General features: G+C 31.7%; 34 protein-coding genes, 1 tRNA gene and 1 pseudogene (2 of these 36 running past the window's edge). 32 read left to right on the plus strand and 4 right to left on the minus strand.

The window, feature by feature from the left end; genetic code table 11:
* Both rpoC and BLT88_RS05135 read left to right on the plus strand, forming a co-directional pair.
* Positions 1–1,500, plus strand: partial view of a DNA-directed RNA polymerase subunit beta' gene (gene rpoC, locus BLT88_RS05130; protein ID WP_091953436.1) — the end only. 2,775 nt of this gene lie to the left of the window's left edge; only the last 1,500 of its 4,275 coding nucleotides appear in the window; the start codon falls outside the window, past its left edge; the stop codon is at positions 1,498–1,500.
* Positions 1,501–1,630: 130 nt separating this feature from the next.
* A complete protein-coding gene (locus BLT88_RS05135) occupies positions 1,631–1,942 on the plus strand; it encodes a DUF3467 domain-containing protein (RefSeq protein WP_036785199.1) in 312 nt (103 codons plus the stop codon).
* 74 nt (positions 1,943–2,016) lie between these two features.
* Here BLT88_RS05135 and BLT88_RS05140 read toward each other — a convergent pair whose 3' ends face one another.
* The 3 genes from BLT88_RS05140 to aroC all read right to left on the minus strand — a co-directional run bounded on the left by BLT88_RS05140 (position 2,017) and on the right by aroC (position 5,302).
* The gene (locus tag BLT88_RS05140) at positions 2,017–2,904 is read right to left on the minus strand and encodes an alpha/beta hydrolase (RefSeq protein ID WP_091953438.1); all 888 of its coding nucleotides are present in this window, start codon (positions 2,902–2,904) and stop codon (positions 2,017–2,019) included.
* 27 nt (positions 2,905–2,931) lie between these two features.
* Complete coding sequence (locus BLT88_RS05145; protein ID WP_091953439.1) at positions 2,932–4,020, minus strand: heparan-alpha-glucosaminide N-acetyltransferase domain-containing protein; 1,089 nt, start codon at positions 4,018–4,020, stop codon at positions 2,932–2,934.
* Positions 4,021–4,237: 217 nt separating this feature from the next.
* Positions 4,238–5,302, minus strand: a complete 1,065-nt coding sequence (gene aroC, locus BLT88_RS05150; protein WP_091953440.1) for a chorismate synthase — start codon at positions 5,300–5,302, stop codon at positions 4,238–4,240.
* 242 nt (positions 5,303–5,544) lie between these two features.
* On the opposite strand from aroC, the gene BLT88_RS05155 reads away from it, so the two are divergent.
* From BLT88_RS05155 to BLT88_RS05290, 29 genes and pseudogenes are all read left to right on the plus strand, one after another.
* A tRNA-Ser gene (locus BLT88_RS05155) sits at positions 5,545–5,629 on the plus strand.
* Positions 5,630–6,076: 447 nt separating this feature from the next.
* A pseudogene (locus BLT88_RS14330) lies at positions 6,077–6,210 on the plus strand (ATPase); the annotation flags it as partial.
* 209 nt (positions 6,211–6,419) lie between these two features.
* Positions 6,420–9,014, plus strand: a complete 2,595-nt coding sequence (locus BLT88_RS05165) for a hypothetical protein (RefSeq protein ID WP_091953443.1) — start codon at positions 6,420–6,422, stop codon at positions 9,012–9,014.
* A 115-nt stretch (positions 9,015–9,129) separates the two neighbouring features.
* Complete coding sequence (locus BLT88_RS05170; RefSeq protein WP_091953445.1) at positions 9,130–10,443, plus strand: glycoside hydrolase family 71/99-like protein; 1,314 nt, start codon at positions 9,130–9,132, stop codon at positions 10,441–10,443.
* 156 nt (positions 10,444–10,599) lie between these two features.
* The gene (locus BLT88_RS05175; protein ID WP_091953446.1) at positions 10,600–13,164 is read left to right on the plus strand and encodes a T9SS type A sorting domain-containing protein; all 2,565 of its coding nucleotides are present in this window, start codon (positions 10,600–10,602) and stop codon (positions 13,162–13,164) included.
* A 28-nt stretch (positions 13,165–13,192) separates the two neighbouring features.
* Positions 13,193–13,369 carry a hypothetical protein gene (locus BLT88_RS14235; RefSeq protein ID WP_172824262.1) on the plus strand — a complete coding sequence of 59 codons (177 nt, stop codon included), beginning with the start codon at positions 13,193–13,195 and terminating at the stop codon, positions 13,367–13,369.
* A 140-nt stretch (positions 13,370–13,509) separates the two neighbouring features.
* Entirely contained in the window at positions 13,510–14,952 is a 1,443-nt protein-coding gene (locus BLT88_RS05180; protein WP_091953448.1) for a T9SS type A sorting domain-containing protein, read from the plus strand.
* A 93-nt stretch (positions 14,953–15,045) separates the two neighbouring features.
* Positions 15,046–18,948, plus strand: coding sequence for a T9SS type A sorting domain-containing protein (locus BLT88_RS05185; RefSeq protein WP_091953449.1), 3,903 nt, complete (start codon positions 15,046–15,048; stop codon positions 18,946–18,948).
* Between the two features lie 13 nt (positions 18,949–18,961).
* Entirely contained in the window at positions 18,962–23,197 is a 4,236-nt protein-coding gene (locus BLT88_RS05190) for a sulfatase-like hydrolase/transferase (protein WP_091953451.1), read from the plus strand.
* Between the two features lie 17 nt (positions 23,198–23,214).
* A complete protein-coding gene (locus BLT88_RS05195) occupies positions 23,215–24,381 on the plus strand; it encodes a carboxypeptidase-like regulatory domain-containing protein (protein ID WP_036785220.1) in 1,167 nt (388 codons plus the stop codon).
* Between the two features lie 178 nt (positions 24,382–24,559).
* On the plus strand, positions 24,560–27,793 hold the full coding sequence (locus BLT88_RS05200) for a SusC/RagA family TonB-linked outer membrane protein (protein ID WP_091953452.1): 3,234 nt from the start codon (positions 24,560–24,562) through the stop codon (positions 27,791–27,793).
* Between the two features lie 17 nt (positions 27,794–27,810).
* Positions 27,811–29,538, plus strand: coding sequence for a SusD/RagB family nutrient-binding outer membrane lipoprotein (locus BLT88_RS05205; RefSeq protein WP_091953454.1), 1,728 nt, complete (start codon positions 27,811–27,813; stop codon positions 29,536–29,538).
* Between the two features lie 7 nt (positions 29,539–29,545).
* Positions 29,546–30,619, plus strand: a complete 1,074-nt coding sequence (locus BLT88_RS05210; RefSeq protein ID WP_091953455.1) for a glycoside hydrolase family 99-like domain-containing protein — start codon at positions 29,546–29,548, stop codon at positions 30,617–30,619.
* A gap of 11 nt (positions 30,620–30,630) precedes the next feature.
* Complete coding sequence (locus BLT88_RS05215; RefSeq protein WP_157691131.1) at positions 30,631–31,929, plus strand: glycoside hydrolase family 71/99-like protein; 1,299 nt, start codon at positions 30,631–30,633, stop codon at positions 31,927–31,929.
* A 14-nt stretch (positions 31,930–31,943) separates the two neighbouring features.
* A complete protein-coding gene (locus BLT88_RS05220; RefSeq protein ID WP_091953458.1) occupies positions 31,944–34,196 on the plus strand; it encodes a GH92 family glycosyl hydrolase in 2,253 nt (750 codons plus the stop codon).
* Positions 34,197–34,209: 13 nt separating this feature from the next.
* Positions 34,210–36,492: a GH92 family glycosyl hydrolase gene (locus tag BLT88_RS05225; protein ID WP_091953460.1), complete on the plus strand. Its 2,283-nt coding sequence runs from the start codon at positions 34,210–34,212 to the stop codon at positions 36,490–36,492.
* A gap of 28 nt (positions 36,493–36,520) precedes the next feature.
* Complete coding sequence (gene fucP / locus BLT88_RS05230; protein WP_091953461.1) at positions 36,521–37,837, plus strand: L-fucose:H+ symporter permease; 1,317 nt, start codon at positions 36,521–36,523, stop codon at positions 37,835–37,837.
* A gap of 17 nt (positions 37,838–37,854) precedes the next feature.
* Positions 37,855–39,309, plus strand: coding sequence for an arylsulfatase (locus BLT88_RS05235; protein ID WP_091953463.1), 1,455 nt, complete (start codon positions 37,855–37,857; stop codon positions 39,307–39,309).
* A gap of 1 nt (position 39,310) precedes the next feature.
* On the plus strand, positions 39,311–40,918 hold the full coding sequence (locus tag BLT88_RS05240) for a sulfatase-like hydrolase/transferase (protein ID WP_091953464.1): 1,608 nt from the start codon (positions 39,311–39,313) through the stop codon (positions 40,916–40,918).
* The gene (locus tag BLT88_RS05245) at positions 40,918–42,558 is read left to right on the plus strand and encodes a sulfatase (RefSeq protein ID WP_091953466.1); all 1,641 of its coding nucleotides are present in this window, start codon (positions 40,918–40,920) and stop codon (positions 42,556–42,558) included. The genes BLT88_RS05240 and BLT88_RS05245 overlap by 1 nt, the downstream gene beginning before the upstream one ends.
* A 1-nt stretch (position 42,559) precedes the next feature.
* On the plus strand, positions 42,560–43,735 hold the full coding sequence (locus BLT88_RS05250; RefSeq protein WP_091953467.1) for an alpha/beta hydrolase: 1,176 nt from the start codon (positions 42,560–42,562) through the stop codon (positions 43,733–43,735).
* A 22-nt stretch (positions 43,736–43,757) separates the two neighbouring features.
* Entirely contained in the window at positions 43,758–45,362 is a 1,605-nt protein-coding gene (locus BLT88_RS05255) for a sulfatase-like hydrolase/transferase (RefSeq protein WP_091953469.1), read from the plus strand.
* A gap of 10 nt (positions 45,363–45,372) precedes the next feature.
* On the plus strand, positions 45,373–46,344 hold the full coding sequence (locus BLT88_RS05260) for a type I phosphomannose isomerase catalytic subunit (RefSeq protein ID WP_091953470.1): 972 nt from the start codon (positions 45,373–45,375) through the stop codon (positions 46,342–46,344).
* Positions 46,345–46,426: 82 nt separating this feature from the next.
* The gene (locus BLT88_RS05265) at positions 46,427–46,756 is read left to right on the plus strand and encodes a hypothetical protein (protein WP_091953472.1); all 330 of its coding nucleotides are present in this window, start codon (positions 46,427–46,429) and stop codon (positions 46,754–46,756) included.
* A 95-nt stretch (positions 46,757–46,851) separates the two neighbouring features.
* Positions 46,852–49,092 (plus strand): GH92 family glycosyl hydrolase, encoded by a 2,241-nt coding sequence (locus BLT88_RS05270; protein WP_091953473.1) that lies wholly within the window; start codon positions 46,852–46,854, stop codon positions 49,090–49,092.
* A 17-nt stretch (positions 49,093–49,109) separates the two neighbouring features.
* The gene (locus BLT88_RS05275; protein ID WP_091953475.1) at positions 49,110–51,722 is read left to right on the plus strand and encodes a glycoside hydrolase family 3 C-terminal domain-containing protein; all 2,613 of its coding nucleotides are present in this window, start codon (positions 49,110–49,112) and stop codon (positions 51,720–51,722) included.
* Positions 51,709–54,312 (plus strand): glycoside hydrolase family 3 protein, encoded by a 2,604-nt coding sequence (locus BLT88_RS05280; protein WP_091953477.1) that lies wholly within the window; start codon positions 51,709–51,711, stop codon positions 54,310–54,312. The genes BLT88_RS05275 and BLT88_RS05280 overlap by 14 nt, the downstream gene beginning before the upstream one ends.
* Before the next feature lie 15 nt (positions 54,313–54,327).
* Positions 54,328–55,914: a sulfatase gene (locus tag BLT88_RS05285; RefSeq protein WP_231960077.1), complete on the plus strand. Its 1,587-nt coding sequence runs from the start codon at positions 54,328–54,330 to the stop codon at positions 55,912–55,914.
* 82 nt (positions 55,915–55,996) lie between these two features.
* Positions 55,997–56,197: a hypothetical protein gene (locus tag BLT88_RS05290; RefSeq protein ID WP_091953480.1), complete on the plus strand. Its 201-nt coding sequence runs from the start codon at positions 55,997–55,999 to the stop codon at positions 56,195–56,197.
* 147 nt (positions 56,198–56,344) lie between these two features.
* On the opposite strand, the gene BLT88_RS05295 is transcribed toward BLT88_RS05290, so the two are convergent.
* Positions 56,345–56,914 (minus strand): NUDIX hydrolase, encoded by a 570-nt coding sequence (locus tag BLT88_RS05295; protein ID WP_157691133.1) that lies wholly within the window; start codon positions 56,912–56,914, stop codon positions 56,345–56,347.
* 83 nt (positions 56,915–56,997) lie between these two features.
* On the opposite strand from BLT88_RS05295, the gene BLT88_RS05300 reads away from it, so the two are divergent.
* On the plus strand, positions 56,998–57,671 hold the beginning of the coding sequence (locus BLT88_RS05300; RefSeq protein WP_091953482.1) for a GH92 family glycosyl hydrolase. It continues 1,666 nt past the right edge of the window; 674 of the gene's 2,340 nt are visible here — the first part of the coding sequence; it begins with the start codon at positions 56,998–57,000; its stop codon lies off the right edge, out of view.

Below are 57,671 nucleotides of genomic sequence, written 5' to 3' on the forward strand. Positions count from 1 at the left end.
GTTGGTGTAATTGCAGCACAATCAATTGGTGAACCAGGTACACAGTTAACATTACGTACTTTCCACGTTGGTGGAGTTGCAGGGAATATTTCTGAAGAAAATAAATTAATTGCTAAGTTTGAAGGTAAAGTTTCTATTGATGATTTACGCACGGTTGTTGGTAAAGACAATGAGGGTAAAGAAGTTGATATAGTAATATCAAGAACTGCTGAGATTAAAATTATTGATAAGAAATCAGGAATTACTCAAAGTACAAATATTCTTCCTTACGGTTCGATCATTTATGATAAAGATCGTAAGTCTATTAAAAAAGGAGATGTTATTGTTCAATGGGATCCATTTAATGGTGTAATTGTTTCTGAATTTGGAGGAAAAGTGAAGTTTGACAATTTAGAGCAAGGAATTAATTTCTCTGTAGAAGTTGATGAGCAAACAGGTTTCCAAGAAAAAGTAATTACAGATTCTAAGAATAAAAAAATCATCGCTTCTTTAATTATAGAAGATGAAGATGGAAACGCGTTAAGATCTTACAGTTTACCTGTGGGAGCTCATTTAATGGTAAATGATGGAGATAAAGTTGAATCTGGTCATACATTAGTGAAAATTCCTAGAAAATCAGGAAAAGCAGGTGATATTACAGGAGGTTTACCACGTGTAACAGAATTATTTGAAGCACGTAACCCTTCTAATCCTTCTGTGGTTTCAGAGATTGATGGTGTTGTTTCTTTCGGGAAAATTAAGCGTGGAAATAGAGAAATTATTGTTGAATCTAAAACGGGAGATATTAGTAAGTATTTAGTAAAACTTTCTAATCAAATTTTAGTTCAAGAGAATGACTTTATTAAAGCAGGTATGCCTTTATCAGATGGGGCAACGACTCCTTCAGATATTTTAAGAATTAAAGGACCATCGGCAGTGCAAGAATACTTAGTAAATGAAATACAAGAAGTATATCGTTTGCAAGGTGTAAAAATTAACGACAAACATTTCGAAGTTGTTGTGCGTCAAATGATGCGTAAAGTTAAAATTATTGATTCTGGAGATACTTTATTCTTAGAGAATCAATTAATTCATAAAATTGACTTTATCAAAGATAATGACGCAATTTACGGAATGAAAGTTGTTGAAGATGCTGGAGATTCTGCAAACTTAACTGCAGGGCAAATTATTTCTGCTCGTCAATTAAGAGATGAAAATTCTTTATTAAGAAGAAATGATCACAACTTAGTATCTGCAAGAGATGCTAAACCGGCAACGGCAGAACAAGTTTTACAAGGTATAACAAGAGCATCACTTCAAACTAAATCGTTTATTTCTGCAGCTTCCTTCCAGGAAACTACAAAAGTATTAAACGAGGCTGCTGTAAGTGGTAAGATCGATACTTTAGAAGGCTTGAAGGAAAATGTAATCGTTGGTAAGAAAATTCCAGCAGGTACAGGTATGAGAGCTTATGACAAAGTTCTTGTGGGTCCTAAAGACGAAATAGAACAAAGTTTCTAGATAAACAACGTGTAGGCGTTTAAGAGTTATAAAGTTGAATTGTTTACTGTAATTAAAATTGCAATATTCAATTCAACTTTTTTTTTTGGACAAGCAAAATACACATTTCAATAATTAAACAATATAAAGTATGGAAGAAAATAAAAACAAAGACGGACAAATTAATATTGAATTAGATCAAGAAATTGCGGAAGGAACCTATTCTAACCTTGCAATCATAAATCATTCGATGTCAGAATTTATTGTTGATTTCATCAATATAATGCCAGGTGTTCCAAAGGCAAAAGTTAAATCGAGAATCATACTAACTCCTCAGCATGCAAAAAGGTTAACGAAGGCGCTTGCAGACAACGTTAGAAAGTTTGAACAAGCTCATGGAGAAATTAAAGATTATGAGAAACCTCCAATTCCAATGAATTTTGGACCATCAGGGCAGGCTTAAATAAAATTAAAATTAATCTATAATTTAGAGAGTAGTTAGAGTAAAAATTTTATCCTAACTACTTTTTTTATGAACTATATTGATCTTTGTATTTGTCTTTTCTTATTTTTTAAAACATCGTAATATAAAAAATCTAAAATTTCAGGAGTACATTCATACATTGGTTTACCAGACCAACTATGATCGCCTTTCTTAATGGTGTATAAGTAAAAAGATTGTCCTAATATTTTTAATTTATGTGCGATGGCTTTGGACCCAAAAAGAATGAGATATCCGGGATTATTTTTTTTACAATAATGATGAGAATCAATGTCATAAGGAACTAATTGATCATCAGTTCCATGAAATAGTTGTGTGGGTATGGCCTTTTCTTTAGTGATAGTATCTAGAGAGATAATTGCACCCGCCATACTTATTAATCCTGCAAACTTAAAGTCTTCTGGAAGTATTTTTGTTCCATGAACATATGCTAGGTTTAACACAGCTTCTGCACCGGCGCTTGTTCCAATCAGAATTATTTTATTTATATCAATCTTAAATCTTCTCTTTTTGCTGAGTATGTATTTTATAGCATAGCTTATGTCTTCAGAGGTAGCATTAAAAGCTTTTATTTTATCTTCAGACTTTGTGTCGCAATTAAAACCAAGGTTTTTGCGGGTTAAGCGATAAGATATAGAGGCAACAGCATAACCACGTGCAGCCATATTATTTGCAAAATTCACAGTATTTTTATCATTTCTTTTTCCTCCAGAAAAACCTCCTCCATGAACATAAAGTAGCAAAGGAAGTGCTCCTTTTACTTTTTTTGGTTTGTAAAAATCTAGTTTCAATTTTTTTTCACCTTTATTTTTCTGGTAGGTATACGTTCTTTTAGAAACAGCAGACACTTTATCTAAATATAGCGTTTGTGAAAAACTTAAGGTTGTAATGGCTAAAAACAAAAAAGAAATAAAAAATTTCATATACTACACATGTCGTAAAAGTTACTATTAACCTTTCATTTTATAAAATAAACGTCTTAGATGGGCGTACAAAAATTTATTTGACCTAACATAATAGAAAGAAATAAAACAAACAGTAATTAGGAATAGAAGTGCACCAAAAATAGCTTGCCAAGGTGTTAGTGTTTTACCAATTAACGTATTTAACCCAATACCCGTAAAACTTCCGTAAATAATAATAAAATGGATAATGTAAATAGATAATGTTTTTTGTCCGATTTTTAAAATTAATGGAAATTTCAAGAATTTTTCAAATCCATAGAAAAAAGAAAAGTAAATCAGTACATTTCCAAATCTTGTAAATAAGTAATTATAGCTTGCTGAGTCAAGGAATAATTGAATGTTTGTTAGTTTATATAGTATACTTAATAAAAAAGATGAATATAAAATTAGTACAGCACCAACAGTAAAAAAAGAAGCAATTATTATTTTTTTAAAATGAGGTTTGTTTAAATTCTTATGAAATAAAGTGGCTAAAAAAGCACCAAATAGCACATAACCAAGCCAAGGTATAATCGTAAATACAGAGCCATTACTTTTTGAAACATAATTATTAAAAAGAATAGGGATATGATCAAAACTTAAGCCACGATATAAGGGTTCCGAAAGAAAAATAAGGAAACCTAAAATGAATGATACTATCGAAAATACAATTATTTTTCTAGCGCATAAAAGGTAGATAAGGATAATTAAAATTAGACTTAAACCAATACATTGTAAAACATCTACAACCAAAAAGTAGGTGTTAAAATGACCGTGCATCCAAGATAGAAAAGGAATTCTTAATAAATAACCAATACCAATTAGAAAAAAACCTCTGATAATACCTTTTTTAATCCTTAACTTTTCTATTCCTTTTTCTTTGGCCTTTAATAATAAGTAGGTAAAAATTAAGCCTGAAATAGTAAAAAAAGTAGGAGCTGTGATCCCTCTAAAATACAACCAGATAGAAAAAGTATTTGAGTTTAAGTTTCTATAAGATTCAGATAAAAGGGTATCTATAAAGTGACCTTGTAACATCATTAAAATTGCAAAAGCACGAATAATATCAATAAAATATAGCCGATTAGTGGTCATAACAACTTTATTTTAAGAGGAAATATTAAAATATACAAATCTTAATTTAAATATTTTTTTAATTTAAATTTATTTGCTTCCTATTTAATTCTTGTTCGATGATTTCGCCTAACAGTGGATATAGAAAATCGTACTTGTTTTTATGATGTTAATCGTCGTTATCCTAAAGATCTGTTGCAGCAATATCAGAAAAAAATAGAAATTTTAAAATTAAAATTTAAATCTTCCTTGTTTTATTTAGCAACCAAAAATCAGCTAAAACCAAAGCTGTCATAGCTTCTATAATGGGAACAGCTCTTGGTACTACACAAGGATCATGTCTTCCTTTGCCGGTAATCTCTGCAATTTCATTTTCCGAGTTAATCGTTTGCTGAGAACTCATAATAGTAGCAACAGGTTTAAAGGCTACCCTAAAGTAAATATCCATTCCATTGCTAATTCCACCTTGTATTCCACCGGATAAATTAGATTGCGTTGAACCATCAGCATTAAATATATCATTATGTTCAGAACCTTTCATTTTTGCACCACAAAATCCGCTACCAAATTCAAACCCTTTTACAGCATTTATAGATAACATAGCGCTACCTAATTGCGCATGTAATTTCTGAAAAATAGGCTCTCCTAAACCGACAGGTACATTTTGAGCAACACAGGTAATTGTGCCTCCAATGGTGTCTCCTGCCTTTCTAATTTCTTTAATTCTGTTAATCATTTTCTCAGCAGAAGCTTCATCAGGACAGCGTACTATATTACTTTCAGTTTTCGAAAAATCTAAATCCTGATAAGGTTTGTCTAGAAAAATATCACCTACAGAAGAGGTAAAGGCATTAATATGCATACTAGCAATTAATTGTTTCGCTAAAGCACCAGCAACCACCCAATTGGCAGTTTCACGAGCAGAGCTTCTTCCACCGCCTCTATAATCTCTGTTACCAAATTTTTTGTCGTATGTGTAATCTGCATGAGAAGGTCTATAAATATTGGTATTGTGATTGTAATCTTTTGATTTTTGATTTGTATTTTTTATTATAAAACCAATAGAGGTTCCGGTTGTTTTACCTTCAAAGATTCCAGAAAGAAATTCAACGGAATCAGGTTCTTTACGTTGCGTAACGATTTTAGATTGGCCTGGCTTACGTCTATTTAACTCGTTTTGAATTGCATCAAAGTCAAGTTCTAGTCCAGCAGGGAAACCATCTATGATGCCACCAATAGCAGTTCCATGAGATTCTCCATACGTAGTTACTTTTAATAAATTTCCAAAAGAATTAAACGACATCGTTAAAAATTAAAATTATGATAGCAAATATAGCAAACTAAGAGAGAAGTAATTTAGATTTATACTGTTTTGTAATGATTTCTAAAAACTATATTTTAATTAGAATGCTTGATTATTAGTTGTCTATGAATTGTAATGAATGATATTCAAAAAAGTTGAAAAATAATCTGTTTTTTGTTTCAGAAAATGAAAAAGCTTTCTATATTTGCATCCGCATTCAGAGAATATCTGATGAGACTTCTGGAGAAATGGCAGAGCGGTCGAATGCGGTAGTCTTGAAAACTATTGACTGTAACAGGTCCGGGGGTTCGAATCCCTCTTTCTCCGCAAATTGATTTTTAATCAACAACAAAACCCTTTAAAACTCATGTTTTAAAGGGTTTTTGCTTTTCTACAAAACCCATAAAATTCATTAAATTGTATAAAAAAGGTGTCCTATTCGGTGTCACTTGCAATTTGCTAAAATAAGTGACACCAAATTTTTCGCTAGCCTTTCGTTATCAGAGGATACAAGGAAGCAAAAACAATCTAAAATTAGTTCAATAAATAGACATCCTAAAAACCGAGATCATCGACTTTCAAAAGGAATTTATGCACGCAAAAGTTCCCATCTCAACAAAAATTTTTAAAAGCAAAGTGTTGCGCGAAGATATAAACCGTAGAATGTTACTTCCAATATTCGAAAATCATTATAATAGAATTGAGGAATTAATAGGAAAAGAAATCGGTGCAGGATCTTATAGAAAAAAACCAGCGGCAAAAATTGGAAAGCCAATAGTAACAAATGGCACTAAAAATTCAACGCTGATAAATTGGAAGAAAGGTATGGAAATCAAGTAAGATCAAGAATGAGAGAACTATTTAATTTAATTATGTTCGATAAAAATTTGAGAGATAAAAGAGTATGACAAACAATTTATTGCCCTCACAAATAAGATAACCTCTTATATATTTTTTAGTAAGCAACTTTTCATTTATTTTTGTTAAGATGATTAATTAACTAGTAATAGTTTATTAGCATAGATATGTTTTACAAATTGATTTTAACTAAAGCTTAAAGATAGTTTAGCTTTCTTAAAAAAAAAACAGTCGCTTAATTAATGATTTCAAAAAAAGTATGTTGTTAAAAAAAATTGAATTTTCACTTATTTTTCAGATACTTCTTTTAGGTTGTTTAATCTCCTCTCTTGAAGTTTCATCGCAAGAATATGGTCTTAATTTTAAAGGTCAAAGTTATCTTTTAGATGAAAGAACAGGTTTAGAAATTTCTCCAAATGAGTATGTAAAAGTTAAAAATGAATTTGAAGTTTCCTTTGGTTTAAAATTAGATTTTAAACAAAAAGGAAATGGGTTTGGATATGTTTTTAGAATTATAAGTAAAGAAAATAAGAATATAGACTTACTCCTTTCAGGTTTCCAAACTAAAAGTTTAATTTTGGTGGTCGGAGATACCCAAACCACTTTACCTATTGATTTATCTATTATTAATAAAAACGATTGGTTTGACATTAAAATCAAATTCTTTTTAAATAAAAATGAAATTCAATTTTCAGCATCTAATAGTAAGCCTGTTTTTAAAACAATGGCGTTGAATAAGCAAGAATCCTTTAAACTCTTTTTTGGAGCAAATAACTATAAAGAATTTTCGAGTTCAGATGTTCCAGAAATGAATATTAGAGATCTTAAATTAACTAAAAACGGCAGTTTGTTTTCTCATTTTCCATTAAATCAATGTGGAGGTAATACCACTTCTGATGTTTTAAAAAACACACAAGCCATTTTAAAAAATCCAAATTGGATTTTATGCAGACATCAAAATTGGAATTTGAATTTTTCTTCTATAACAGAAGGAGTGCAATTGGTAGCTTCAAATGAAGAAAAAGGAATCATTTATCTCTTAAACGAAACCTCTGTCTTAACTTATAGTACCCAAGACAATACTATTAAAAGAACGCCGTACAAAAACGGTAAAATAGATTTAACATTAGCCCATAGAGCAATTTATAATACAAACGATAATCAAATTTATATTTACGCTGCAGATAAAGAGCTTTATTCCTATTTAAATTTAGAAACAGGAAAGTGGAATAATCTAGAAACTTTTTCAAAAAAAACAGGTAAATTAATTTTTCAAAAACACAATAATGTGTTTAACCCGTCAGATAATTCAATTTATATGTTGGGAGGTTACGGACAATACAAATACAATAATATTGTAAGAAAACTAAACTTAACAGACAGCACTTGGACTAATTTACCTACTAATGATAGTATTTTTAAACCAAGATATTTAGCAGGAAGCGCCATCTTTAAGGACTCTATTTATATTTTAGGAGGTTATGGAAGTGCATCAGGAAGTCAGGTAACAAATCCTCATAGCTATTCAAGTTTAATTGCGTTTTCCATTAAAAGCAAAAGGTTTAAACATAAATTTAATATTATTAATCCTTTTAGTAATGATATGATTGTTGCCAACAAGATGTGGATTAATCCTGACAATAGAGATTATTTTGCACTTGTTTCAGATAAAATTAAATATGAAGGATATTTAAAACTTTTAAAAGGAAATTTAGACAATAATAGCACTACAATAGTGGGCGATTCTATCCCTTTTAAGTTTTTAGATATTAAATCTGTGGCTAATTTGTATTATATGCCTAATCAGAAAAAATTAGTAGCGTATAATTCCTTTTTAAATAAAGAGAATAAAAACGAGTTTAGCATAAATTCAATAGATTTTCCAGCAATTAAAATGCCAGTTAAAACCGCTAAAAGTACTAATTATTGGTACTGGATATTTGGGGGAGTAACCATTATAGGACTAATTGTTTTATATGTTGTAAAGCGTAAAAAGAAAAAACAGTCAGTAGCAGTAATTAAAGAGAAAAAAGTTGTTGTTCTTGATGCAGGGAGAAAAGAGATAGAAAATATTGATATTGAGGAAAAAGATCTCGATTTTAAACCAATAGAAAGAGAATATAAATATCAAATCATATTTTTTGGTGGTTTTCAGGTAATTAACAGAAACCAAGAGGACATTACAGGTAAATTTTCGCCCTTATTAAAAGAATTATTTTTATTAATATGGATGTATACTTTTAAGAATAACAAAGGTATATCATCATCAAAGTTAATAGAAATTCTATGGTATGATAAGCCTACAAGAAGTGCGCAAAACAATAGGTCTGTGAACATTACTAAGCTAAAAAACTTAATAAAAGAACTTGGAGATTGTACAATAGATAAAGAAACTGGGTATTGGAAAATAAATCATAATTACAAAGCGTTAAAAACAGATTATTACGAGGTTATTCAGATAACCAAAAACAAAAAGACTATAAATAGAGATCGAATAGACCATTTGATTAAAATTACTCAAAAAGGACCATTTTTATCGAATTTAAATTACGAATGGCTAGACTCATTTAAACAAGATGTTGCCGATGCTATAATCGAAACCTTAATTAATTTTGCTGAAAGTTTTGACTTTAAAACCGATCCAGATTTTATACTTCATTTATGTGATTGTATTTTTAATTTTGATTCTATTAACGAAGAAGCTGTTGTTTTTAAATGTAAAGCGTATAACTACAAAGGCAATCATAGTTTAGCAGAAAGCACCTTTAAGAAGTTTCAAAAAGAATACAAACTATTGTATGCCCAAGATTTCAAATATTCGTTTCAGGAAATCTTAGAAAATAAAAATAAGTAAGCCATTTTTTTTAATTTTCAAGAATACTTAAATTTTTACACCTATTTATTGCGATTAATGTTTTATTAATCCAAAATTAAACACTTAAATATATTTTGCTTTCATAACTATTTTTATGAAAGCCTTCTCTATTTCTTTTTTAATGGTTGTTTTTATAACAACCGCTCTTTGTTCTCAATCTAAACACGCTAAAACTAGTAATTATTTAAGCTATAAAGGTTTAGTAATGGCAGGTTATCAAGGTTGGTTTAGAGCGCCAAAAGATGGCTCTAAAAGAGGTTGGGGGCATTATGGTAGAGGTAATAAATTCGATTTTGAAAACAATACAATAGACTTTTGGCCTGATGTTTCAGAATACAAAAAAACATACAAAACCGTTTTTAAATATGATAATGAAACGAATGCAGAGGTATTTAGCTCTGTAGATAAAAGCACAACAGATCTTCATTTTAAATGGATGAAAGAATATGGTGTAGATGGCGTATTTATGCAGCGCTTTTTTGGGGTTACAAGAAACCATACAAACACCAACAAACCCCAAGACATTATATTAAGAAACGCCTTAAAAGCGTCCAAAGAAAATAACAGAGCCATTGCTGTTATGTATGATCTATCTGGCTTAAAAGAGACTGGTGAGGATTGTTCTTCTATCATAGAAGATTGGAAAATGTTGGTAGATGAATTAAAAGTAACCAACCAAGGAGAAAGCCAGAATTACTTATACCATAATGGTAAGCCATTAGTCGCTATTTGGGGTGTTGGTTTTCCAGACAGACCCTATGATACACGTAAAATAGGTATCAATCGTTTAATAGATTTCTTAAAAAACGACCCAGTTTATGGGGGTTGCTCAATTATGTTAGGTGTACCAACATATTTTAGAGATTTAGATAAAGATTGTTTACCAGATCCTTATTTACATACAGTTATAGCATCTGCAGATATTGTTTTACCTTGGATGGTACAACGCTTTACGCCTTTGGTGCATAAAGTTGGCGACCATTTAAGAGATCATATTATTGCAGATTTAAAATGGACCAAAAAGAGAAACCTAGATTATGTACCCGTAATTACACCTGGTTTTAGTTGGCGAAACCTTTCTTTAAACAAACCCCATTTGGCAAGATATACCGCTTATGGAGCCATACCAAGATTAGGGGGTAGGTTTTATTGGGATCAAATGGCGAATGCAATTTTAGCAGGTTCAGAAATGATTTATGTGGCCATGTTCGATGAAATTGATGAGGGTACAGCCATTATGAAAGTATCAGATACCCCACCAAATAGCGATAAAGCACATTTTGTAAACAATGATGGTATGCCTTCAGATCATTATTTATGGTTAACAGGTTTAGGCGCAAAAATGTTACGAGGAGAAATGCCTTTACAACTAGAGTTACCAGAAAGAAAAGTAAATAATCGAAAATAACTACGTAAGCATAAAATACTAAGATAAATGCAAATAAATGAACTTTTTTTTACTAATAATACTATTAATTAAGGATTAATTAATTAAATATTAATATGTGTTTCGCTTATTTGTAAAGAAATTCAAATAACCCTAATTAATTAAATTTTTTATATCATGAAAAAAAATACATTTTTAACAATTTGCCTCTCATTATTTTTAGTGGGTGGTCTGTTTGCACAACAAACAGTTTATGTTTCTACAAATGGTGCAGGTGCTTTAAATGGTACAAGTGAAGCTGACGCTTATGACGATTTTGTAACAGCTCTAGCAGATATTGACACAGCAGGAGATATTCTTAGAGTAATTGGAGATATGAATGTTAGTGCAGTGAGTTTAAATCTTAAAACAGAGCAATTCACAATTGAGGGTGATGCAGCTGGTTCTACTCTTACAGGTGTAGATGCAGCTGTAAGAATGTTTACAATTAATGGTGGTACAGGTCATAATATTACATTTAAAAATTTAATTTTTACTGGAGCAACAAATTCAACTGGAGGTGGTGGAGGAGGTGTATTATTCAGTAATCAAACATCAACTTTAACTTTTGATAATTGTGTTTTTAATGGTAATTCAGTAACAAGCGTTAATGGAGGTGGTGCAATTTTTTTAGGAAATGCAGCAACTTTAACTGCAACAGGGTGTACTTTTTATGAAAATTCTTCTACTAGTTTAACCGGTAAGGGAGGAGCAATAGCTTTTGTTGGAACTGGAGTTTCAACTATAACAAACTGTACTTTTTTTGAAAATACTATTACCAGAAATAGTAATGACTATGGTGCTGCAATAAGAATTGAAGGAAAAAGTGTTACTATAACAAATAGCTTATTTTATAATAACAAAGTTAATGCAGGTGCTGGTGGAGTTGCAGATGTTGGTGCTTCTGCCGCTGGTACACAAAAATTTATAAATTCTTTAGGTCAATTGGTAAATGCCAATATGGATGAGGTAACAAACTCTGTAGTGTTAAAAAAAGGTTCAACTACAAGTTCAGATGCAGCAGACCTTGATGGTTCTAATTTAGTTTGGAATGAAACCTTAAATAAGGTAACATTTTCTGCACCAAATGCAATAGCAGATTTAACTATAGTAGGAAAAACACCTATAAATTTTGGTTCGGATGGAAATGATGTAGGTGCTTGGGAAGGTTCAGCCATTAATATCTTTTTAGGTGGTACACCAGGTGCCGTTGAAGGTTGGGCTAACGATGCCAATTGGTCTAAAGGTAGTCAGCCAGAAGCAACAGATAATGTGGCTATTCTTACAGGGAGAAACTGTAATTTACCTATATCTACAACAGTAAATGATATAAAAGTAACAAGTCTTTTAAGAATTTCAAGTAACCAAGGGTTAGTGGTAAATGGAGATGCTATTGTAACAGGGACAGTAAGATACTCCAGAGCATTAACAAATAATGCTGATAATACAAAAGCATGGCATTTAGTTGCTTCTCCTGTTGTTGATGAGGTTTTTGATACTAGTTATTTAACTATTAATGATATTGCCGTAGGTACAAATTCTAATAGAGGAATTGCTACTTATAATACAGGAGATAATAGCTGGTCTTATTATACAGGGGTAGATATTACAGCAACTTCAGGTCAAGGATATTCTATGAAAATTACACCTGATGAAATTGAAAGTGCAGGTGGAGAATATGCTGATGGAATTGTAGTATTTGAAGGAACGCTTAATGATACAGATTTTACCACACCGGCTTTAGCAGCAGGCTTTAATTTATTAGGTAACCCATATACTTCTTTTGTAAATAGTGGTGTTTTTTTAGGTGATGCAGCAAACAGCGCTACGGGTATGGATAAAACACAAATGTGGGTTTGGAATTCAAGCACAGAAAATTATGATGTTAAAACAGTTGGAGAAGCTTTTGTTTTAGCACCTGCTCAAGGGTTTTTTGTAAATTCTACGAACACAGCTGCTGTTACCTTTTCAAAAACAAACCAAGCAACAACTGGTGGGGCATTTCAAAAAACAGCTAGAACTGAGATTAAATTATTAATGAATACCAGCACTAATGAGCGTTTTGCAAAAATTTATTTAACAGATACTGCAACAAAAGGTTTTGATAGTGGTTGGGAAGGAGAAGTATTTGGAGGTATTGCTAATAAAGTAGATGTATTTACAGAATTAGTATCAGACAATCAAGGTAAAAACTATCAAGTACAATCGTTACCAATCTCAGAAATGGAGTCTATGGTAATTCCGGTAGGTGTTATTGCAGAAGCAGGTAAAGAACTTACTTTTTCTTTAGAGCAAACTAATTTTCCTACAGATGTAAAAGTATATTTAGAAGACAGATTAGCAAATACTTATAATGAACTAACAAATAGCAAAACTTTTAAAGTTACATTATCTGAAGCTTTAAATGATGTTGGTCGTTTTTACTTACATGCATCTAAAAGTTCTTTAAGTTTAGATGATAATGCAGTGTCAGAAAACATTAGTATGTATAAATCTAATGCAACTACTTTAAAGGTGGTTGGTTTACCTAATGGAACATCAAACATCAAACTATTTAACATACTAGGAAAACAAGTTCTAAATACATCTTTTACAGCAAATGGTGTAAAAGAAATTACTTTACCAAAATTAGCTATAGGAGTTTACATAGTGCAATTAGAAACAGAAACTAGTAAATTGAACAAGAAAATTGTAATAGAATAAGCAACTAACTTTTTAAAATAAGACAACCATGAATAAAAATATAGACACAAAACAGCAGCAAGAAGAAATTAACAGAAAAGAGGCACTTAAAAAAATAGGAAACTATGGTAAGTATGCTGCCTTAACAGCTTTAGGAACTTATATGATATTAAACCCTCAAAAAGCTCAGGCAACAAGTCCTACAGCACTTGGTGAAGGATTCTAATAAAATAATAACACATAGCCTCATGTTTTTTCATGAGGCTATGTGTTATTATTCTCAAAAAAAGGAATAATGGTTAATTAATAATTAATTAATCTTAATTGTCTATTTTTAATAATTAATCTAACTTAAATAATCAAAATATGAAAAAAATTACTTTATTAACTCTTTTATTTATTGCTTTTACTGGTTTTACATTAATCGCGCAAACTACCGTTTATGTTTCAGCAACAGGTGCTGGTAGCTCAGATGGTACAAGTCAATCAGATGCATTTGGCAACTTTGGGGTTGCCATGTCTAATATAACCTCTGAAGGTGATAAACTTATAATTATAGGAGCAATTACGCCAGATGGCGCTAATCTAACCTCTAAGAATTTTGCATTTACTATAGAAGGTTTGGATGCTAGCTCAACTTTAGCTGGAAACGGTGGTACAGGCAGACTCTTTACAATAAATGGAGCAACGTCGGCAAATGTAACCTTTAAGAATCTTACTTTTCAAAACAACACTACCACACTTGCTGGAGGTGGTGTCTTTTTTAATAACAACGCAGGAGCTACAGCTACCTTTGAGAACTGTACCTTTACTGGAAATTCTGTAACTAACGCCGCAGGTGGTGGAGTTATATTAGCCTCCAACGGAAATTTGAACATCGCAGATTGTGTTTTCGAAAACAATACATCATCAGATAAAGGAGGGGCTATTGTCGCTGGAAATTCTGTAAATGTAACCATCTCTGGATCTCTTTTTAACGGGAACTCAGCAACTAAAGGTGGTGCAATTGCTGTAACAGGCAATGGTGTAGATTTCGTTTTGAACACTAGTACTTTTGTGAATAATTCCGTATCAAGTAATGGTGGAGGAGCGATGTACTTTGGAGGTACAAGTGCCAACAGTAGTATTACTAATACGACTGTTTTTAATAATACTGTAAATTTTACCTCATTAAATCAATCTACAGGCGGTGGAATACGAATAGAAGGCGCTAGACCTTTTACAATTTCAAATTCTCTAATTTATGGTAACTATGTAAGCTTTGGGAACGAAACAAATTTTTCGGATATCGGAGGGCCTCCAACAGTAGAATTGACATTAAACCACTCAATAACTAAAAATATAGAACCCTCTTTAGTTGCAGTAGGTGATGGAGGAAATGATGTGTTTTCAACATCTATAACTGATGCAAATCTTACATCTTCTAATCTAACATTTAATCCAACTACTGGTAAAGTAGAATATGATGCTGTAAGTTATACGGAAGATAGCCCTATTGATTTTGGATCTGATGGTAATGACGTTGGTGCTTGGGATTCTGGTTTAACCTTATCTTTAGATAAAGAAGATTTTTTAGCAACTAAACTTTCTGTTTATTATAATGGTTCATCTAAAAATTTAGAGGTTTTACATAGTATTGCAGAACCAATTTCTTTAGAGGTATATACTATTTTAGGAGCTAAGGTATTGTCTTTGAGTAATGTAAGTGCTAAACAATTGATAAATGCAAACCATTTAAATACAGGAATTTATATTTTAGTGGGTAAAACTTCAGAAAAGTTTTTCTCTAAAAAATTCTTAATCAATTAAAATAATAAAAATTTAAATTTTAGGAATTAAAAAAAGGGGTTTATGGAAGCCCCTTTTTTTAGTAACACTAAGTTTTCTTAATTGCTATTTAAGATGAAAACAATCCAATTAATATCCAAGAAAGCTATGTTTATGGCGTTTTCTATTGTCCTTTTTATTTATCAACAAGAAATAAAGGCACAAACAGAAGATTCTCAGACTTCAATTATTGGTAAAGTATTATGTGGTTATCAAGGTTGGTTTAATACCCAAGGAGATGGTTCAAACCGTGGTTGGAATCATTACAAGGGATCAAATGGTCTATTTGAGCCCGGCACAGCAACGATTGACTTTTGGCCAGATATGAGTGAAGCAGATGCAGATGAAAAATATAATACATCCTTTACTAAAAATGATGAGTCTGTTGCAACAGTTTTTTCTTCTACGAATGCAAAGACAGTCAAACGTCATTTTGAATGGATGAATGATTATGGAATTGATGGTGTATTCTTTCAACAATTTGCTACAAATTTAAAGTTAACTTCATCAAATGCCTATATCAATGATAAAAAGGTGTTGGACAATATTATTACCTCAGCAAAAGACAATAACAATAGATTGGTGAGTGTTATGTTCGATATATCTCGTGCAAATATATCTGTTGAAAATGCACCAGGAACCATGGTAGAGGATATTAAAGCTTACTGGCGACTACTCGTAGATGAACATGGGCTAAATGACAACACCAACAAACACTTAGTAACCTATAAGCAAAAGCCTATAGTTGCCATTTGGGGAGTAGGTTTTAGTCGTGAGGATAAGTACACATTAGATGATGTGCAAGACTTGATAGATTATTTTAAAGATGACCCAACTTATGGAGGATTTTCTGTTTTATTGGGCGTTCCTAGAAGTTGGAGAACCTTAAATAATGATGCTGTTAACGATACTCAACTGCATGAAGTTATCAAATCTGCAGACATTGTGCATCCTTGGACGGTAGGAAGATATACCAATTTAACTTCAGCAGACGCCCATAAAAATATTATTGCAGCAGATAAAGCGTGGTGTGATACCGAAAACTTACTATACATGCCTGTAGTTTTTCCTGGGTTTAGCTGGCAAAATTTAAAAAAAGATCAAATAAACGCAACACAATCAACTGATACTCCGCCAGATTTAAATAGCATTCCGCGTTTAAAAGGTGATTTTTTGTGGAGACAATTTTATAATGCCATAGATGAAGGAGCAGAAACCCTTTACGTTGCTATGTTTGATGAGATGGATGAAGGAACTTGTATTTTTAAAGTAGATAATAATCCTCCATCTAGCAATTTAACTCAATTTACAAATTACGAAGGCTTACCAAGTGATTATTATTTATGGTTAACAGGTGAAGCAGGTAAAAAATTAAGAGACCCATTAACCTTATCACTTACCAAACCAGCATATTTATATACATATTATGTGTCTGCAAATGGAGATGGGTCAGACGGATTAACAGAAGCAACAGCTTTTACAACTATAAACGAAGCTGTTACTGCAGCAGCTGATAATGATAATACTACTATTATTATAGTAGGAGCACTTAACCATACTGGAACAGTAGGGATTTCTACATCATTATCATTTAAGGGGCAATCAGTTGCTATAGTTACCGCTACAGACACAGCAATAATGTTTGATATTACTGCTGGGGGTCTTACTGTTTCTTTTGAAGGTATTACATTTCAAAATGCTGATACTAGTTCAGGCGGAGCTGTTATCAATTTAACAACAGATTCAGATTTAACAATTACTAACTGTGTTTTTAAAAATAATACAAGTTCTGGAGATGGAGGTGCTATTTTAGCAAGTGGTATTGGAAACATTACAGTTTCTGGTGCTCTTTTTGATGGAAACTCTGGTGCAACAGGTGGTGCAGTTGCCATAACTACAAGTAATAGACAATTAGTTTTGAGCAACAGTACTTTTGTCAATAATACATCAACAATTTCTGGAGCTGCTTTGTATTTAGGAGGTACTAATACTAATAGCAGTATCACAAATACTACTATTTTTAATAATAGTGTATCCTCGAGTACTTTAAATCAATCTAAAGGTGGTGGCATACGATTAGAAGGTAATAGACCTTTTACAATTAAAAATTCTTTGATCTATGGTAACTTTGTATTTGATGGAAATGGAACAGGAACAGATTTTTCAGATATCGGTGTGCCTACGAATGTGCAAGTGACGTTAGAAAATTCAATTACTCAAAGTATAAAACCAGCTTTGGATTCTGCTCATGAAGATATATTTACTACATCAATAATTGATGCAGATCTATCATTATCAAATTTAGAATTTCAAATAAGTGGTGATAATATTAACAAAGTAACTTTTATTGCACCAAATACATTAACAGATCACACACCCATTGATTTTGGAGATAACTTGAGTGATATAGGCGCTTGGGATTCTAACATAAATATATTTAAAGGAACAACAAGTAACTTATGGAGTAATACATCAAACTGGTCAAATGGCGGTTTGCCAATAAGCACAGACTATGTTGCAATATTACTTGGTGCAGAAGCAATCTTAGATACGGATGCTACTTTTGTAGATTTAAAAGTAAAAGATAATTTAAAAATAAATGATGGTAAGAGTCTAATTATAACTGGAACTGTTACCGGAGATACTGGTAAAATATTCTACACTAGAAATTTAAGTTACATAGAAGGTAGTCAAGAAGGCTGGCACTTAATGTCTTCACCAGTTTCAGGTGAAACTTATAACAATGCTTATGCAACTAGTGAAAGTTTGGCAACAAGTACTTCTAACCTATTTAGGGGTCTTGGAAAATATGTAACCGATACAAATACATGGGAATATCTTAAAAAGGATGATACAAATGCAGGTGATTTTATTTCAGGTTATGGGTACTCTATGAAAAGATCTGTTGCGGGACCAGTTGTATTTAATGGAAACTTAAATACCAATGATGCTGGTATTGATGCAGCAATATATAATACTGGAGATGGATTTAACTTATTAGGAAATCCATACACTTCTTTTATAAATATTGAAACATTTTTAAGCGACAACGTAAAATTGGCTCAAGATCAAATTTGGGTTTGGGATCAAACAATAGGTTCTGGAGGAAATTACATAGCTAAAGTTAAGAATATGGCTTTTAAAATTGCACCAGGACAAGGCTTTTTTGTAAAAGTCGAATTACTATTACCAAGTCCGGGTTTATATTTTAAAAATGCTACTATCGCAACTGTAAATTTTGCAGAAAGTAACCAGTCGTCTGCAGCAGTAGACACTTTTCTAAAAAATACTAGGGCTGAAGTAAAATTATCTCTGACTGATGGTCAAAAAGTTCGTATTGCTGAATTGTATTATTTAGACAATGTAACCACAGGTTTTGATAGTGGATGGGAAGGTGAAGTTTTTAGTGGTGTTGCAAGTACTTTAAGTGTATTTACAGATTTAGTAGCAGACAGTCAAGGTAAAAAATACCAAGTACAATCATTACCAATCTCAGAAATGGAGTCTATAGTAATTCCGGTAGGTGTTATTGCAGAAGCTGGTAAAGAACTTACTTTTTCTATAGAGCAAACTAATTTCCCTACGGATGTAAAAGTATATTTAGAAGATAGAGTAGCAAAGACTTTTAATGAACTAACAGATAGCAAAACTTTTAAAGTTACTTTATCAGAAGCTTTAAATGATGTTGGTAGATTTTATATGCACGCTTCAAAAAGTGCTTTGAATATAGACGATAATATAGTCTTAGAAAACATTAGTATGTATAAGTCTAATGCAACTACTTTAAAGTTAGTAGGCTTGCCTAATGGAACCGCTACAATTAAATTATTTGACACTCTTGGTAAACAAGTTTTAAATACATCTTTTAAATCAGCTGGTGTAAAAGAAATTACAGTACCAAAATTAGCTACAGGGGTTTACATAGTGCACTTAGAAACAGAAACGAGTAAACTAAACAAGAAAATTATATTTGAATAAATTTACATTAAAAATGGCATTAAAAAATATACTTATTCTTTTATTATTTATTGGGGGCTCTTTATTTGGACAAACCCAAAAACCAAATATTGTTTTTATAATGACTGATGATCAAAGTTCAATTCCTTTGAGAAGCAGTGATAATCAAAATCAGTCAAGACCATTTGGTTTTAATGGAGATTCTAAAGTGCATACACCTATCATTGATGGTTTAGCTAGCAATGGTATAGTTTTTAACAATGCATTTGTTTCATCCTCTATTTGTAGTCCAAGCAGATATAGTATTTTAACAGGAAAATATGCTGGAAGATCTGAAGGCACAAGCTTTATAAATAATTTTCCCTTAGGTAATTTGAGTAGAATTGCTAATAATATTGAATTAGAAGAAAACAAAACAAACGTACCCAAACAGCTGCAAAATGCAGGTTATAAAACGGCATTTATTGGTAAATCTCATATCATAGATCATAATGTCTTAGCGAGTTATACCGAAGGTAATAATGGTTTTATGGCTTATTCAAAAACAGCAGACCCTTACGCATCTTCAGTTTCTGATGCTATGAAATTTAATCATGATAAATGGTCAGATCGCATGAAAGAATTTGGCTTTGATGTGGTAGATGCTTTTTATGCTGCCAATTTAAGAGAGCTTAAAAACGATGCTTTAAATGTGCATAATGTTGAGTATAAGAACAAAGCAGTATTAGATTTTATAGATAATGCTGGAGATGATCCTTTTTTTGTGTATTATAGTGAAACCATTCCGCATGGACCTTCACCTTATTGGATAAAAAATGACAAATATTATGCAGGCTTAGATGCCGATGTAAATATTACTTCTCAAGGTATTTTAACTCAAGATTATTCCTATTTACCAACAAGAGATCAAATTATAAATGAAATTAACGGAATTGCTGGCAAAGATTCAAGGCATGCTTGGTTGCGATGGTTTGATCATGCAGTAGGCGCTGTTGTGAATAAACTCGAAGAAAAAGGGAAATTAGATAATACGTTAATTATTATCACCTCAGATCATGGAGATTTTAACAAAGGAAAATCTACAAATTATGAAGGAGGAATTAAAGTTCCGTTAATGATGTATTGGAAAAATGGCATATCAACTACTGGAACATATGATGAGTTGGTTCAAAATATAGATTTTGCGGCTACTTTTTTAGATATAGCAGGGGTGAATATTTCTAATTCTGAAATAGATGGTAAAAGCTTAAAAGAAGTAATTACGAACAATTCAAAAGCACCAGTGCATGACCACCTCTTTTTTGAGTTGGGATATTCAAGAGCCATACGGACAAAAGATTGGAAATACGTAACAGTGCGTTATCCTGATGGCATCAATACAAAAATTGCAAATGGAGAAACTTTTAATGGTATAAATGGTACTCAAGTCCCCTTACCCTATTATATTCCTAATGTTTCTTTAGGTGGTTTAGCGGCTGCTCAATATCCTTTATACAATATAAAAGATCAATTATTCGATTTAAAAAACGATCCTTATGAAACTACTAATCTTTTTAATACACAACCTCAAAAATCTACAGAATTAAGAAATATATTAAGAACAGAATTGCTTAGTTTTCCCAACAGACCCTATCAAGAATTCACAGATACCAATGTAGATTTGTCGGTTAGTACAGAAAATACTTCAATTTTGGGCAAGGTTTTGGCAGGTTATCAAGGTTGGTTTAATACACCAACAGATGGCTCAAATCGTGGCTGGCAGCATTATAAAACTGCAAGTGGTGCCTTTGAGCCAGGACAAGTAACTGTAGATTTTTGGCCAGACATGAGTGAAGCAGATGCAGATGAAAAATATGCAACACCTTTTACGCACAAAGATGGATCTCAAGCTAATGTGTTTTCTTCAACCAATACAAAAACCGTAAATCGTCATTTTAAATGGATGAATGATTATGACATTGATGGTGTTTTCTTTCAACAATTTGCTTCCAATTTAAGGTCTAATAACCCAAAAGGTAGGGCCAATGCTCTTGTTGTATTTGACAATATTATAGCCGGAGCAAAAGCAAATAACAATAGATTAGTTAGTATTATGTATGATTTATCTGGATCCAATGCAACAGGAACCATGATAAATGATATTAAACAACATTGGCAAGAAATGGCTAACAAACACGGGGTTAATGATAACACAAAAGAGTATGTATTAACCTACCAACAAAAACCTGTGGTAGCAATCTGGGGTGTTGGTTTTAATAGAACGGATAATTACGATTTAGACGATATAGAAGAATTGATCAACTATTTTAAAAACGATGGTTGTGCAGTTTTATTAGGCGTTCCAAGAAATTGGAGAACTCCAGGACAAGGAGATGCCATTAATAACCCTCAGCTGCTTAACGTCATAAAATCAGCAGACATTGTACATCCTTGGACGCCTGGAAGGTATAGTAATATTAGTGGTATTGATAGTCATAAGAGTATTATAATTGCGGATAAAGCATGGTGTGATGCAGAAAACTTATTATATATGCCTGTAGTTTTTCCAGGTTTTAGTTGGCAGAATTTAAAGAAAAGTCAAGGAGAAATTTCTAGCCTTAACAGTATACCAAGATTAAAAGGAGATTTTCTATGGCGTCAATTTTATAATGCTATAGATGCTGGTTCACAGACAGTTTATGTAGCAATGTTTGATGAAATGGACGAAGGTACCTGTATCTTTAAAGTAGATAATAATCCACCTTCATCAGCAGAAAGTCAATTTACAAATTATGAAGGCTTACCAAACGATTATTATTTATGGCTTACAGGTAAAGCAGGCGAAGCTTTAAGAGGTGAAATTAATCTGACTTCAAACCAACCTTCTTATCCTAATTTACCAGATATAACAAATTATTATGTGGAAGAATTTGGAGATGACACCAATACAGGAACAAGTCTAGGAACGGCCGTTTCAACTGTTAAAAAAGCTTACAATCTTGCAAAAGAAGGAAGTACAATTAATATCTCTGGAGCTGTAATACAGAATTCTAAAATTTCAGTTCAAAAAAGCATGAATTTTATGGGCACAGATAATGCCATAATTTCACCAGATGCAAATAAACAAGATACAGACCGATTATTTCATATTAGCAAACCAAATCTTAATGTTTCTTTTTCAGATATTACCTTTAAAGGAAACAAGGAATCATCAATTAATGGTGGAGCAATAAATATGAATACGAACTCTAATTTAACTTTTACCAATAGCATATTTGATGATAATTCTACAGGAGGCGTAGATAAAGCTGGTGGAGGTCTATTTTTTAGTGAAGGAAATGTAACGATTACAAACTCAATTTTCAAAAATAATTTAGCTAGAGGAAATGGTGGTGCAATTAGTGGTTCTGGAGACGGAACTTTAACCATAACTAATTCTTTATTTATAAATAATACAGCAGCAAATATTAACAAAATTGATGGAAATGGAGATAGAGCCAATGGTGGTGCAATAAATATTTTTGGAGATGGCAGAAAAGTAATAATGTCTAAAAATACATTTTATAATAACCAAGCAACTTTTCAAGGCGGAGGTTTATATTTTGGTGGTTTAAATGCTACCAGTAATTTAGAAAATATAACTGTTTTTGGTAACAAAGTAATCTTAACATCTGCAGAAGCAGGAAAAGCTGGTGGAATTAGAATTGAAGGAAATAGAAATTTCGAGATTAAAAACTCCTTGATTTATGACAATCTTTTAGGGGATACCATGAACCCAGAATCTGATATAAATATTGCTTCCGTAGTCCAATTAAACTTTATAAATTCATTGTCTGGTGTTTCTAAAGGTTTTGGACCAGATGACATGTATAGCTCCTCTAAAATAAAAGCAGCTTTAACTTCTTCTAATTTACATTTTAATGAAACATCTGGAAAAGTAGAATATGATATTGCACCAAATGGAGATAATACTCCTGTAGATTTTGGAACTGATGGAAATGATGCGGGTGCTTGGGACTCAATGTTTGTCTTGTCACTTGACGATAACCAAGTTCCAAATGAGAAATTTAGCATTTATTATGATAAAACTGTAAAAAATATACAGATCATAACATCATTCACGTCATTGATGAAGGTTACAATTTACAATATAAATGGAAGTCAAGTAGTACTCAAAAACCAAATGGATGCAAAAGATGAAATTGATATTTCATATTTAGAAAGTGGAGTTTATATCCTAAAAGCGAATATCGAAGGGAAATATTTTTCACGAAAGTTTATTCTTTATTAATAATAAATAAGGTAGTTATGTTTAAAAAAAGTAGTGTTGTTTATTTATTTTTATTTTTAAGTTTAGTTTTTAATGCGCAAGAAACTATAAAAGTAGAGGGTTTAATAGTTGATAAGGACAAATACCCAGTACCTTATGCTGCCGTTAGTATTTTATCGAAATCTATTGGAACCGCAAGTAATGATGATGGTGGTTTTGTTTTAAAATTAATTCAAGATAATCTTAAGGATTCCATTACAGTTTCTGCATTAGGTTTTAAAACTTTTACAATTAAAGTAGAAGATTTTATAGGACTTGACGAAAAAATAATTACCCTTGTTGAAGATGTAGTTTCCTTAGATGAAATTACGTTAGTAGATTATAAATCTTATGTAAAAGATGCACTTAAAAATCTAAAAAATACAACTCAAAGAAAAGGACATCAACTAAATATTTTATACAGAAGGTTTTCGAATGAAAATGGTACTTCAAGGTTTTTAGTAGAGCATTACTTAAAAGTGTATGATAGAGGTCCAACTTCTAGCGAATTTGAGGAGATAGAAGTTGCAGAGTCCAGAAAATCGAATGATTATAGATTTGCAAAAAAGAAACAAAAGTTTCATGCTGCTGTAATGATTGCAAAACAAAACCCGCTAAGAAAAGGAATTTATAGAAATGATTATAAATGGGAAGTTATAGATGATACCTCTTATGATGGTGAAGATGTTATTGTTGTTGAAGGTAAGCAAAAAGAAAATCCAAAGAAATGGATAAAACTATACATTGGTATTGACACAAAGGGAATATACAAATTAGAAAATTACAATCTAAAAGCTGTTTATATTTATAAAAAAAATAAAGAAGGAAAATTAGTTTTAAGTTATCATAATAGGGAATATGTTTTTAATGAAAAAGTGACTCCATACATGAAAAAACTCTTAAAATTGAAAAGTAATATGATCAAATTATCATATCGACATGAGGCTATAGTATTAGGTGTTGAGAATAATGGGAAAAAAATAAGAGTTCGTGATAATATTATTAAAGGAAAAGATATAGGCGATTATAACATCGAATACAATTCAGACTTTTGGAAAAATATTAACCTACCACCCGACTCTAAATTTTATAAACGAAGTGCGAAACAGCTTGAGGAATTATTTGGCATTCCATTAGAAAACCAATTTAAATTAATAAAGTATTAAAACGCAATCTAAGTTGCTTTACTGTTTTTAAGGATTTCTTAAATTATTTTATTTTTTTTGAGTTAATGCCAAGAAGTTAAGAAAATATTAATCCTTAATTAATGAAATATACTTCATTTGTTTAAATAAGTCAGTATTTATATTCACCCAATAAATTAAATCTATCGAAATTAAAATTATGGAGAAATTAAAACTAAGTTTAATACTTCTTTTTTTTCCTTTGATTATTTTTTCTCAAAAAAATATCATTAAAGGAAAAATAACAGATAAGACAGGAGAACCTCTTTTAGGTGTTTCTATATTACTAAAAGATAGTCAAATAGGGACCACTTCAGACTTAGATGGTAATTATAGTATTAATACAAAAGAAAAGACTGAAGGAGTATTGATTTTTAACTATTTAGGATTTGCAGTTAAAAATGTCAACTTTACAAAAAACACAAAAGATCTTACTGTCGTATTAATAGAATCTGCTGAGCAATTGGAAGAAATAGTGGTGACAGCTCTTGGTATTAAAAGAGATAAAAAATCATTGTCTTACTCCACTCAGGGAGTTAATACGGAAGACATGACGGAGGCTAGATCTTCTAATTTCTTAAATGCTTTATCAGGTAAGGCAGCTGGTGTGCAAATCACAAATTCATCGACTCCAACAGGTTCAACGAGAGTAATTATTAGAGGCTTAACTTCTATAACAGGTAACAATCAGCCTTTATACATTTTAGACGGTGTCCCTTTAGATAGTTCATCGGGTGATGCAGGTGTTTCTGTTTGGGATGAAGGAGATGATATTGACTTAGGAAGCCCAATATCTGGTATTAATCCAGATGATATTGATTCTATTCAAATTTTAAAAGGTGCAAACGCATCTGCGCTATATGGTTCTAGAGCTTCTAATGGTGTAGTAATTATTACAACTAAAAAAGCTAAAAAGGGTACTAGTAAAATAAATGTAAATGTCAATTCTAACCTATCTATTGTTTCAAACAGAGAATATCCAAATTATCAATATTCTTATGGTGCAGGTAATGGTGGACGATTGGTACAAAATACGGGACAACTAGATCCCACAACTGGATTGCCAATGGTTGGTTCCTACAATAGAGCTTATGGAGCACCTTTTTTAGGGCAGCAGGTACTAGATTATAATGGTACTGTTGGTACTTATGCTCCAGATATAAATAATGTAAAAGATTTATATCAGACTGGTGTTGTAAATACCAACACATTTTCAATTAGCAGAGCAACAGATAAAAATACATTAAGGTTTTCTTATGGTAAGACAATTGGAGATCATGTAATTAAAAGAATGGAAGAAATTAACAGAGATAATATTGCTCTGCGCATGTCACAAAATATTACAGATAAGTTAACGGCTAATGTTAGTTTTATATATACGCATCAAAAAGTAAATAACAGAATGTATCAAAATGGGAGTAATAGAAACCCAGCCAATAACTACATGTATATGTTACCAAATATGTCTCAATCTAATTTACTTCCTTATATAAATGAGAATAATGAAGCTTTCCAATATGAGGGAGATTTTAATAACCCTTATTGGAATATATTTGAAAATAGTAATCAAGATATTACCAATAGAGTTGTAGCTAATATAACTTTAAATTGGACAATATTAAAAGGGCTAAAACTTAAAACTAGAATTAATGGTGCAATAAATAATGTAGATAGACAAGAGTTCAATAACAAAGGAGCCGATTATGACCCCAATGGTTTATATAGAGAAGTAAATATTTCAAGAGAAAATTGGAATTATGAAGCAATCTTAAATTATACAAAGAAATTTAACGATTTGTCATTAGTTTCTTTAATAGGCGTAAATCGATTTGATGTAAGAACAGACGGAAATAGGTTAACTGCTATTTCGTTAGTTGAGAGAGATATTATGAGTTTATCAAATGGTGATGAATTTGCACCTGAAATTTTTATTAATAATAATAAAAGAATAAACTCAGTATATGGTTCCGTTTCTTTAGGATACCAAAAAACATATTTTTTAGATTTCACAGCAAGAAATGATTGGGCCTCAACTTTACCAGCAAGTAATAATTCTTACTTCTATCCTTCCGTAGGTGGTACAATATTATTTTCAGAATTTATTCCTAGAAATGATATTTTAACTTTCGGGAAAATTAGAGCTTCCTATGCACAAGTTGGTAACGATACCGGTTTTAATCAAATTAGAAATAGCTATGTCCAAGGAGGTAATTACAATAATACAGATTGGGTAGCATTAGAAAGAATAAGAAAAAATTTAGAGTTAAAACCAGAATTAACTTCATCAACAGAATTTGGTATTGAAGCAAAGTTTTTCAATAATAGAATTTCTTTTGATGGTACTTATTATAAATCATCTACAAACAATCAAATTATAAATGTTTCAACTACGCCAACATCTGGTTTTGTAGGGAAATTTTTGAATGCAGGAGAGATTCAAAATGAAGGAATGGAATTATTTTTATCTGCTAAACTATTTGACAAAAAGTTTAAATGGTCAACAGATATTAACTGGTCTAAAAACGAATCATTTGTAGCCTCACTTTTTGATGGTGTAGAAAGCAGATTAGTAAGAAGCTGGTTTAATGTAGGTGTATTTGCAGAGGTAGGGGAGCCTTTTGGTAATATTAGAGGAAATTCTCAACTAGTTGACCCAGAAACGGGTACACCATTGGTGTTAGCTAATGGAAGGGCAGCTTGGGAGTCTAATCAATTATTAGGAAATGCACAACCAGATTGGATAGGGAGTATACGAAACTCATTTTCTTACAAAGGCTTCAGTTTAAATTTTTTAGTTGATGTTAAAATGGGAGGAGATTTATACTCCGGAACAATGGCCAAAACCTATAATCATGGTGTGCACGCTGGCACTCTAGAAGGAAGAGAAGAGTGGTTATTATCAACATTAATACTAGGAGAGAATAATAACGAAAGGCAAGGAAGGGGTTTATTTGGAAATAACTATGCGGATTCCGATAGGCCAAAAGGTAGAATTTATGAAAATTCAGCTTTAGGAGTGCAAGATGCTGATGGAAACTGGGCCGCAGAAAGAGACGCTAATGGAGAAATTATTTACACACAAAGGTGGTTAAATCCACAAGTATATGGTTTTGATGGTCTTCAAGATCAAAGAAGGTTTGTCTATGATGCTTCTTATGTAAAATTGAGAGAAGTTACTTTTGGTTACAACATACCACATAGATTAATTAAAAAAATAAAAATAAAGAATGCTAAAATTTCTGTTGTTGGTAGAAATTTATGGACTATTTATAGGAATACACCACAAGGAATAGACCCGGAATCAGGTACAACATCTGGTAATGGGCAGGGTATAGAATATGGTTCTTTCTTGCCTACAAGAACTTTTGGTGTTAATGTAAAACTAGTATTTTAACTAAAAAAATAAAGAAAATGAGATTTTTAACCAAATTATTATTGTTTACTTTTTTGTTAACAATATTAGATTCATGCACAAACAAATTTGAAGAAATTAATACAAATCCAGATGCAATTTCAGTAGCCTCACCTGAAGAACTTTTTGCAGGCACTGTAAAAAAAGGATTAGATTTAATTGGTGGTACTTTGAACGACCAAATGTTTAATACGTATGCTAGTTATTATGGTGGTAAAGGAGGCCAATTTAATAGATACTTTTATACAGAATCGGGGCTAGATAATTTTTGGAGGCAGTTTTATGTAGATGTTTTGAAAAATAATCAAGATATTATTGATAATTATAGTAACGACCTAAGCTATACGAATAGAGTGTATATATCAAAAATATGGAAAAGTTATGTGTATTCAGTCTTAGTGTCAACTTTTGGAGCTGTTCCTTATGAAGATGCCTCTAAAGGTATGCTGGCAAATAGATATTCATCTGAAGAATTTATTTATACTGATATTTTAAATGTTTTAAAAGAAGCTGGAGAAAATATGGATCCCAATGGAGATGCACTCTTGCAGGACCCAGTTTTTAATGGAGATAATACAAAATGGATAAAGTTTGCAAATTCACTTCGCTTAAAGATTGCTTTAAGAATTTCTGAAGGTTTCCCTGCTTTGGCTCAGCAACATGGTTCTGAAGCTATGGCAAATGAAAACAATCTTTTAAGCGAAAATTTAGATAATGTAGCTCTAAAGTGGGGTCTAGAAGAAGAAAATTGGTCGTTTAATTATCGGAGATATATATTTATAACTGCAAATCAAGATGTAGTTCCCTATATTAATCTAAATTATTTATTAAACTTAAAAACATACAGAGACCCAAGATTAGTAGCGTTAATTGAACCATCTTTAAGTCCTTTAACTATTAGGGATGAGGTGTTTAAGTCTGGTTCTATAACAGAAAAAATTATTGTAGAATATGAGCTACCATATTTTGGAAGACCTCTTGGAGGTAATGCTACTGTAGATGGATGGGATTTAAATGGGAATGACAACATTCTTAACGGAGTTGAAACTAGAAGATATAGCAGGCCTAAAGTAGATGTGTTTATGGCTCAAGATATGAGCTATAATCTTATTACGTATGCAGAATTAAATTTTATAAAAGCAGAAGCTCAACTAAAAGGCTGGGGAGGCTCTAAAACAGCAGAACAATATTATTATGATGGTATTGATGCTTCTTTTCAACAGTATGGAGTTACAGGAGAAAATGAGTACAAAAACAGAGATGGCATCAAATGGGGGACTTCAAGCACTGGTGATAGACATTTATTCGGTGTGGTAAACAGCGGTATTTCTGCGAACTCTTTAGATAAAATTACAAGACAACGTTGGCTAGCTAGTTTTAATCAAGGTCATGATATATGGTGTATGCAGAAAAGAACAAGACTGCTGCCTCTTATCGATCAATTTGCACCAGATGGAGCACTTGGATTAGATTATGCGTCCTTACCAGAAAGAATGGCATATCCACCATTTTCAGAAAGTGTATTAAATAACGATGGTTTTCAAGAAGCCGTTTCCAACTTATCGCAAGGTAATTCATTATATAGTGAACTTAAAATTAACAAACCATATACACCAACAAAATGGGAAACAATTATCCCTGAATTTAATCAAGAATTTGCAAATAATTTTTATGGAGACTCAGAGGATGATTTAATTGCCGCTGGAATAACCTATACAATACTATAAATATATTATGAAAAATATAAAAAAAATATTACTACTAATAATCTTAATGATATCTTTTTCATGTACTGAAGATAATATTGCAATAGAAGATTCTTTTTTAAATTATGACATCCCTATTGTATCTGTAACTTCAGACTATATTGTTGGAGCACAGTATAGTAGGTTTATTAGAAGAAGTACAGTCCCTGAGGAACCTACTATTGGTGTTTATAATCCTAATGTATCAGATCCTGCTGTCTATGAAGAACATGTAAAACAGGCACAAATAGCAGGTATAGATTTTTTTATCTTTCAATTTAGATCTGCAAATAATCAAAATCAAAACAATCAAGACACTACGTTTATTAATGAACTACAAGCGGCACCAAATGCAGGAGATGTAAATTTTGCACTATCCTATAATTTTGGGAACATGGGGTTAAATAACAATAATAGAATTGAATCAAAAGGTCTTGTTCAAAGGTTTATTGATGATTTTAAATTGATGACACCATTTTTTGATCAAACTAATTATATGAAAGTTGATGGGAAAAATGTGGTGTATCTTTTAAATAGCCACAATTTACATTCTGATGATAATGCAGCTCTATATCAGCAAATGAGGGCAGAGTTAACTGATCTTGGTGTTGAGCTATATTTAATTGGTATGCAAAATGAATGGACACCAACTTTAAGATATGATTTTAGGTTTGTAAACGGAGTTGACGCCGTTACACATGCAACCTATGCTGCAGTGAATAAGAATTTGTATGATAGAATAATTAATTTTCACAAATTCATGGATCAAGCATGGTTGTATCATAAAGAAACTTTTGAAAAATATAATATTGAATACATTCCTACAATATCTCCATCTATAAATTTAAAAATAATAAATGGAGGAAGTAATATTAATGTGTTTGATAAGGATGCGCCTTGGTTTAGAGCAAATTGCAACGTAGCAAGAAGAGCCGCTGGAACTAACAAGATTGTCTTAGTTGATTCTTTTAACGATTGGAATAGAGGAACACAACTTGAATCTGCAACTTCTTACGGAGAACAATATCTTCAAATATTAAGAGAAGAGTTTAAGACAAATTAATTCATTTTTATATGAAAATCAAATCAATCTCATTTTTATCAATGCTAACGCTTTTCTTTTTTAATAGTTGTAAAAGCAATATTGAAAATATAAAGATTGATAATAAAACTAACGTTAAAATAAACAATTCTATAGAAGGTAAAATTTTAGCAGGTTATCAAGGTTGGTTTAATGCAGAAGGTGATGGCGCTAATTTAAATTGGAAACATTATGCTAACAACAAACAATTTAATCCCGGGAATACTTCTGTAGATTTTTGGCCAGATGTAAGCGAACTAGATAAAGATGAACTTTTTAAAACAGAATTTGTTTATAAAGATGGTGAACCTGCCTATGTATTTAGTTCTGCAAATGCAAAAACGGTAAATCGTCATTTTAAATGGATGAATGATTACGGAATTGATGGCGTTTTTGCACAGCGATTTGTTGTAGGCTTAACTAGAGGTCAAGAAAGAATAGATAATTACAATACTGTTTTTGATAACTGTTTTAAGGCTGCAAAAAATAATGATAGGGTATTAAGTTTAATGTACGATTTGTCTGGTACGACCAAAGATAATGTTGTAGAAACTACCAAAGAAGATTGGAAACAATTGGTTAGACGATATAAATTAAACGACCCAACAAACCCAAATGTTTTAACCTATAAAGGAAAAGCGGTGGTATCTATTTGGGGTGTTGGCTTTAATAATAGAAAATACACTTTAGAGAATATTAAAGAGCTCATTAATTTCTTTAAAAATGATCCGAGATATGGCAATTGTGCAGTGCTTTTAGGTGTTCCAACTGGTTGGAGAGCATTAGAGAGAGATGCTGTCAGTGATCCTAAATTACACGAAGTTATTAAGTTGGCAGATATTGTGCACCCTTGGACTCCAGGCCGGTACAACGATTTACAATCTGCAGACCAACACAAAGAAAATTATACCATACAAGACCAAAAATGGTGTACTGAAAACGGAGTAATGTATATGCCTGTTGTTTTTCCTGGTTTCAGTTGGTATAACATGAAAAATGGTAAAGATAAATTTAATAAAATACCACGTTTAAAAGGAGCTTTTTTATGGAGACAATTTTACAATGCAATTTCTTCGGATGTAAAAGCAATTTACGTGGCTATGTTTGATGAAATAGATGAAGGCACGAGTATTTTTAAAATAGATAACAATCCTCCTGTTGGAGAAAGTAAGTTTTTAACTTATGAAGGTTTGCCATCAGATTATTATTTATGGCAAACAGGACAAGCAGCAAAAATGTTGCGTAAAGAAATCATTTTAACAAAAAAACAGCCAATTTATCCAACGAAATAAAAATCCATTAATTGATGAATTTAGTATTTAATAAACAACTTATTAATTGTATACAATTTCTAGTAATTTCTTTTTTCTTTTTTTCTTGTAGTAATTCAGAAAACAGAATATCAGAAAATCTTGACAATGTAAAATATGTAGACCCACAAATTGGTGGTGTTGCTCCTTTTTTACAACCAACAAGAACACGTATACATTTGCCAAATTCTATGGTACGCATGTATCCTGAAAGAAAAGATTATAGAGATGATCAAATTACTTCATTTCCACTTACTACGAGAAAGCATAGGTCAGATTTACTTTTTAATATTATGCCAGTTTCTGGGAATGTTAACGAGACTAAAAAACCAATTTCAGCATGGGATCAAGATTTAGAAATTGCGCATCCACATTACTACTCAACTTGGTTAGAAGATTATGATATTACTACAGAATTTACGCCTTCTGCACAAGCAGGTATTTTTAGATTCAGTTATCAAAATAAAAATACAAGAAAGTTATATTTAAGAGATTTATCTGGTGATGATTGGCAATTAAATGATGATGGTTCTCTAACAGGAACAGAATCTTTTGAGGGTATGCAAGCTTATGTATACGCCATTATAAACCAAAAAGGAACTTTCAGTTCGACAAAATTTGTTGACGATAAAGTAAACTCATGGATTACTTTTAATGATACTACTAACGTTAAGCCAGTCCAGTTTAAATACGGTTTATCATTTATAAGTATAGCACAAGCAAAGAAAAATTTAGAGAGGGAAATACCAGATTTTAATTTTGAAACTGTAAAAGAAAAAGCGCACAAAAGATGGTCTGAAGTACTGAATCAAATTGAAGTTGAAGGAGGAACAGAAGCTTACAGAAGAACATTTTACACAGCTTTATATCGCTCTTACGAAAGAATGATAAATATTACTGAGGATGGTACATATTATAGTAATTATGATAAAAAAATTCACGAAGGCGAACAAGATTTTTATGCCGATGATTGGGTTTGGGATACGTTTTTAGCATTACATCCTTTACGTTATATTTTACAACCAGAAATGGAATCAGATATGATGGCTTCTTATGTAAGAATGTATGAACAATCTGGTTGGTTGCCTCAATTTCCTCAAATTCATGGCGATGCACCACCAATGAATGGTTTTCATTCTACCATCATGTTATTAGATGCGCATAGAAAAGGAGTTAAAAATTTTGATGCAGAAGTAGCTTTTGAAGCGATGAAAAAAAACGCATTAGAAGGCACAATGATTCCTTGGAAAATGGGCGCAGTTGCTCCATTGGACAAATTGGCTTTAAGATTGGGTTATTTTCCAGGATTAAATCCAGGAGAAAAGGAAACTGAACCAAGAGTGCACGGTTTTGAAAAAAGACAATCTGTTGCAGTAACTTTAGCTCAAGGTTATGATGATTGGGCTTTGGCGCAATTTGCAAAAGAATTAGGTAAAGAAGACGATTATAAATATTTTTCTAAAACTGCAGAGAATTACAAAAATTTATACTGGAAAGAAAAAGGATTTTTTATGCCTAAAGATGCCAAAGGAAATTGGATTGATATCGATCCAAAATTTGATGGCGGTATGGGAGGTCGGGATTATTATGACGAAAATAATGGTTGGACTTATTTATGGAATCCGCAACAAGATATTTTAGGATTGCAAGAATTAATGGGCGGAAGAAAAACGTTTGAAGCACGTTTAGATCAAATGTTTAGAGAAGATTTAGGAAGAAGCACGTATGCTTTAAATGCACGGTTTCCCGATTTTACAGGTATTGTTGGTCAATATTCTATGGGAAATGAACCAAGTTTTCATATTCCATATTTATATAATTTTACAGATTCACCTTGGAAAACTCAAAAGAGAATAAGAATGTTATTAAACACTTGGTTTAAAGACAATATTTTTGGTATTCCAGGAGATGAAGATGGTGGAGGAATGTCTGCATTTGTCGTCTTTTCTGCTATGGGTTTTTACCCTGTTACTCCTGGAATTCCAGTATATACTATTGGAAGCCCATTATTTTCTAAAATCAGTATTAATTTACCAAATGGCAATAAGTTTACCATAAACGCACCAAATTGTAATGAAACCAATAAATACATACAGTCTGCAACTTTAAACGGAAAAGAACTAAAAGGTCCTTGGTTTACACATGATGATCTTATCAATGGAGCTACAATTACCCTAGAAATGGGGAAATATCCAAATAAAAATTGGGGTACAGATCAATCTCTCATTCCAAACAATTTTAAAAATTAACAACAGATTACCTATGAAAAATATAAAAAATTACTTTTTACTGCTATTACTTACTTTGATAGGTATTTTCTCTTTTGGTAAAATCACAAAAACAACAACTAAAAAAGTTGTTGATAATACAAAATATGTGAACACATTTATAGGTACAGGTGGTCATGGACATACGTTTCCAGGAGCTACTACACCTTATGGAATGGTGCAATTAAGTCCGGATACAAGAACTTTAGGTTGGGACGCTTGTGGAGGATATCATCATACAGATTCTTCAATTTTAGGATTTTCTCACACACATTTAAGTGGAACAGGAATTAGTGATTTAGGTGATTTTTTATTTATGCCTTTTTCAGGTGAAGCGAAAGTAATTCCAGGAACTTCAGAAGATCCGGATGCAGGATATCGTTCTAGATTTAGTCATGAAGATGAAGTTTCTTCTCCAGGATTTTATTCGGTTTTATTAAAGGATTACGATATTAAAGCTGAACTTACGGCTACTAAAAGAGCGGGTTTTCATAAATATAAGTTCCGTAAAGAAGGGAAATCGGGAATCATTATAGATTTATCCCATACTATTTACCCAGATCATAAACCAAATCACCAATTTCAATTGATTTCTGATACTGAAATTTCTGGTTATAAAGGTTCTGGTGGTTGGGCTGTAACTCAAGATATTTTCTTTAAAGCAAAATTTAATAAACCTTTTACAGTTACTTTTTACGAAAATGGTAAAAAAATTGAGGCCTTACCAAATAGAATGTCTAAAAAATTATTGGCTGTATTAACATTTAATACCAAAGCTGGCGAAGAAGTTTTAGCAAAAGTGGGTATTTCTTCTGTAGATTATGAAGGTGCTAGTAAAAATTTAGAAGCAGAAATTAACCATTGGGATTTTGATAAAGTTAAAAATGAAGCTCATGAAACTTGGAAAAAGGAATTATCAAAAATTAATGTAAAGGGAGGTACGGAAGATGAGAAAACAATTTTTTATACAGGACTATATCACACTTCTATAAGTCCAAATACATTTTCTGATGTAGATTTCAGATATAGGGGAATGGATAGAAAAATTCATCAATCTAATGAAGAAAAAATTTATACAGTGTTCTCTTTGTGGGATACTTTTAGAGCATATAATCCTTTAAAGACAATTACTGACCCTGATAAAACTAACGAATTTATAAATACACTTTTAACAAAATACGATCAAGGTGGTATTTTACCAATGTGGGAATTACAAGGGAATTACACCGGTTGTATGATTGGTTATCATTCTGTGCCAGTAATTGTAGACGCCTATAATAAAGGAATTAGAGGTTATGATGTGAAGAAAGCCTATGAAGCAGTCGTTCACGCATCAAAGTATGATACTACAGATATATTTTTTCCATCAAAACAAGTAAAAAACATTTTGATGCCGAAAGGTAAGCTCTATAATGAGACAATGGATTTTATTCCTGCTGATTTAGAAAATGAATCCGTATCTAAAGCCTTAGAATATGCTTATAATGATTGGTGTATTGCACAAATGGCAAAAGATTTAGGCAAAACAGATGATTACAATCATTTTATGAAACGCTCTAAAAAATACACACAATATTACGATACCAAATCAGGCTTTATGAGAGGGAAAAATCAAGATGGAAAATGGCGTGAGCCTTTTGATCCTCGTTTTTCTAAACATAGAAAAGATGATTATACTGAAGGAAATGCTTATCAATGGTCTTGGTTTGTACCTCATGATGTTGAAGGTTTGGTAGATTTAGTTGGCGGAAAAGAGACGTTTATTAAAAACTTAGATGTTTTATTTTCTACAAGTTCAGAATTAACTGGAGATGATGTTTCTGGAGATATTTCAGGTTTAATTGGTCAATATGCGCACGGAAATGAGCCAAGTCATCATATTGCACATATGTATAATTTTGTGGGTCAACCTTGGAAAACACAAGAAGTTACAGACAAAATTATGAACGAGTTGTATTTTAATAACCCAAATGGATTGGCAGGTAATGAAGATTGTGGACAAATGTCTGCTTGGTACGTATTAAATGCGATGGGTTTCTATTCTTTTAGCCCAGGAAATACGACATATTCTATTGGTCGTCCAATTTTTGATGAAGTAGAAATCAATTTACCAACAGGCAAGAAATTTGTGATTAAAGCAAAAAATAATAGTCGGGACAATAAATACATTCAAACAACTAAATTGAATGGAAAAAAATTAGATACTCCATTTTTTACACACGAGCAGTTAATTGCTGGAGGAAAAATGGAATTTAAAATGGGTAATTTACCTAAATAATTAAAGAGTAACATCAACTAAACTTACAATGAAAGATTTAAAAAAAATACCTGTAGTACCTAAAAAGAATTTAATTTCTTTTATTCTTGTTACCTCATTATTTGCATTATGGGGCTTTGCGAACGCAGTTACAGATCCAATGGTTCAGGCTTTTAAAAAAGTATTAGAATTATCTAATTCTGAAGCAGCTTGGGTACAAATGGCATTTTATGGTGGGTATTTTTGTATGGCTTTGCCAGCAGCAATGTTTATGCGTAAATATTCTTATAAAGTAGGTATTTTAATTGGTTTAGCTCTATATGCAACAGGAGCATTATTATTTTATCCTGCAGCGCAATCAGAAAGCTTTATGTTCTTTTGTTTGGGTCTATATGTATTAACATTTGGTTTGGCTTTTCTAGAAACAGCAGCAAATCCTTATGCATTAGCAATGGGAGCAAAAGAAACAGCTACACAGCGTTTAAATTTAGCACAAGCCTTTAATCCTGTTGGATTAATTGCTGGATTATTTGTAGCCCAACAATTTGTTTTAAAGAACTTACAGTCTGATGATATTGTTGATTTTAGTGCGCTTGAAGAAGCTTCTAAAACCCTTATTAGAACTACTGATTTATTGGTAATTAGAGATCCTTATGTAGTATTAGGATTATTTATTACAGTAGTTTTTGTGATTTTTTTAGTTAGTAAAATGCCGCAATCTAAAGCCGAGGGTGAAATGCCAAAAATTGGTGAAACTTTTGCGACTTTAGGTAAAAACTCTAAATATACATCTGGAGTATTGGCTCAAGTTTTATATGTTGGTGGGCAAATAATGTGTTGGACTTATATTTATCAATATGCAGAAGGCATAGGTATGGATAGTGTTACAGCAGGTTATTATCAAATGGCTGCCTTTGTTTTATTTACGTTTGGTAGAGCTATTGGAACATATTTATTACGTTTTATTAGTTCAGGAAAATTACTAATGTATTTTGCTGTTTTAGCAATGGTTTTTTCCTTAGGAACTATTTTTATTCAAGGTATTATTGGTCTATATTGTTTAGTGGGTATCTCTTTCTTTATGTCTTTAATGTTTCCAACCATTTATGGTATTGCTCTAGGAGGTTTGTCAGAAGAGCAATCTAAAGTAGGTTCTGCAGGTTTGGTTATGGCAATTGTTGGAGGTGCATTAATGCCAAAACTGCAAGGAATTATTATTGATGCTGGTGGAAATGGTGTTGCAGACACTTCGATTATGGGAGTTTCAGAAGTAAACTTTTCATTTATATTACCATTACTATGTTTCACTTTTATAGCTTGGTATGGTTTTAGAGTATTTAAAAAGTATGAATCTAGTAGCTCATAATGATATAAAAAACAAGTATGCAAAGAAGTATAAAACTGTATTTGATAATTATAGTTTCTAGTTTTAGTAACTCAATAATTTTTTCACAATCAAAAAAACCAAATGTCATTGTATTTATTGCAGATGATTTTGGTTACGGTTCAACCAATATTTATGGTGCGCAAGAAGCATTAATAAAAACGCCAAACGTAAATAAATTAGCCAAAGAAGGCGTAAAATTTACAAATGCATATACAACAGGTTCTGTATGCACTCCTACTAGATATGCATTAATGACCGGTCAATATTCTTGGAGAACAAAACTTAAAAAAGGGGTTGTTAATATGAACGACCCAGCCTTAATTGATGTGAAAAGAAAAACATTACCAAAATATATGCAATCTTTAGGTTATAAGACAGCAATGGTTGGTAAATGGCATCTAGGTTTTAAAGAAAAAAAGTTCAATAATTTATTAGGAGATATTTATCCTGCTCCAACAGATTATGGGTTGGATTATAGTTTTGCATTGCCTAATAATTTAGATGATGGACATAAAGTTTACATTGAAAATAACAAGATTTATGGATTGCGTTCTGATAAAATTTCTCCTTACGGAAAATCATTTTATGGAAAACAATACAAAGGATATGATGCCCCACAAAGAGTTACTGAGCAAGTAACAGATGATTTAACAAATAAATCTATAGAGTGGATGAAAAGTTTGGATAAAGACCAGCCATTCTTTTTATACTATGCAGCAGCTGCAGTTCATCATCCCATTGTCCCTAGTCCGCAAATGCGAGGTAAAAGTAACGCAGGTGCTTATGGAGATTTTATTCAAGATATAGACCGTTCTTTAGGAGATTTAATTTCATTTTTAGAAGAAAGAGGTATTAGAGAAAACACCATTATCATTTTTGCGAGCGATAATGGAGGAGATATTCCTAGAAAGAAAAATCTTGTAATGCCAGAAAATTTTGCCATTAATAAAGGCTTACAAATTAATGGAGATTATAAAGGAGATAAACATACCATTTGGGATGGAGGTTTTAGAATTCCGTTTATTGTAAATCATCTAAATAAAATAAAAGAAAATAAAATTTCTGAGACAACAGTCTCAACTGTTGATATTTATGGGTTTCTGGCAGATTATGTTGGTAATGATAAGGGGTTAGATTTAGAAGATGCACCGGATAGTTATAGCTTTAAAAAGGCCGTTTTAAAACCAGATCAATTTTATGAACGACCACCATTAGTGCATAGAGATGCGCAAGGTAGAAAAGCAATTCGTTTTGAAGGTTGGAAATTCATTGAAGAAAAAAATAAAGACACAAAGAAAAAGATGAATGCCGAAATGCTTTTTAGCTTAACTAAAGATAAAAAGGAATCTACAAATCTTGCTAAAACAGAAAAAGCAGTTGTTAATAAAGCAAAAAACTATTTATCTAAAATTATAGAAAAGTCATCCAAAGAAATTTGGAAAAATAATTAAAATGAAAAATAAAATAATATTACTAATTGTTGGTTTTTTATTGTTGATGTTTAACTGCAAGTCTAAAAACGAACTTGTAAATCAAACTCAAACCAAGAAGAAACCAAATGTGTTGTTGTTATTTTCAGACCAACATAATAAGAAAGTAATGGGTTTTGAAAATCATCCAGATGCAATCACCCCAAATTTAGACAAATTAGCTGGTGAATCTGCTGTTTTTGATAGAGCATATGCAACAAGGGGTATTTGTGTACCTTCAAGAATGTCTTTAATGACCGGTTTATATCCAAGAACTATGGGCTTAATGGATAATAAAGAAAAAACTACAATCACAAGAGATGCTGTTTCACTAGCAAGTATTTTTAAGTTTAATGATTATAACACTTACAGTTTTGGTAAAAGACATTTAGTTGGTGGTGGAGACAAAGGTTGGGATGTGAAAAAAGAGGTACACGCAGAAGAAGGCGATAATGGAAACTATTTAAGCTGGATTACAAAACAAGGCTATCAAAGTGAATTTTCTTATGATTGGGCTGCAGAATTTGGGAAAGGTCCCAAAGGAAGTAACGATGCGAACGCCAAAATACCTATTGCTGATTTAGGAACAAGAATTTCTAAATTATCTTTTGGTTATACAATGGAAGCATACACAGCCTCAGAAACCATAAAAATGATTAATAAACAAAAAAATAGTGACAAGCCATTCTTTTGTTTTTCATCTTTTTACAGGCCACATCAGCCATATACTCCTTTAAAAAAATTCAGAGATTTATATAATGTTTCTGAATGGGGGGAAGGAACCAAATTAAAAAGCGGTATAAAAATACCAGCAAGTTTTTATCAACCAACTAAAGATTTACCCCCATTGTTACAATTTCAAAGAAATGGAGGTAATAAAGTTTGGAATATGGATAAAGCCTTTAAAGATGAGCAAATCTGGAGAGATTTTATAGGCGGTTATTACGCTTTAGTTACAGAAGTAGATCATTATGTTGGTGAAATATTAGAAGCTTTAGACAAAGCAAATATGAAAGAAGAAACCATTATTATTTACACTACAGATCATGGAGATTTTGTAGGTAATCATGGTATGGTGGAAAAAGCTGCTGCTGGGCATAATGTATATGAAGATATTTTAAATATTCCTTTAATTATAAGAATCCCTGAAAAAACAACCAATGGAAAACATACTGCAGAGTTAGTTACTCTAGTAGATATTATACCAACTTTAGTAGACGTTTTAGATTTAAAAGTACCAGTCTTAAAACATAATTTTGAAGGCCAGTCCCTTGCTAAGCTTTTGATAGAAAACAAACCTTTAAATAGAGATTATATAGTTTCAGAAAGTTGGTTTCAAGCAACCGTAATTGGTAAAGACTCAAAATTAGGTATTATGGTAGAAAATAAAGTAAAACCTAGACAAGATTACAGAGAATATGGAGACATGTATTTTGATAGAAATACAGATCCTTTAGAAATAAAAAATGGAATTAAGGAAGAAAAAAATCAAGCGTCTATATTAAAACTTCGTAACTATTATGAAGAATTTAATAAAAAAATACCTGGGATTGGTAAACAAGAAACCGTACAAAATAAAATAAAAAAATAATGAATACATCAAATTTTAAAATCATATTTTTTGCTCTTTTATTAATGATAATTAATACTATTAAAACACGAGCCCAAAACACAAAAAAGCCAAACATCATCTTCATTATGACAGATGATCAAAGTGCTGTTGTTCCTTTAGATTCAGAAAAGAGAATTCAATCGCGTCCTTTTAGATTTAATGGGGATAAAGAAGTGCACACACCCATTATAGATGACTTGGCAAAGAACGGTATGATTTTTAACAGCGCATATGTATCAAGTTCTGTATGTGTGCCAAGTAGATACACAATGCTAACGGGACGTTATGCAGGAAGATCTGAAGGCCCTGCTTTTATGAGAATGCATCCTAAAGGAACGATGACAAGAGTAGAAAATAATACGGAAATAGAAAAAGACAAACCAAACTTACCAAGACTTTTACAAGAAGTGGGGTACAAAACAGGTTTTGTTGGTAAAAGTCATATTGTAGAACATAACATCGTTAACAATAAAAAAAATTGGACAAAAAATGGCTTTCAAACCTATGCAAAAAATGCAGATCCAAATGACCCAGCAGTTTCTAAAAAAATGTATGAGAACCATCAAAAATGGACAGAAGTAATTAAAGAATATGGTTTTGATTATGCAAACGGAGTTTATGCAGGAAATTTAAGAGAACAATATAATGATTCATTAAATGTTCATAATATAGAGTGGAAAAATAAGGCTGCTTTAGAATTCATCGATGAAAACAAAAAAGATCCTTTCTTTTTATATTATAGCGAAACGGTTCCTCATGGTCCAGCTCCATATAATATGAAAAATGGAAAATATTTTAGAGGTTTAGATTCAAATCCAAAATTTACGGGAGAAGGTCTAGTAGATGCAGATTATTCCTATTTACCCACTAGAGAAGAAATCAAAGAAGAAGTCAAAAACCTCGATAAAAAAGTAGCACATGCTTGGTTGCGTTGGTTTGATCACGCAGTTGGTGCCGTGGTAGATAAACTAAAAGCAGAAGGAATTTATGAAAATACTATTATTATAATTACTTCAGATCATGGGAACTACAACGGAGGAAAAACGAGCTTGTATGAAAGTGGAACAAAAGTTCCTTTGATGATGCATTGGCCAAATGGAATTAAACCAAACCAAGAGTATAACGAGTTAGTTCAAAATATTGATTTTACGCCTACTTTTTTAAATCTAGCAGGGATAAAATTAAAGACTGTAAAATCAAAATTAGACGGTGTTAGTTTAAAAAAAGTATTAAAAGGAACTAAAAAACCAGTGCATGATTATTTATTTTTTGAGATGGGTTACGCAAGAAGTGTGATGACTAAAGATTGGAAATACATTTCTGTGAGATATGATAAACAAAAACAGAATAGAATCAATAGAGGTCTAACATTTAAAGGATGGAAAGGTGCAGAACTTCAATACCCCTATTACACCAGAAATGGTCATTTGGGAAATATTGCATCAAAAAGCAGTGCTTTTTATTTTGATGCTGATCAAGTATTTGATTTAGTTAAGGATCCACGTGAAACGGAAAATGTTTTTAAAGACAACAAAGAAAAAGCAGAAGAACTTAAAAAGCTATTGACAAAAAGCTTAATGTTATTTCCTAATAGACCTTACGCAGAGTTTGTAAAGTAATATGGACAATGCTATAAAATCAATACTAGTAATTTTTACGTGCTGTTTTATTTTAAAGAGTGCTGCTCAAAAAACAATAGATACAATAGCGACAAAAGCAAGTGGATATGATATTCCCATTCGAATAAAACTACCAAAAAAGACTACAGGCAAAAATCCTGTGTATTTCTTTGTGCATGGAGGTGGATGGAATGGAGGCACTGCAACTCGTGTTCCGCCAGCAAGATTGCACACAGATGCTAATTATCTAGCTGATCAATTAGGTGTTATTTATGTAGGATTAGGGTATAGATGCAAAGGAAACAACGCAACATTTGCAGATGCTATAAAAGACTTAAAAGCATCTGTTCAATGGTTTTTTGATAATGCAGATACATACAATGCGGACTTAACAAGAATTGGGTTTGGAGGAGCATCAGCAGGTTCAACATTGGCAGCTATGATGGCTCAAAAATATAAAAATTGTAAACTATTTGTTGGTGCAGAAGGCATGTATAATTTAGTAGATCATGATGCTAAAAAATCTCTTTTTCCCAGTCAAAAAGGAAGAGCATTATATGGATTAGCGACGGAAAAAGAAAGTAAAAAAGCATCTAGCTTTTATAATTTAAGAGAAGGTCCCCCAACCTCTTTATTGTTAAATGGAAAAGAAGATGTCTTATGTCATTATTCACAAACAGAAAAATTTGCTGAACAAATCAAGAAAAAAGGAGGCAAAGTAAAAGCTGTTTTGTACGATAAAATTAATCACACTTGTTTAAGTGCATCCTACCCTGAAGTACTAAAAAATAGTGTTTTAGAAATTGCCAAATTGTTTATTGAAGAATTTCAACTAGAAAACACAAATATGAATCAAATAGAAGTCCTTTTAGATAAAAGGCTTCAAGGACAGTATACCAAAGAAAATATTAAGGAAAAAGAGATTTTAGGCACTTGGAAATTTAAGAATATTATCATCACTTTAAATGAAAATGGACAAGGTTATTATTTAAATTCTAAAAATAATAGCACAAAAATATTCACATATACTTTAGAAAAAGATTCGATAACTTTCAAGGTTAATGGCAAAACTAAAATGTTTTATATGCGCAAAAACAATAGAATTCTCTACGAATATGTTATTGCAAATACTAGAGCTAAACATAGACGTTTTAATTATATGAAAGTTAAAAAATAAAAGCATCTATTAAAAATCATTCATGAAATATTTTTTATATACCTTATTAATAATTTTAACTTTCGGTTGTAAAACACAAGACACTGCTAAAAAGAAGATTGCTTTAAATAGTCAGAAAAAGAATTTATTGTTTATTATAGTAGATCAACAAAGATATGATGCATTGAGTTATGCAGGCAATACTATTTTAAAAACTCCAAATTTAGACAGATTAGCAAAACAAGGAGCATATTTTAAAAATGCGTACACTCCTGTTGCTGTTTGTGGACCTGCGAGATCTTCAATCTTAACTGGAACAACAATAAATACACACCAAGTAACAACAAATGATAAAACCTACGATTATAACGATACCCCAGTAATGACCATGAAAACCTTTGATGAGATTCTGACAGAAAAAGGATATCATGCAGAATATTATGGAAAATGGCATGTGTTAACTTCGCATTCAGAGGTCTATAAAAATCCAAAAAAGTATGCTGAAAATGGGAAATATATATTTGAACCCCAAGGTCAAAGACATTTGTATCTTGATTATTTAAACGACGTATTTCCCAAAGTGAAACCTCAAAAAGGAGAGCTTTTAGATCGATTTACTAATAGACCATACACTCCAGATCCCATAGATATAGATTATGGAAAAACTTACGATGACGTTAAAAAAGAAGTAAAACACCGTCATTCTCAGCCAAATTATCATGGTAAATCGAGCATCCCAAAAGAACATACGATAACTGCATATTATGCGAATAAAACCATTGATGCAATCAAGAGGTTAAAAAATAAATCTTTCAGCATAACGACCTCTTTTCACTTTCCGCATGCACCCATGATTCCATCCGAACCTTATTATAGCATGTACGATCCTGATAAGATGCCTATTCCCTCTAGTATTAAAGATAATATGCAAAACTCCCCTTATATTAATGCAAATGGTAGAAATAAGTTGACTGTTTTTGCAGATGAGGAAAAAATAAAATATATGATTTCTAATTATTATGGTTTAATTACTGAGTTAGATGATTGGATTGGAAAAATAATGAAGACCCTTGAAGATGAAAGTATTGCAGAAAATACTATGGTGATTTTTACAAGCGATCATGGAGAGATGTTAGGAGCGCACGGAATGCGCGAAAAAAATGTATTTTATGAAGAATCTTCTCACATCCCATTAATGATTAAAATGCCCACTGAAATTAAAAAAGAAACTACAGTGAATGGTTATGTCTCTAATGTAGATTTATTTGCCACTATCCTGGATTATTTAAACATTGGAAATTATAAATCCGATGGCGAAAGTTTACGTGATTTAATAGAACAAAAACAAACGAATCATGGGAACTATGTGGTGACCGAATGGGATTATAGAGGACCTATTCAACCAAATTATATGATTGTTAAAGACGGATGGAAACTAATGATTCCATACACAGAAGATTCAAAAATATTAAATGTTTTATATAATTTGAATGATGATTCTCAGGAGATGAATAACTTATTAGGGAATAACCCTGACAGAAGAAAATATAATGAGAAAGTAGAAGAATTAAGGATCAATTTACTAGAATGGTTGAAAAAAAATAACTCTAAACATTACGATGGTGTGTCAAAACGAAAATTAATTTAATTCCTTCAAAATGAAATTATACCCTTTACAATTTACACCACTTTACAAATACAGAATTTGGGGTGGAGAAAAATTAAAAACTGAATTAAATAAACAATATACAGAAGAAAATATTGGAGAATCTTGGGAAATTTCTGATGTTTCTGGCGATGAAACTGTTGTAGCGGAAGGTGCTCTAAAAGGACAATCTTTAAGGGATTTAATTAAAGAATTTAAGGGCGACTTTGTTGGAAATGCTGTATATGAAAAATTTGGAGAAGAATTTCCACTATTAATTAAGTTTATAGATGCAAAAACACCATTATCTATTCAGGTGCATCCAAGTAATGAAGTGGCTAAAGAACGTCATAATTCATTTGGGAAAAATGAAATGTGGTATGTAATGCAAGCGGATAAAGATGCAGAATTGATTGTTGGTTTTGATGAAGAAATAAACACTGATGATTATAAAACACATTTAGAAAACAATACCATTTTAAATGTAATGCATCATGAAAATGTGCAAAAGGGCGATACTTTTTATATTCCTACAGGTCGGGTACATGCTATTGGAGCAGGTGTTTTGTTAGCAGAAATACAGCAAACATCAAATATTACATACCGTATTTACGATTATGATAGAGTAGATTCTAAAACAGGTGCAAAAAGAGAATTGCATAACGAATTGGCAATTGATGTCATAGATTATAAAGTGCACAAGAATTACAAAACGGATTATTCTATAGAAAAGAATGTGTCCAATACATTGGTGCATTCACCTTATTTTAGAACTAATATTTTAGACATCAATTCAACAGTAGAAAAAGATTATTCTGTCATAGATTCGTTTATTATTTACATGTGTGTAGAAGGTACAGTTAATGTTATTTCTGAAGGAGAAACCTACACCATAAATAATGGTGAAACGCTTCTATTACCAGCTAGTTTAAAAAAAATCACTTTACAATCAGAAAGCGCAAGGGTATTAGAAGTTTATTATTAATAAATAGCGCTTAGTTAATTCAATATTAATAGTAAATTAATGTGAACCTCTTTTATTTGAATAAAATTATAAATTAAACAACATGAAAAAAATAATTGTATTACTTCTTCTTTTGACGGTGTCAGTAGCTCAGGCTCAAAAAAATCAAAAAGCAGTTGCGTTAGCAGAAAAACTATCGAAAGTAATGGAGTTTGATGAAGATCAAAATGCAAAGCTTCTAGAATTAATTCTGGATAGAAACAACAAGAAAAGAGCTTTGAGAAAAGAATACGCAGATGATAAAGATACCTTTAAAGTAAAAGCTAAAGAAGTAGAAAAAGCATATAACAAAGATTTAAGAGTGTTAGCAGGTATCGAAAAGTTTAAGCTTTTAGTTGTCTATAGAAAAGCAAAAAGAGCAGCAAATAATTAAATTATTTAATAGGTTGTAATCCTTAATTAATTGTTTATTAATCAATAATTAAGCCATTGATGTTTTATTTGTTAGCAGAACAGATTATAATAAAAATGGTTAAAAATTATTTAATAGCACTCCTATCGGTTTTAAGTTTTACAACTTCTTTAGCTCAAGAAACTGATGACAACACCAAATACATAGATCCAACCATTGGTAATGTTTCCCGCTTTCTAGTGCCAACATATCCAACCATTCATTTACCCAATCAAATGCTGAGAATGTTTCCTGTAAAACAGGATTATATTTCAGACATGGTGCAAGCATTTCCTTTTCAAGTTCCCGCACACAGACGACAAGGAATTCTACAAATGAAAACTACTTTAGGAGATATGAAAAACAGTTCCTGGAATAAAGGAATGGCTATTGATCACGATTTAGAAATAATACATCCTTGGTTATATTCAACGTATTTAATAGAAGATGATATTAAAGTTAGCTTTACCCCTTCTAAAAAATCGGCGATTTATAAGGTTGAATTTCCAGAGGGGAAACAAAAAAACTTTTTAATAAAAGGCACGAAAGATATGCAGTTTTCTGAAGGTAAAAATTCATTTACCATTCAAGAAAAAAGAAGCAAACCAACCAGAGGGGAACACGCTGTTATAAATACTGTAACCATTTATGTATATGGTAAGGTCGTAGATGAGAATAACAAACCTATTGAAAACATCAACTATACATTTAACACTCACAAACTACAAATTACTGCAACAAAAAACACACCCACAACCTTGCTCATAAAATATGCGATTTCTTATGTGAGTGCGGCACAAGCGAAAGAAAACTTCAATAAAGAAATTAAAAACAAATCGTTTGAGGATGTATATAAAGAAGGTAAAAAAGCTTGGGATACGGTAACGAATCAAATTCAAGTTGAGGGTGGAACAACGGCTCAAAAAAGAACGTTCTACACATCGCTATACAGAACGTATGAACGCATGGTGGATGTAAATGAATATGGACACTATTATAGTGGTTATGATAAACAAGTGCATAAAAGTAATCGTCCTTTTTATGCAGATGATTGGGTATGGGACACCTATTTAGCACAACATCCGTTACGAACTATTTTAAACCCAGCCTTAGAAAACGAAATGCTGAACTCGTACACTTTAATGTATGAACAAAGTGGTTGGATGCCAACATTTCCTCAAGTATATGGAAATCATTTGTGTATGAACGCCTACCATTCTTCTGCTATTTTTATTGATGGCTACAGAAAAGGGTTGAAAAACTATGATGTAGAAAAAGCATATGAAGGCATCAAAAAAAACTTATTGGAAGGCACATTTATTCCTTGGAGGCAAGGAAATCCGAGAGGTGCTTTAGATGATTTCTATCACGAAAATGGCTATTTTCCATCACTTAAAAAAGGAGAACAAGAAACAATTGTAAATGTAGATGGTTTTGAAAAAAGACAACCTGTTGCTGTAACTTTAGGAGTTAGTTATGATTTTTGGGCAGTGTCCGAATTTGCAAAAGAATTAGGAAACACAGACGATTATTCAAAACTGTCCCCAAAAGGAAACGATTATAAAAATCTATGGCATTCAGAAAAAAGGTTGTTTATGCCAAAAGATGCAGAAGGAAATTGGGTAAATATCAATCCAAAGCTAGATGGTGGAAAAGGCTATAGAGAGTACTATGATGAAAATAATGGGTGGACCTTTGCTTGGTCTGTACAGCATGATATAGCAGGACTCACCAGTTTGTTAGGCGGTAAACAGGCTGCTCAAAACAGATTAGATCAGTTATTCAGAGAAAGTTTGGGCATTAGAAAAAGTGACTTTTTTGTCAATGGTTCTAATTCTACAGGGATGGTAGGTCAGTTTTCTATGGGCAATGAACCCTCATTTCATATTCCATATTTATATAACTATTTTGGCGCGCCTTGGAAAACCCAAAAACGTACACGCTTCTTGTTAGACGTTTGGTTTAAAGACAACATTTTCGGAATACCAGGAGATGAAGATGGTGGCGGCATGACTGCTTTTGTGGTATTCACTTCTATGGGTATCTATCCAGTAACACCAGGCTTACCATATTATAACATCACAAGTCCAATTTTCGAAAAAACAGCTATCAAACTTCAAAATGGAAATACGTTTACGGTTGTGGCGGAAGGTTCTAGCAAGAGAAAAAAATACATTCAGAAAGCATTTATTAACGGGAAAGAGATTTTCTCGCCATTTATTTCACATCAGCAAATTATGGATGGCGCCACTTTAAAATTAGACTTGGGTGAGTTACCAAACAAAGAATGGGGTAAAAATGCAGTAATACCAAAATAAAAAAACAAACAAACTAAATGAAAATAATTAGTAATAAACTTACAGTATACATTGTGTTTTCTTTTTTTATACTACAAATTAATTCCATAAAAGCACAAGAAAAATTACCGTATCAAAATTCAAAGTTAAAAATAGAAGAACGAATTAATGATTTGTTGCCTAGAATGACTTTAGAAGAAAAAGTTAATTATGTCACAGGAGGTGTTTTAAGCAATAATCAAGAATCTATTAATGGCATTGAAAGATTATCAATTCCTGATTTTGTAATTGCACACGGTCCTTTTGGTATGAAAATGAGGAGAAGAAATAGAAATGGAGGCATCACTTTAGATGCAGGCACTTATTTCCCTGTTTCTATTGCGATGGCTGCAACTTGGGATGTAGATAAAGTAAAGGAAATCACTTCTACTATTGGTAAAGAAATGAATGCTGTAGGCGCAATGTCTAATGCAGGACCTGCAATGAATATTATTAGAGACCCAAGAACAGGTAGAAGTTTTGAGTATTTTACAGAAGATCCATTTTTAAACGGACAAATAGCAGCGGCTTACACAAAAGGAATTCAAAGCGAAAAAATTGCAGCAATACTGAAACACTATATCGTTAACAATCAAGAATTAAATAGACACAAAGTAGATGTTCAGGTTAGTGAAAGAGCGTTAAGAGAAATTTATTTTCCAGGTTTTGAAACTGCCATAAAAGATGCTGATGCCAAAGTTATTATGGGCGCTTATAATAAAGTAAATGGCGTGCATAGTTGCGAAAACGATTTTACTTTAAATCAAGTTTTAAGAAAAGAATGGGGTTTTAGTGGTTTTGTACTTTCAGATTGGTCTGGAACACAATCTACTGTTGCTTCTGCAAATAATGGTTTAGATGTAGAAATGCCAAGACCTAGATGGTATGGAGATAAATTATTAAAAGCTGTAAACGATAATAAAGTAAGCGAAGATGTGCTTAACACAATGGTTGAAAATGTGTTGCGCGTTGTTTTTTGGAGTGGTGCTTTTGACCAAGGCCCAATGTATGATAAAAATATTGTGCGTTCTAAATCACATTTAGAAATGGCAAGAACAGCTTCTTCTGATGCTATGGTTTTACTTAAAAACGAAAATAATACACTGCCTTTTAATCTTAATGATATTAAAAATATTGCTGTAATTGGCCCAAATGGAAATTATGGTGAGCATTTTAATAATGATAAATATGATATTGGTTTATTTCAAGGAGGTGGAAGTGCAAGAATAGCATCAAAACAAGGAAGTATAATTACTCCATTTTTAGGGATTAAAAATAATGTAGGTAAAGATGTTAAAGTTAGCTATGAACCCGGTTGTTACGCGGAATCTGGTTATGGTTTAATACCAACCAAATATCTTTCAGTAGATAATAAAGAAGGTATTGAGTCTTCATATTATAATAATGTTGGTTTTAAAGGTGCGCCTTTTAAAAAAGAAGTAAACAAAAAATTAGCTTATAATTGGGGAAGAAGATTAGAAATTCCTGAAGCTGGTACTGCTAAGAATAATGATAAATATAAGTTTTCTGTAGCATTTAGATCAACATTAAAAGTACCAGCTACAAGAGGTTATTCTTTTGAAGTTAGAAATGAAGCTGGTAGCGCAAAGATTTTTATTGATGGAAAATTGATTGCAGAAAATAAAAAAGGAAGCAGAATTGATTGGAATAATACAGGTAAAATTAAATTAGAAAAAGGAAAAGAATATGAACTAGAAGTAAAGTACGCTAGTTTTGGTGGCCGTATTTCAAATTTAAGAATTGGTTGGGATTATGAAAATATTCAATACCTAGAAAAAGCAAAAATAGCAGCCAAAAATGCTGATGCTGTTGTTTTAACAGTTGGGTTAAGTGCTAAAGTTGGCGAAACAGAAGCTGGAGATAGAAGAACATTAGCCTTGCCAGAAGCCCAAAAAAATTTAATCAACGAAATATCAAAAATAAACAAAAATCTTGCTGTAGTTTTAGTTGCAGGAAGCGCTGTAACTATGAATAGTTGGTTAGATAATGTGCCTGCTATTTTAGATGTTTGGTATCCAGGAGAACAAGGTGGAAACGCTATTTTTGATGTTATTTTTGGCAAAGTAAATCCTTCTGGAAAACTGCCAATAACATTCCCGAAATCGTATAGCCAATACCCTGATAATTTTTATTCTTATGATAGTAAAATAGAATATAAAGAAGATATTTATGTAGGTTATAGATATTTTGATAAATATAAAAAAGAGGTTTTATTTCCTTTCGGACACGGTTTAAGTTATACAGATTTTAAATATTCAAAATTAAAAGTTAGTACCAAAAAGAACATAACCAACGTCTGTGTAAAAATAGAAAATATTGGAAACTCTGATGGTGCAGATGTTATTCAACTTTATGTTAGAGATTTAAAATCTTCAGTGGATAGACCTATAAAAGAATTAAAAGCTTTTAAGAAAATACATCTTAAAAAAGGAGAGAAAAAGACAATAGAATTTAAACTTACAGAAAGAGCTTTTGCTTTTTGGAATAGCGTTTCTAAAGATTGGAAATTAGAGCCTGGAGAATTTGAAATATTAATTGGTAAGTCTAGCAGAGATATTATTTTAAAGAAAATAATTAATGTTAAGAGATAAAGAGATGCGTATGTTAACAAAAATAATGATGGTTATTTTTTTATTCATCATAACTAATTCCATAAAAGCACAAGAAAAATTACCGTATCAAAATTCAGAGTTAAAAATAGAAGAACGAATTAACGATTTGTTGCCTAGAATGACTTTAGAAGAAAAAGTTGAATTAGTAACAGGAGATAAAATTCCTGCAAAAGGTGTTATTGGCTCAGAAGGGATAAAGCGTTTAAACATTCCTGGGTTTAAAATAGAACATGGTCCTTATGCTTTTAAAGGTTGGTTTGGACCAAATGAAGCTAAAGAAATGGGAACGTATTTTCCTGTTTCCATTGCACAAGCGAGTACTTGGGATAGACCTTTAATACAAGAAATAAACGCTGCAATGGCATCAGAAATGAAAGCTTCTGGCGGACAAGCAAATGCAGGGCCAGCAATGAATATTATAAGAGATCCAAGAGGAGGCAGGAGTTTCGAATATTTTACAGAAGATCCTTTTTTAAACGGAGAAGTTGCCAAAGCGTACACTTTAGGTTTACAAAGCCAAAAAGTAATGGCAAATTTGAAACATTATGTTTGTAATAATCAAGAATTTAATAGACACAAACTAAATATTATTGTAAACGAGCGCACTTTGCGTGAAATATATTTACCAGGGTTTAAAAAAGCAATACAAGAAGGTGGTGCTTGGAGTGTTATGGGTGCATACAATAAGGTAAATGATATTTACAGTTGCGAAAACCCTTTTTTATTAAATAAAATATTACGAGAAGATTGGGGTTTTAAAGGGTTTGTTTTATCCGATTGGTCTGGTACACATTCTACAGCTAATTCTGCAAATGCAGGCTTAGATATGGAAATGCCAAGAGAACGCTGGTATGGTAAAAAGTTAATAAAAGCTATAAAAAATGGAGAAGTAACAGAACAAACTATTAATAAAATGACGGGTAATTTGTTAAGAGGTATGTTTTGGTCCGGTGCTTTTGATACAAAACCATCTTTAGATAAATCCATCTTACACAATAAAAAACATTTAAAAATAGCCAGAGAAGCATCAGCAAAAAGTATGGTTTTATTAAAAAATGATGCTCAGGTACTACCATTTAATGCTGATAAAATTAAAAAAATAGCAGTAATTGGTCCTAATGGTAATTATGGTATTCATTATAACAATGGCCAATATAATCCGCATTTATTACAGGGTGGAGGAAGTGCTTTTGTAGAAGTTAAAGAGCATTTAATGATAACGCCTTTTCAAGGAATTAAAAACAACGTAGAAAAAGATGTTAAGGTCACTTATTCTCCAGGAAGTTATGCAGAATCTGGTTGTGGAATTATACCTGTTAAGTATATTAAAACACCAAATGGTAAACCTGGGTTATTAGCAACCTACTTTAATAATAATTCTAAAAACCGTAAAGAAGTTAAAAGAGAAATTGATTTGGTTGTATCTAAAGTTTGGACCAAAGAATTAGATATCCCAGAAGCTGGAAATGAAAAAGATGATTTATCTAGATTCTCTGCACAATGGTCTGGGATTTTAACAGCTCCAGCAACTAGAAATTATACTTTTAGTGTTAGAAACTCTGCTGGTAGTGCAAAACTATTTATAAATGATAAATTAATTGCTTCCAATAAAAACGGAAATTGGTTAGATTGGAATGGTATGGGTTCTATTGAATTAGAAGCTGGAAATCAATACAAAATTAGAGCAGAATATGCAAAAATTGGTCCTCGTGCAGATTTTCGTTTAGGTTGGGATTTTGAAAATGTAGCTTGGTTAGAACAAGCAAAAAAGATAGCAAATGAAGCAGATGCTGTTATTTTAACAGTAGGTCTTTCTGGTCATATGGGAGAAAGAGAAGCTGGAGATAGAAATCATTTAAGATTATTTCCAGCTCAAGAAAACTTAATTAACGAAATTGCTAAAATTAATAAAAATACGGTAGTTACAATTATTGCAGGGGGTGCAATAGATATGAGAAATTGGTTGCCAAATGTATCTTCAGTTTTAATGGCCTGGTATCCTGGGGAACAAGGAGGTAATGGATTGGCAGATGTATTGTTTGGTAAAGTAAACCCAAGTGCTAAACTTACCATAACATTTCCTAAATCGTTAGAACAATATCCAAAAGATTTTCATTCTAGAGGAGACAGAAACGAATATAAAGAAGGGCTTTATGTAGGTTATCGTTATTTTGATAAATTTAAAAAAGAAACTTTATTTCCATTTGGTCACGGCTTAAGTTATACCAATTTTAAATATTCTAAACTAAAAGTAGGTAAAAAGAAAAGCAGCACAAAAGTTTCCGTAAATATAGAAAACACAGGTTTATTTGATGGTGCAGATGTAGTTCAACTTTATGTTAGAGATATAGAATCTTCTGTGGATAGACCTTTAAAAGAGTTAAAAGAATTTAAGAAAACATATCTTAAGAAAGGGGAGAAAAAAACAATCGAATTTAATCTTACAAAGAGTGCTTTTGCCTTTTGGGATAGCGTTTCTAAAGATTGGAAATTAGAATCTGGAGAATTTGAAATATTAATTGGTAAGTCGAGTGAAAACATCGCATTAAAGAAAGTAATCAAACTTTAAATAAAAGAATTAATTATGAAAAAATATAGTATAATATTAGTTTTATTGATGTCTTTTTTTAGCTGTAAAACAGTGAAAAAAGAAACCATTTCTCAAAAGCCAAACATTCTTTTTATAATGACGGATGACCACGCGTTGGCTGCCATTAGTGCTTACAAAGGGTTTTTAGCAGAAGTGGCGCCCACTCCAAATATTGATAGAATAGCAAATGATGGTATGCGTTTTAATAATATGTTTTGTACCAATTCTATTTGCGGGCCTTCAAGAGCATCGATCTTAACAGGGAAATATGCGCACGTCAATGGATTTTTTAAAAATGAAGGTGGTGGCGATTTTAATGGCGCACAACAAACGTTTCCAAAGCTATTGCAAAAAGCGGGTTATGAAACTGCTGTAATTGGCAAATGGCATTTAGGAACCGCACCAACGGGTTTCGATTACTATAAAGTACTGTTTAATAAAGAAGGACAAGGTTCTTATTTTGATCCTGTTTTTGAAATGGCAAATGATAGTATTGTTGAGGAGAAAGGAAAATTTTCTACAACCGTTATTAAAGACGATGCTATTAATTGGTTGAAAAACAGAAAAGACGATACAAAACCTTTTATGTTGATGTATCAATTTAAAGCACCACACAGACCTTGGGATCCAGGACCTGGTTATGAAAATTATTTAAGTGATGTTACTTTGCCTTATCCTGAAACTTTTAATGATGATTATAAAGGCAGAAAAGCCGCTAAAGATTCTTGGATGCGAATTGATGGGCATATGAATAGAAAGGATGTGAAAATTAAACCACCATCAGGATTAACGGAGGAAGAATTAATTGCTTGGAACAAATACGGAAATAACGATGGAGAATTCTGGACTCCTAATCCAAAAATGACAGATCAAGAACGTAAAAACTGGAAATACCAGCGTTATGTAAAAGATTATTTACGGGTTGTAAAAGGCGTTGATGATGCAATTGGTGAGATGTTAAATCATTTAGAAGTAAGTGGTTTAGCAGAAAACACAATCATTGTATATACTTCAGATCAAGGGTTTTATTTAGGTGAACACGGATGGTTTGACAAGCGTTTTATGTACGAAGAATCAATGCACATGCCTTTATTGATAAAATATCCTAAAAAAATAAAAGCAGGAAGTGTCAACAACGATTTAATTTTAAATGTTGATTATGCGCCTACCCTGTTAAGTTTAGCGGGCGTCGAAACTCCAAATGATATGCAAGGAAAAAGCTTTGTCCCTGTGTTAGAAAACACCACAACGGCCCCTTTTAGAGACGCAGTGTATTACCATTATTACGAGTATCCTTATTGGCATAATGTGCAGCCGCATTATGGCATTAGAACAGACAGGTATAAATTAATACATTACTATTATGATATGGATGAATGGGAATTATTCGATTTAGAAAAAGATCCTAATGAGACCAATAACATCTACGACACTAAAGAAAACAGTGCGTTGATTGCAACTTTAAAAACCCGATTAGCATCGCTTAAAAAAGAAAATAAAATGGATTTGTCTGATGAAGAATTAAAAGAAATGACAGACATCAGAATTAAAAGACGTTACAGAGTTGAGCCAGCAAATTAAGTTTATGAAAAGAATAATTCTCTTACTATAGTTAACAAGTTCGCAATTATTTTGGGCTTCATTAAAAGGCGCTTCTTTTTGGTTGGAACCGTCTGAAGAACCTTATCATTTAAATGGTGGTATTATTTTAAGAAATAATGTATCTCTAATTGGTGTTCACGGACCAACTTCTAGAGGAACAAAACATTCAATAAAGAATCAACCGGTTGGAAGTGTCTTTAAAATTACAGATCAAAATAATGTATTTATTACTGTAGAATCTGTAACACAGATAAAAAGTTAACCGTTTCTGTAATAGGAGGTAGATTTAGAAATTATATGAGCGATTCTCCAATTTTTATTGAAAATAAAAAAGCGGTTGTTCAGTTTTCTGCTTTTTTTGATAAAATGAAAACGTGTATTATGAAATTATAAAACCTTCCAACTAAAATTATTTAGAAAGCGGATAAAAATCTTCCTCCATTTTTATCGTATTTACAAGTGAATTTGGTTTTTTAAAAATTCTGATGGAAGCACCCCAAACATATCTTTTTTTCTGATACATTTTTGTTAAAATAGCTTTCATCGTTTCAAAAGGGATAATTTTAATAGCTCTTTTTATTGGAAACCAAGCTATATCTGTACATCCTGGGGGAATTTTTAATTTACCTGATTTGTATTTTGCACTGTAATAATTAAATAATATTGGGTATGTACCTTTATTATAATAAAAAGTAAATAAACCACGTAAACGTAAATCTTTGAACTTTATACCCAATTCATCTGCCATAAAACCTGTAAATTCAGAAATAGTTCTAGGATCAACATATTTTTTTCCAGCTAACTCCCAAATGCCATTGTACTTTACTAATAAAACTTCATTTTTTTTATTGGTTACACATAACTTAAAGTACGAAAAATTATTTTTTTGGGCAGGGAGGTAATAAGAGTTTAAAATAACAAGAAAAAATGAAAACAATATTTTGTTTAAAATACTAATATTAAGTTTTTTGAAAATCATATTTCGCAATTTAATTAATAAAATAACAACTTTTATTACACGTGTAATATATTCATTATATTTGATAATCAAATCATAAACTGATGAAAAAAAGTATGTATGCAAGTTTGCTAATTCTTTTGATTGTTTTCAATCATCTAACAGCATATTCACAAAATAAATTAACCGATAAAGTAAATGTATTTATTGGTACAGGCGGTCACGGACATACTTTTCCACATGCAATGGTTCCTTTTGGTGCAGTTGCCGTAGGTCCAGATTGGGAAACCCAAGGGTGGGATGCTGCCGGTGGTTATCATTATGATGCAAAAAATATTTTAGGTTTTAGTCAAGTACATTTAAGTGGTACAGGCTTAATAGAAGGTGGTGATTTACTCCTAATGCCAACAGTAGGAAAGATAAAAGTAGACCCAGGAACTCATGAAAACCCCGATGCTGGTTATCGTTCACGCTTTTCTCATACGGATGAAAAAGCAACTCCTGGTTATTATCAAGTTCGTTTGTTAGATGATAATATCAACGCAGAAATGACAGCTACAGAACGTGTAGGTTTTCATAAATACACCTTTCCGAAATCTGACAAATCACATGTTTTATTAGATTTGGTGCACCATATAAAAGGCGGAGGAAGTGGCGTAAAACAGGCTTATATTCAAATTAAAGATACGCAAACGGTTACTGGTTATAGAGTAACAAGTTCAGTTTGGGCAGCAAATAGACAATTGTATTTTGCTATCAAATTTTCAAAACCATTTAT

It is taken from the genome of Polaribacter sp. Hel1_33_78 (assembly GCF_900106075.1).
Classification (GTDB): Bacteria; Bacteroidota; Bacteroidia; order Flavobacteriales; family Flavobacteriaceae; genus Polaribacter.

Coding starts and splice junctions, on each gene's coding strand:
- BLT88_RS05295 (WP_157691133.1), bottom strand. CDS start 56,914: ATGATTTTCAAAAAACTTAATATTAGTATTTTAAACAAAATATTGTTT.
- BLT88_RS05170 (WP_091953445.1), top strand. CDS start 9,130: ATGAAAGCCTTCTCTATTTCTTTTTTAATGGTTGTTTTTATAACAACC.
- BLT88_RS14235 (WP_172824262.1), top strand. CDS start 13,193: ATGAATAAAAATATAGACACAAAACAGCAGCAAGAAGAAATTAACAGA.
- BLT88_RS05275 (WP_091953475.1), top strand. CDS start 49,110: ATGAAAATAATTAGTAATAAACTTACAGTATACATTGTGTTTTCTTTT.
- BLT88_RS05225 (WP_091953460.1), top strand. CDS start 34,210: ATGAAAAATATAAAAAATTACTTTTTACTGCTATTACTTACTTTGATA.
- fucP (WP_091953461.1), top strand. CDS start 36,521: ATGAAAGATTTAAAAAAAATACCTGTAGTACCTAAAAAGAATTTAATT.
- BLT88_RS05180 (WP_091953448.1), top strand. CDS start 13,510: ATGAAAAAAATTACTTTATTAACTCTTTTATTTATTGCTTTTACTGGT.
- BLT88_RS05260 (WP_091953470.1), top strand. CDS start 45,373: ATGAAATTATACCCTTTACAATTTACACCACTTTACAAATACAGAATT.
- BLT88_RS05270 (WP_091953473.1), top strand. CDS start 46,852: ATGGTTAAAAATTATTTAATAGCACTCCTATCGGTTTTAAGTTTTACA.
- BLT88_RS05265 (WP_091953472.1), top strand. CDS start 46,427: ATGAAAAAAATAATTGTATTACTTCTTCTTTTGACGGTGTCAGTAGCT.
- BLT88_RS05255 (WP_091953469.1), top strand. CDS start 43,758: ATGAAATATTTTTTATATACCTTATTAATAATTTTAACTTTCGGTTGT.
- BLT88_RS05185 (WP_091953449.1), top strand. CDS start 15,046: ATGAAAACAATCCAATTAATATCCAAGAAAGCTATGTTTATGGCGTTT.
- BLT88_RS05215 (WP_157691131.1), top strand. CDS start 30,631: ATGAAAATCAAATCAATCTCATTTTTATCAATGCTAACGCTTTTCTTT.
- BLT88_RS05240 (WP_091953464.1), top strand. CDS start 39,311: ATGAAAAATAAAATAATATTACTAATTGTTGGTTTTTTATTGTTGATG.
- aroC (WP_091953440.1), bottom strand. CDS start 5,302: ATGTCGTTTAATTCTTTTGGAAATTTATTAAAAGTAACTACGTATGGA.
- BLT88_RS05245 (WP_091953466.1), top strand. CDS start 40,918: ATGAATACATCAAATTTTAAAATCATATTTTTTGCTCTTTTATTAATG.
- BLT88_RS05175 (WP_091953446.1), top strand. CDS start 10,600: ATGAAAAAAAATACATTTTTAACAATTTGCCTCTCATTATTTTTAGTG.
- BLT88_RS05200 (WP_091953452.1), top strand. CDS start 24,560: ATGGAGAAATTAAAACTAAGTTTAATACTTCTTTTTTTTCCTTTGATT.
- BLT88_RS05235 (WP_091953463.1), top strand. CDS start 37,855: ATGCAAAGAAGTATAAAACTGTATTTGATAATTATAGTTTCTAGTTTT.
- BLT88_RS05285 (WP_231960077.1), top strand. CDS start 54,328: ATGAAAAAATATAGTATAATATTAGTTTTATTGATGTCTTTTTTTAGC.
- BLT88_RS05135 (WP_036785199.1), top strand. CDS start 1,631: ATGGAAGAAAATAAAAACAAAGACGGACAAATTAATATTGAATTAGAT.
- BLT88_RS05205 (WP_091953454.1), top strand. CDS start 27,811: ATGAGATTTTTAACCAAATTATTATTGTTTACTTTTTTGTTAACAATA.
- BLT88_RS05220 (WP_091953458.1), top strand. CDS start 31,944: ATGAATTTAGTATTTAATAAACAACTTATTAATTGTATACAATTTCTA.
- BLT88_RS05250 (WP_091953467.1), top strand. CDS start 42,560: ATGGACAATGCTATAAAATCAATACTAGTAATTTTTACGTGCTGTTTT.
- BLT88_RS05145 (WP_091953439.1), bottom strand. CDS start 4,020: ATGACCACTAATCGGCTATATTTTATTGATATTATTCGTGCTTTTGCA.
- BLT88_RS05210 (WP_091953455.1), top strand. CDS start 29,546: ATGAAAAATATAAAAAAAATATTACTACTAATAATCTTAATGATATCT.
- BLT88_RS05190 (WP_091953451.1), top strand. CDS start 18,962: ATGGCATTAAAAAATATACTTATTCTTTTATTATTTATTGGGGGCTCT.
- BLT88_RS05195 (WP_036785220.1), top strand. CDS start 23,215: ATGTTTAAAAAAAGTAGTGTTGTTTATTTATTTTTATTTTTAAGTTTA.
- BLT88_RS05140 (WP_091953438.1), bottom strand. CDS start 2,904: ATGAAATTTTTTATTTCTTTTTTGTTTTTAGCCATTACAACCTTAAGT.
- BLT88_RS05165 (WP_091953443.1), top strand. CDS start 6,420: ATGTTGTTAAAAAAAATTGAATTTTCACTTATTTTTCAGATACTTCTT.
- BLT88_RS05280 (WP_091953477.1), top strand. CDS start 51,709: ATGTTAAGAGATAAAGAGATGCGTATGTTAACAAAAATAATGATGGTT.